Here is a 54,326-nt window from a genome sequence, read left to right as displayed (position 1 = left end):
AGATGCGGGTGCTGCGCGACGCGGACGTGCCCGCCTTCATGGGCGCCAAGAAAATGAGCCTGCACCAGACCGGCTTTCAGGACGTGATCGCCACCGCGCAGCTGATGAACCGCTGCCCGGCGAAGCTGACGCTGATCGGCTGCCAGCCGGTCGAGTTGGAGGATTACGGTGGCGGTCTGCGCCCCGCGGTCGCCGCTCAGATCGAGCCCGCGATCCGCGAATGCGAAGCCGAACTGGCGCGCTGGGGCATTTCGGTCGCGGCAGGCGTGACGCAGGCCGATGACCTCGCCGACGCCTCGATCCGTCGCGGCGCTTACGAAGGGGGCCGCCCGACCGAGGGCGAGGCCTGCCGGATGGGCGATCACCGCTTCTTCCCCGGCGCCGAGAAGGTCCGCGCCTGATGTGCGTCGGCATCCCCGTTCAGCTGCTGGCGGTCGACGGCATCCGCGGCGAGGTTCTCGAAGAGGGGCAGCCCGGCATCATCGACCTGTCGCTGACGCCCGACGCCAAGCCCGGCGACTGGCTTCTGGCCTTTCTCGGGGCCTCTCGCGAGGTGATCACCGAGGACGAGGCGCAAAAGATTTCGGCCGCGCTTGGCGGGCTGCGGGCCCTGATGCAGGGCGGCGATCTGGGCGATGCTTTCGCCGATCTCGACGCCCGCGAACCGCAACTGCCGCCCCATCTGCAAGCCGCGCGCGATGCCGGCAAAACGACTGCCTGAGGAGAGACACATGCACGATTTCGCAATGCCCGATACGGCTGCCCCCTCGGGTGCGATGCACCCGCTGGTGACCCGCCTGATCGACGAGATGGGCTATCCGCTTCTGGCGAACCTGTCCGATGTGGCCGAGTTCACCGCGCGTCCCGGGGCGCATTGCCTGTTCATTCCGGGCGACGCGAAACGCAACCTCGAGACCCCCGACGCCGCCGTGGTGCTGCCGGAAATCCGCATGGCCTTCCAGCACGCCTTCGACTGCGCCGTGGTGAGCGATGCGATCGAGACCGAGCTGCGTCAGCAGACCCGCGCGCTGAAAGCCCCCGGTTTCCTGTTCTACCGCGAGGGCGAGTATCTCGGCGCGATCGAGAAGATCCGCGACTGGGATGATTATGTCGCCCGCACCTCCCACATCCTGACCGCGAAAGGCTGAGAGGATGGTTTCCAATTTCCACCTTCCGCCCATGGGCTTCGGTCCCGGCTCGCAACCCGAAGACGAGGATGCGCAGCTCGAATATATGCAGCTCCCTTCGGGTATGCGCACCTATTCGGCGCATATGCCTGACATCGACGACCCGTCCAGCGTGACGCCCGCGCTCAAGACGCTGGCCGATGTGGCGAAGGCCTGCGAGGCGGCGGCGCAAGGCGGCATGGCGAGCTTCGATCTGAGCCATCTCGATGCCGAGAACCGCGCGCTCATCGCAGAGACGATGGGGCAGGGCGAGGTCGCGATGAAGATCCGCGGCATCCCGGCGCTGGCGGTGCAGGAGTCGGTCTTTGCGGGCGTCTGGATGATCGCCGGTTCGGGCGTCGACAAGATCGAGGTCGGTCCGGTCCCCTCGGCGGCGCTGAGCCGCGCCTTCGAGCCGTTCCGCAAGGCCGAGGGCAAGACCCATCCGCGCGGTCCGGGCGTCGTGAACGCCCCGGCACTGATGGCCGAACTGGAGGATAAATCGGGTAGCTTCATGGGCGGCGAGCCGCATGTGGTGAACCTGACCCTGCTGCCCCATACCGAGGAAGACCTCGTCTGGCTCGATGCGGCGACGGGCGAAGGCGCGGTGACGATCCTGTCGCGTGGCTACGGCAATTGCCGCGTCACCGCGACCGCGCTGCCCCATGTCTGGCGTGTGCAGTTCTTCAACTCGATGGACACGCTGATCCTCGACACGTTCGAGGTCACCACGATGCCCGAGGTGGCGATCGCCGCGAAAGAGGATCTCGTCGACTCCGCCGAGCGGATCGTCGAAGTGCTGGAGGCGATCCGATGAGCGTTGCGGGGTTCGAGGGAAGCTACATGGGCGCCAATGACCGGATTTCCGATCAGGCAATCATGGAATGCAAGATCTGCTGGACGCCCTACGATCCCGCGGAGGGCGACGATTTCCGCCAGGTCCTGCCCGGCACGCCGTTCTCGATGCTGCCCGAGGACTGGCATTGCCCCAATTGCGACGCGCCGAAAGAGCAGTTCATGGTGCAGACCGATCCGGGCGCGCCCGCGATGCTGGAAGCGCGTCGGATCGAGGAACAGGTGGCCAAGCTCACGGCCGATTTCCGCGAGGTCTGGCATTCGAAAATGCGTGACGTGCCCTTGGTGAACAAGGCGCTCTCGGTCGAGCCGGTGGGGTTCGTCTCGCACGAGGGGCGCGGGCTTGGCGTACTTGTCAGCCCGTGGTTCATGAACCTGATCATGTTGCCGCGCGAGGGCGAGGACTGGTCGGCGCTGGTCCCCGGCGCCAAGGAAAACATCGATTTCCCGTCCGGCACGTACGAATTCATCCATAACGTCCGCGAGATGGGTGGCGGCTACAAGGCGTGCTCGCTCTTCTCGCCGATGGGCGATTTCCAGACGCAGATGCAGGCGACCGATGTCGCTCGCGCGATCATGATGGAGCTGTTCAAGGACGAGAACCGCGCCGAGACGGATCGCAAATCCGAAATCCGCGCCGGTCGCGAGGCCGAGCTTGCCGCGGTCGAGGAGGCAGAGGCTGCGCAGGCGGCGGAAGACGCCCTTGCCGAAGAGATGGCGCAACCGACCCGGCGCAAGCTGATCTCGGCCGGTCTGGCCGAGGATGCGCCGCGCGACGCGGCGGATGACGCGGAATGACCCAGACGCTCGGCATAACCATTGCGCGCGACGGCGCTCGGCTGAAGGCGGTGCTTGCGCTGCCCGCGCCGAGCCCGGTCGAGGCGATGATGCTGGGCAAGACCCCCGAAGAGGTGGCGGAACTGATGCCCCGCCTGTTCAACCTGTGCGGCATGGCGCAGGGCCTCGCGGTGCGGCTGGCGACGGGTCTGGAGACCGCCGGATGCGACCCGCGGCGCGAGATTTTGCGCGATCATCTCTCCAAGCTATGCCTGCGCTGGCCCGCGCTGATCGGTCACGACCCGATGCCGCTGCCCGCGGATTGGTCGAAGGGCGGCGCGGCGCTGCAGCGCTGGATCTGGGGCGGTGCGCGGCCCGCGCGGCTGGCGGACTGGCTGAGTTCCGGTGCGGGGATCAGTCCGCTTCTGGCCGCGATCGCGGAGCGCTTCGCGCCGGGCGAAGCGGTGGCCGATCTGCCCGACCTGTCGCAGCCTTTGTCGCTGGTGCCGCAGGAGAATTCCGCCGCCGGGCGGGTGCGCGACGCGGATCTGATGCGTCAGGCCGAAGCAACTCATGGGCGCGGACCGCTCTGGCGGGCGCTGGGGCGCGTGGTCGATCTGGATCGGCTGTGCTTCGATGCGCCGCCAGCGCGTCGGGTCGCGCCGGGCGTGGCCTCGGTCGCGGCGGCGCGGGGCGCCTATACCTTGCAGGTCAGATTGAATGGCGGTCGTGTGAGCGCACTGACCCGGATCACGCCGACCGACCATCTGACGGTGCCCGGCGGGATGTTGCAGCGTAGCCTCGAGAGCCTCCCCGCAGAGAAAGCGTCTTTGGCGAGCTTGGTAGTGGACATACTCGATCCCTGCGTGCCAGTTCTGATGCGGGAGGTTGCCGATGCATGAGATGTCGATCGCCGAAGGCATCCGCGGCGTGATCGAGGATGCGGCCAAGGCCAACAGCTTTTCGCGCGTGACCACGCTGCGGCTCGAAATCGGGCGCTTTGCGGGCGTCGAGAAACACGCGCTGGAATTCGCCTTCGACGTTGTGATGCGCGGCTCGCCTGCGGAAGGCGCGGAATTGCAGATTATCGACATTCCCGGCAAAGCGCTCTGCTATGATTGCGCGGAGACTGTGGAAATCGAACATCGACTGGACCCTTGCCCGAACTGCGGCGGCGGCAAATTGCTGGCGCAGGGCGGCGAGGAGATGCGGATCAAGGATATGGAGGTGCTCTGATGTGCACGGTGTGCGGATGCAGCGGACATAGCGTGGAGGATCAGTTCCGCGCCCATCTGGAAAAGAGCAGTCAGGCCGTGCCGAAAGCGGCGCCTCTGGCGGTGCTCGCGCAAGGAGCTCCGGCACCCGCGCAGGGCCATCAGTCTCACGATCACGCCCCCCACCATCACCACCACGACCACGGCGATATCCATATCGGCCTTGGGGCGGCAGGCACCGAAGTGCCGGGTATGAGCCAAGAACGTCTGATCGAGATCGAGACCGATATCCTTTCGAAAAACAACGATTTCGCCGGGAAGAACCGGGCGCGACTGGCGCAGAAGGGCATCTTCGCGACCAACCTCGTCTCCTCTCCCGGCTCGGGCAAGACCACGCTCCTGTGCCGCACGATCGAGATGCTGGGCGATGCGCCGCTCGCAGTGATCGAGGGCGACCAGCAGACCACCAATGACGCGGACCGCATCCGCGCGACAGGCGCGAAGGCCATTCAGGTGAACACCGGCAAGGGCTGCCACCTCGACGGGCGCATGGTGGAAACCGCGCTCGACCGGCTCGCGCTGCCCGAAGGGTCGATTCTGTTCATCGAGAATGTTGGCAACCTCGTCTGCCCCGCCGCCTTCGATCTGGGCGAGGATGCGAAGGTCGCGATCCTGTCGGTCACAGAGGGCGAGGACAAACCGCTGAAATATCCGGACATGTTCGCAGCCGCCGGTCTCGCGATCCTCAACAAGACCGATCTGGCCCCCTATTGCGATGTCGATCTCGATCTCTACGAGGCCAACATCAAGCGCGTGAACCCGGAGATCGAGGTGCTGCGCGTCTCGGCCCGCACGGGCGAGGGGATGCAGGCGTGGCTCGATTGGCTCAAGCGCGGGCTCGACCGGAAGGCCGCGTCATGACCGGCTCGACCCCGGCCATCCTCCTCGTCGATGACGAGCCCCATTCGCTTCAGGCGATGAAAATGGCGCTCGAGGACGAGTTCGAGATCCTCACTGCGCCGGGGGCTGAAGAGGCGATGGCGGTACTCGAAGAGGAATGGGTGCAGGTGATCTTCTGCGATCAGCGGATGCCCGGCCGCTCGGGGGTCGATTTCCTCACCGAAGTGCGCGAGCGCTGGCCGGAAACGGTGCGGATCGTGATCACCGGCTATACCGACAGCGCCTCAATGGTGGCCGCGATCAACGATGCGGGCATTCACCAGTTTATCGCCAAACCCTGGCATCCCGAGCAGCTTCTGACCGTGGCCCGCAATGCCGCGCGGATGTTCCAGCTGTCGCGCGAGAACGAGCGGCTGACGCTGGAGATGCGGTTCCTCAACTCGACCACCGAGACGCGGGTCGAGAAGCGGCGTCGGTCTTTGCGCGAGGGGATGGGGTTCGAGACGATCCTGCGCTCGCCCAGTTCCGCGATGAACGCGGCGGTCACTCTCGCGCGGCAATATGCCAGCTTCGACGTGCCGGTGTTGATGACGGGTGAGCCGGGCACGGGCAAGACGCAGATGGCCCGCGCGATGCATTACGGCTCGCTGCGCTCGGAGAAGCCGTTCTACGAATTGAACATTTCCGGCATGCCGGAAGACCTCGCGATGGTCGAGCTGTTCGGCGCCAAGCGCGGCGTGCTGCCCGGTGGCGTGGCCAAGATCGGGCTGGCGCAGAAAGCCGATCGCGGCACGCTCTATCTGGCCGGGATCGAGGGCGCGAGCCCGGCATTGCAGCTTGCGCTACACCGGATGCTGCGCGACGGGACCGTGACCCCGGTGGGCGGGCAGGAGGCGGTCTCGACCAATCTGCGACTGATCGCGGGCGCGTCGGGCGACCTGCGCGCAGGCGTCGCCGAGGGGCGGTTCCGCACCGATCTTTACTATGCGTTGAGCCTTGGCGAGATCGCGATCCCGCCGCTGCGCGCGCGGCGGGGCGACGTGGCGATGCTGGCGCAGGCGATCCTTTCGGAGGTCGCGACGAGCCACGGCAAGCCGGTGATGGGGTTCGAGGCGGCGGCGCTGGAATTTCTGGAGAATTACGACTGGCCGGGCAATCTGCGCGAACTGACCAACGAGGTCACGCGGATGCTGATCTTCGCGCAGGACAACGTGCTGGGCGCAGAGCTGATCTCGCGCCACATCCTGCAGGCCGATCCATCGGATGAGGGCGCCGATCGCGCCGCCGAGGACGTGATGACCGCCGAGGGCACGCTCAAGGACCGGATCGAGCTGATGGAGATGCGCATCCTGCGCGAGACGCTTACCCGCAACCGCTGGAACAAGAGCCGTGCGGCGGCCGAGCTGGGCCTGTCGCGCGTGGGCCTGCGGGCGAAACTGGATCGTTACGGCATCGCCGACCCGTCGGTGGCCACCGAGGAGGAGAGTGACTGATGTGTTTGGGTATTCCGGGCCAGATCGTGGCGATCACCGATGAGACGCGCCAGATGGCGATGGCCGAGGTGTCGGGCGTGCGCCGCGAAGTGAATGTGGCCTGCGTGGCAGCGGGCGCTCTAGAAGGCCTCGTGGGCCAATGGGCGCTGATCCATGTCGGTTTCGCGATGAGCCTGATCGACGAGGACGAGGCCGAAAAGACGCTAATCGCGCTGCGCGATCTTGGCGAGGCGCAAGAGGCGCTGGAACAGATGGCCGCGGGCGATGCCGCGCTGGCAGGGGAGTGAGGCAGATGAAATTCGCATCCGAATTCCGCGATCCGAAAGCCGCCAAGGTGCTGCTGGCCGAGATCGCCAAGGTGGCCGACCGGATCGGCGCGACGAAGGACAAGCCCGTCCACATCATGGAGGTCTGCGGCGGGCATACCCATTCGATCTTCCGCTACGGGCTCGACAAGCTGGTCCATGAGGGCATCGAGTTCATCCACGGCCCCGGCTGCCCGGTCTGCGTCCTGCCGCGCGCGCGGGTCGATGAATGCATCGAGATCGCCGAGCGTCCGGGCGTGATCTTCACCACTTTCGGCGATGCGATGCGCGTGCCGGGGACGAAGAAATCGCTTCTGCAGGCGAAGGCCGATGGCGCGGATATCCGCATGGTCTATTCGCCGCTCGACGCGCTGGAGCTGGCGCGCCGTAACCCGGAGCGCGAAGTGGTGTTCTTCGGGTTGGGGTTCGAGACCACGACCCCCTCCACGGCGCTCGCGATCCAGCAGGCCGCGCGCGAAGGCTTAGGCAATTTCAGTGTGTTCTGCAATCACATCACCGTGCCCGAGCCGATCAAGGCGCTGCTCGATGATCCGCATATGTGCCTTGATGGCTTCATTGGGCCCGGTCATGTCTCGATGGTGATCGGCATCCATCCTTACGATTTCATCGCGCAGGATTACGGCAAGCCCATCGCGGTGGCAGGCTTCGAACCGCTCGACTTGCTGCAATCAGTACTGATGGTGCTGCGCCAGATCGCGGAGGGCCGCGCCGAGGTCGAGAACCAATATGCCCGCGTCGTGCCCGAGCATGGCAATCCGGTGAGCCTTGCCGCGATCGACGATGTCTACGAGACGCGGCCGTCCTTCGAGTGGCGCGGCTTGGGCGAGATCGACAAGTCGGGGCTGCGCATCCGTGCGCAATACGAAGCCTATGACGCCGAGGAGAAGTTCGGCATCGGCTATGCCACCGGTCGGCGCGAGGTCGAAGAGGCCGAGGGCTGCGCCTGCGGGCAGGTGATGACGGGGCGAATGAAGCCGGTGGAGTGTTCGCAATTCGGGCGCGGCTGCACGCCGGAAATGCCGCTTGGCGCGCTGATGGTGAGCTCCGAAGGTGCCTGTGCGGCCTATTGGCAATATGGCGGCGCGCGCGCTGTCGAGCCGGCGGAGTAGGGGGCTCTGCCCCCGTCGCCGGATGGCGACAGTGATTGAGGGAGGAGGGGGCGCCGCCCCCGTGCTTGCGCGCTCCCCCGGGATATTTGAACCAAGGCGAAGGTAGGTAGAATGGCTCTGCGCGACGAGCGGGTGACGCTGGCCCATGGTGGTGGCGGCAAGGCGATGCGGGATCTGATCGAGGAGGTGTTCACCTCGGTTTTCGCGCCGCCCGGCATGGAGGATCAGGCGCGCCTGCAGGCCGAGGCGCTGGCCGAGCCGGGCGCGCGGCTGGCCTTTACGACCGATAGCTATGTCGTCACGCCCATCGAATTTCCGGGCGGCGATATCGGCAAGATCGCGGTTTGCGGCACGGTGAACGATCTGGCTGTGGGCGGCGCGACACCGCTCTGGCTCTCGGCGGCCTTTATCATCGAGGAAGGCACCGAGATCGCGCTTCTGCGCCGGATCGTGGCGACGATGGCGCGCGAGGCGGAGGCTGCCGGTGTGAGGATCGTCACCGGCGATACCAAAGTGGTCGGGCGCGGGGCTTGCGACGGGGTGTTCGTCACCACCGCGGGCGTCGGCGTGATCTCCGGCGGGGTCGAGATGGCCGCAGGGCTGGTCGCGCCCGGCGATGTGGCGATCGTGAACGGGGTGCTGGGCGATCATGGCGCGACGATCCTTGCCGCGCGCGGCGATCTGGCGCTGTCGAGCGCGATCGAGAGCGATTGCGCCGCTCTGGGGCATCTGATGGCGGATGTGCTGGCGGTGGCGCCGGGTGCGAAGGCCGCGCGAGATCTGACGCGGGGCGGACTGGCCTCGGCGCTCAACGAGATTGCGGAAGCCGCGGGCTGCGGCATCGAGATCGCCGAGGACGCGCTGCCGCTGCGCACCGAGGTCGTCGGGATGTGCGAGATCCTCGGGCTCGATCCGCTGTATCTGGCCAATGAGGGGCGGCTGGTGGTCTTCGTGCCCGAGGCCGAGGCGGAGGCCGCGCTGGCCGCGATGCGCGCGCGCCCCGAAGGGACCGGCGCGGTGATCGTGGGCCGTGCGGTCGACGGGCATAAGCAGGTGCGGATGACGACGGCGTTCGGCGGTCAGCGCATCGTCGATATGCTGGTGGGCGAGCAGTTGCCGCGCATCTGCTAGAGTTCCTTTAGCAGGGCGCGCAGCGTGTTTGCGGCGGTGCTCAACGCCCGTTCGTCGAAGGCGGCATAGCCCATGAGCAGGCCCTGCGGCGGGTCGGGCAGGCGGGCGTGGGACGATAGCGCCCGCAGCGTGAGGCCTTCTGCCTTTGCGCGCTCGGATATCGCACGGTCGCCCAAGGGGGCGAGGGCCGGGCCGAGGCCTGCGCAGAGATGCATTCCCGACGGGTCGGGCTGAAGCTGAAGATAGTCCTCCAGCCCCGCCAGTTCGCTCAGCAGGTGACGCTGGCGCTTCGCGTAATGGCGCCGCATCCGCCGCAGATGGGTCGCGAATTCGCCGCTTGCCATGAAGCTCGCCAGCGCCGGTTGCGGAACCATCGAGACCCGTGATCCGGTCGTCGCAATCGCGTCGCGCATGGGGGTCACCAGCCGCTCGGGCAACACCAGATAGCCGATCCGCAACGCCGGGCTGAGCAGTTTCGAGAAGCTGCCCATATAGATCACGCGCTGCAACCCATCGAGCCCTGCCAGCGCCGGCAGGGGCTGACCGCGATAGCGGAACTCGCTGTCGTAATCATCCTCGACGATCAACGCATCGCGCTCGCGCGCCCAGTCAAGCAGCGCCAGCCTGCGCGTCAGCGGCATTGCGATCCCGGTCGGGAAATGGCGCGATGGGGTGATGGTGATCGCGCGGGTCTCGGGCGGCAGATCGGCGGGGTCGAGCCCCTCGGCGTCAATGCGCACCGGGCGCTCGGTGATCCCGCTTGCGGCCAGCACATGACCCATCGTCGCCCAGCCTGGGTCTTCGGTCGCCATCAGCGCGCCGGGGGGCAGCACCGCCCGCGCGATCAGGTCGAACCCGTCCCACGCACCGCCGGTGATCACCACCTGTTCGGTCGCGCAGTCGAGGCCGCGCCACGCCGCGAGGTGGTCGCGGATCGCCTGCCGCAGCGAAGTCCAGCCGAACGGGTCGGGCCGGTCGAGAAGCGCGGGATCGGGGTTGCGCCATGCCCTTTCGAGGTGGCGTGCCCAGAGCCTGTGCGGGAACAGCGCCTGATCGGGCAGGCCGGGCTGAAAGGGCAGCCACGTCTGTGCCGCGTGCGGCTGCGAATGTGAGGCGTCCCGCGGCGCGGGCGGTGCGAGATGGGGCAGGTCCTCGGCCACATAGGTGCCGCCGCCGGGGCGGGTGCTCAGGTAGCCCTCGGCGATCAGCTGATCATAGGCGGTGGTCACCGTCATGCGCGAGACCGACAGTTCCTCGGCCAGAGCGCGGCTTGGCGGCAGGCGCTCTCCGGCTGCGGCGGGATCGGCGCGCAGCATCTCGCGCAGCGCTTGCGTCAGCTGCGCGTGCAGCGGCAAGCCGGAGCGGCGATCCAGCGACAGGCCGAAAAGGGAGGCGTTCAGATTGGACTGGTGCATTTTGGCGAAACTGGACATGTTTTCCTATCCAATAGGGCGGTATCGCTGCCGGGACAAGATAGACCCGCTTTGAGTGAGATCCCCATGACCGAGCCCCTTCCCGTGACCGACCGTTCCCGTCTGCGCCGCCTGCATGAGCGCGGCCATTTCGACCGCGAGACGATCAACGCGATCCTCGATGCGCAGCCGATGTGCCATGTGGGCTATGTCCGCGACGGTAAGCCTTACGTGACGCCGACCATGCAATGGCGCGAGGGCAATCACGTCTATTGGCACGGCTCTTCCGCGAGCCGCGCTCTGCGCAGCGAGACGCAGGCCGAGGTATGCCTGACGGTCTCGATCCTCGACGGGTTGGTGCTGGCGCGCTCGGGTATGCATCATTCGCTCAATACGCGCTCGGTGATGCTGTTCGGGACCGCGTTCAAGGTGGAGGACCCGGCGGAGAAGCTGCAAAAGCTCGGGGCCTTCGTGAACCATCTCTATCCGGGGCGCTACGAGATGCTGCGCCCCGATCACGCGCAGGATCTGAAGGCGACGACCGTGCTGGGGATGGAGATCACCGAGGGCGCCGCGAAGATCCGCACCGGCGGACCGAGTGACGACGAGGAGGATTATGCGCTGCCGATCTGGGCCGGGGTGATCCCGATCCGTATGGAGGTGGGCGACCCGATCCCCGATCCGCGCAATCTCGACGGTGTCGCGATGCCCGCGCATGTGCGCAATTTCCGCTATGGCGGTTAATTCGAGGCGATCTGGTCCAGTTCTCTCAGGCGCATCTCGTAGAAGTAGGTGAGGCAGTCGATCAGGCTGCGGAATTGCAGCGGGTCGTTCGTGTCGATGCCGCCCGGACGACAGGCGCGGTCGCGGATATTGAGCCAGCGTCGCTGGCTTTGCTTCGTGCCCTCTGCGTCCTTGGCGACGGCGCGGGGGTAGAGCTTGCCCAGTACCCCGTCGAGCTGGCCGAGCGGGCGGATCAGGCAGATCACCTCCGCCGCCGGATCTAGCTTGCCCGTGCAGTCGAAGCTGGGGCCGGTGATATCGGGGAATTTGGCGAGGATCGGCGTGAGCTCTTCGGAGGGCGCGATGGCGGGGAAATTGTTCCAGACGCCATCGGGGCCGAGGATGGTGAAATCGTTGATCGGGTAGGGGGTGTCGTAGTCTAGAATTTCGCGCCGCCGGTATTCGGGGAAGTATGGGGAATGAATGGCGGGCGAGAAGCTCTGAACGTACCAACGCCCCTCCGATTTCCTGAAAGCGGTGCAATCCATCCGCCCTATACCGGGCACAGACCCTTCGAAGTAGAATACGTCTTCCCCGGCTGGCGGCAGGAGAAGTTGTGCAAAGCCCACGAGTTCCTTGCTGACGCGCGGGAGTGGCCCTCCAGAGGTCTGTCTGTCTTTTGGCGCGAATGGACCGGTTTCTGGGTAATTCGCGAGTCCGCCGATTGCCGACTTCAGCGGCTGTGCGAACCAATATTTCTCAGTGTTCTCGAACACGACATAGCTGCAGGCTTCAAATGCACCGCTCAGCCCGATCTGCGCCGGGAAGGGTGCGCGATCCGCGATCAGTGTCGTCTTGGTGGCCTTCAATGCCGCGACAGTATTCAGAAGCAGATACTGTTCCGCCAACGGACGCGTATCGTTTTGACGATATTTCTTTCCGATCATCGCGAAAACGAAATCCGGGGCGAGCTCCCAAGTGCTCATCCGCTTGGTGATCTCGTTGATCGCATCTTGGGCCTGAGCGTAAAATTGATTTGCGATGAGCTTGCTGAGTTCTTTCGAGAACGGGGTGCCGTCTGGCACCTGAATTGCGCTCGTAATGCTGGAAAATGGGGCGTGAAAGCCGACGATTGCGTCGGAGTGGATATGCCGTATCGGCATTTCCTTCGCGCCGCGGGCCATGCGGACGGCGCCACCCAGAAACGCGATCGCGCAGGCAGAAAGGCACTGGTCTCCTTTCCCCACATAGGTTTCAAATCCCACGATCTGATCCGAGAGCTTCAGCCCCGCATAGAAATCGCCGCCGCCGCTATTAAGCGACACCACGACATTTTTCTGGTTCGCGCCAAGCGATGTAGTCTGGTCGAAAATCTCGCTCGCGCGCTCCGCTACGATCTCGCCGAACTTTTCGGCATCTCCCGGTTCGATCTCCCCCTCGATCCGAATGTGCAGGTAATCCTTGAAGTCGAACCTGTCGCCCGCGTGAATGGCGTCGCCGAAAGCCTCTTCGCCGAAAGGAAGCACGAATTCGTCGGTAATGGGCGGTGCCCAGTAGATGTCGGCCGCCTGGGCAGTCGGCGCGAAAGCGAGAGTGCTCAGCGCGGCGAGGGCAGGGATCAGTCGTCGCATCGGGCCTCCACGAAGTGCTGCAGGCCGGTCCCGAGCCCGGACGTGCCGAAGGTCTCGCGCACTTGGGTGATCGGGCCTTGGTAGAGGTCGGCGAAACTGGCGGCGTAGCCACAGAAATAGTCAGTGGCGATCTGTGCGTCGCAGCGTTTCGTCGCGATGCACAGCTCGACCTGATCGAAGAAATTCGCCATCTCTGACACGGCCGCGAATTGCTCCTGACGCTTTACGGGAGGGCGTTTCTGGAAGAGCAGGTCAAGAAATTTTTGCCGCTGCGCGGGAGGGATGCCGCCTTTGATCGCTGTGACTTTGGCTAGGGCGTCCGAGTTCTGCCACCAGAACTGCGCAAGTTCGCGGCGGGCGCTTCCTGCATATTCGAGGTCGGAAAAGCGCGCGACCATTTCGAGCGAGAGATCGGCTTTTCGGTCCTCGCGCCATTGGTAGATTTGCCCGGCGGTGAAGAGGAGGGCAGCTATCGTGGCGATCCAGGAGCCCATCTCGATCTTATCCCGGATGCTCATGGCCGTGTTGGACGCGACTTCGGCCGGGGCGGTATCCGCTTCAGGCGCGTCTCTGGGCACATTGGGGGCGTCTGCGGCAGGGGGCGGCGTTTGCCCCGCGCTCACTGCGGGCATCCCGAGAAATCAAGCTCGGCCACCGGAATTTCGGTCGTCTCGTCGAGCTTTGCGACCTGCTTGCGCGCGACGCTGTCGAAACTGTCGCGCAGGCATTCGAGCTGCGCACGTGTCAACACGAGCACCGCCGCCTTGGGATTGGCGGGGATGACCGCGCCAGATTGCAACCGCGGCAGACCTTCCGAGTCGATGGCGGAATTGCGGCTCGTTCCCTGTGCGATCTCCGCTGCGGTGGGGTCGAAAACCCCGTCTTTGCAGAAGCCCACGAAGAGGATGGACGGGAATGCCCGTTGCTCGAGGTAGTCGGTTGCATGATCGCGCAGGCATTCGGCCTGATCCCATCGCAGGGCGGGACCTTCACCGGAGCTTTGGGCATAAGCTGCGCCCGTCGATGCGAGGGCGATCCCTGCGGCGGCAAGGATCGGAAAGGCAGAAAACTGATACGATGCAACGAACATGACGATGATCCGAACCGAATTGAACCATTTCAACAGGCTAGCAAATCGGAGGGATTCGGCAAAGCGCCGCCGGGGGCGAGGCGAAACATGGTCGGACGTTGCGCGGAGCTGTCGGTTTTTGTTCGGTTTTGGTCGAAGCGCGCAAAAATGCGCTTCACAAAATCGTGAGCAATGGATCGGCCTAACTTCGAGAAACTTCGAAATTCCTATGAAAAATAGGGATTGAGGAGGCACGGCTCCGCATCGGGTAACGCGACCGAGCGTGAAAGCGAAAACGAAATCACTCTCTTGTTTTGTTCCTGTTACATCCGCACACTACGCCGCGTAGCGCGGAGGCTTCGCACGGGGCCTCAGATCCATCCAACAATGAATCCCGCTACATATGGGAGGAAGACATGAAGAACTTTGCACTCGGTGCGGCGCTTGCGTCGGCCTCGCTCATTGCGCCCTTCACGGCCAATGCGGCGACGGAAATCCAGTTCTGGCACGCCTTTACCGGCCGTCTCGGCGAGCTCGTCGATCAGCAGGTCAAGGATTTCAACGCCAGCCAGGACCAGTATGAGGTCGTGGCGACCAACAAGGGTAACTACTCGGAAACGCTGAACGCCGGGATCGCGGCTTTCCGCGCCGGTGAGCAGCCCGACATCCTGATGGTGTTCGAGGTCGGCACGGCGACGATGATGGCCGCCAAGGGCGCGATCAAGCCGGTCTATCAGGTGATGGAAGACGCGGGCGTCGAGTTCAATCCCGACGATTATATCGGCGCGGTGAAGGGCTACTACACCACCACCGACGGCAAGATGCTGTCGCTGCCCTTCAACTCCTCGACGCCGGTTCTCTGGGTCAACCGCGACATGCTCGACGAGGCAGGCGTGGCCAAGGATGCGCCGCTGACCACCTGGGAAGATGTCGGCAAGGTGCTCGACCAGCTGAAGGCTTCGGGCGTCGATTGCCCGATGACCACCGCGTGGCAGAGCTGGATCCAGCTCGAGAACCTCTCGGCCTATCACAACGTGCCGTTCGCCAGCCAAGAGAACGGCTTCGCCGGTCTCGACGCCAAGCTGGAATTCAACGGCCCCGTTCAGGTCAAGCATATCCAGACGCTGGGTGACTGGGCCAAGAAGGGCGAGTTCGTCTATAAAGGCCGCCGCAACGAAGGCGGCGCCGATTTCCGCGCTGGCACCTGCGCGCTCTTCACCGAGAGCTCGGCCGGTTACGCGGGCATCAAGTCCGAAGCCAAGTTCAACTTCGAAGTGCATCCGCTGCCCTATTGGGGTGACGTGGACGGTGCGCCGCAGAACACCATCATCGGGGGCGCTTCGCTCTGGGTGATGTCGGGCAAGGATGACAGCCATTACAAGGGTGTCGCCGAATTCCTGAGCTATCTCTCCTCGCCGGAAGTGCAGGCGAAGTGGCACCAGGACACCGGCTACCTGCCGATCACCAAGGCTGCGGCTGATCTGACCCGCGAGCAGGGCTTCTATGACGCGAACCCCGGCACCGATGTGGCTGTGAAGCAGATGACCGCGAATGCGCCGACCGAGAACTCGAAGGGCATCCGTCTGGGCAACTTCGACCAGATCCGCGGCATCATCGACGAGGAACTGGAAGCTGTCTGGGCCGGTGACAAGACCGCTCAGGACGCGCTCGACAACGCGGTGGAGCGTGGCAACCAGCTGCTGCGCCGCTTCGAGCAAGCCAACCGCTAACCCAAATCCGGCCGCGGGCAGGCGAGACCTGCCCGCGGCTATTTCTATTCGAAGGCCCCGATCCCGATATGGAAAAACGCGTAACCTTCAAGGGCTGGCTCTTGCCGATGCTGCTTCTTGCGCCGCAGTTGATCGTCTCGGGCGTGTTCTTCTTCTACCCGGCGGGCGAGGCGGTGTGGCAATCGCTGTTCATCCCCGATCCGTTCGGCCTGTCGATGCAATATGTGGGCCTCGGCAATTTCGAATATCTCTTCAACGACCCCTATTACCGCGCCTCCTTCGTGACGACGGCGGTGTTCTCGACCCTCGTGACACTGGTCTCGATGATCCCGGCACTGTTCCTCGCGGTGCTGGCGGATCGGCTGGTGAAAGGGGCGGGGACCTATCGCACGCTCCTGATCTGGCCCTATGCGGTCGCGCCCGCGGTGGCCGGTGTGCTGTGGCTCTTCATGTTCAACACGCGGATCGGTGTGGTCGCCTTCTATCTCAACCAGATGGGCTATGACTGGAACCATGTGCTCAACGAGCATGAGGCGATGGGGCTCGTCGTCGTGGCGTCGGCCTGGGGGCGGATCAGCTACAACTTCCTGTTCTATTTCGCGGCGCTGCAAGCGGTGCCGAAATCGGTGATCGAGGCGGCGGCGATCGACGGGGCGCGGTTCTGGCGGCGCTTCTTCACGATCGTGCTGCCGCTCCTGTCGCCCACGACCTTCTTCCTGCTGGTCGTCAACATCGTCTACGCCTTCTTCGAAACCTTCGGCGTGATCCACACGATCACGTCCGGCGGGCCGCAACAGGCCACCACGATCCTCGTCTACAAGGTCTATGCCGACGGGTTCGTCGGTCAGGACCTTGGCAGCTCCGCCGCGCAATCCGTGGTGCTGCTGGTGGTCGTGGGCTTCCTGACGGTGCTGCAATTCAAATTCGTCGAGAAGCGGGTGCATTACTGATGGCTGACATGCACAACGAACCGCCCCCGGGCATGGTGGAAAAGCGCGGCTCCGGTCTTTGGCTGACCCATGTGCTGATGATCGCGGGCGTGCTGGTGATCTTCTTCCCGATCTGGCTGGCCTTCGTGGCCTCGACGCACACGCAGCAAGAGATCGCGCAGGCACCGATGCCGGTGATGCCGGGCTCGCACCTGATCGAGAACTACTCGGATGCGCTGTTCTCCGGGGTGAACGTACCGGTCGCGACGATGCTGGTGAACTCGCTGGTGATGGCGCTGGGGATCGCGCTCGGCAAGATCGCGATCTCGCTCTTGTCGGCCTTTGCGATCGTCTATTTCCGCTTTCCGGGGCGGCGCTTCTTCTTCTGGATGATCTTCATCACGCTGATGCTGCCGGTCGAGGTGCGGATCGTGCCGACCTACGAGGTCGTGGCGGGCTTCGGGATGCTCAACAGCTATTCCGGCCTGATCCTGCCACTGATCGCGTCGGCCACGGCGACCTTCCTGTTCCGGCAGTTCTTCCTGACGGTGCCGGACGAGCTGGCCGAGGCTGCCCGTGTCGACGGCGCGCGTCCGATGCGCTTCTTCTTCGATATCCTGCTGCCGATGAGCCGCACGAATATCGCGGCGCTTTTCGTGATCCTCTTCATCTATGGCTGGAACCAGTATCTCTGGCCGCTTCTCATCACCACAAATCCCGAGATGAACACCATCGTCATGGGGCTCAAGCAGATGTTCCCGTCGGGCGACGATATCGCCGATTGGCCGGTCATCATGGCGACCTCGATCCTCGCGATGATCCCGCCGGTGATCGTGGTGATCTCGATGCAGAAACTCTTCATTCGCGGCCTCGTGGACAGCGAGAAATAAGGGCAGACAATGGCGACCGTTGAACTCGAAAATATCAAGAAACGTTTCGGCAAGACCGAGGTTCTGCACGGGGTCTCGATCGACATCCAGGATGGCGAATTCATCGTCATCGTCGGTCCGTCCGGCTGCGGGAAATCGACGCTTCTGCGTATGGTCGCGGGGCTGGAGAGCATCTCCGAGGGCGAAATCCGCATCGGCGAGGCCCGCGTGAACGAGCGCGAGCCGATGGATCGCGACATCGCGATGGTGTTCCAGAACTACGCGCTCTACCCGCATATGTCGGTGCGCCAGAATATGGGCTACGGCCTGAAGATCGCGGGCATGGCGAAGTCCGAGATCAAGCGCCGCGTCGACGAGGCGGCGAAGCTGCTGCAGCTATCGGACTATCTCGAGCGCAAGCCGCGCGAACTGTCCGGCGGGCAGCGCCAGCGCGTCGCGATGGGACGCGCCATCGTGCGCGAGCCGTCGGTCTTCCTGTTCGACGAGCCGCTGTCGAACCTTGACGCCAAGCTGCGGGTGCAGATGCGCGTCGAAATCCGCGAGCTGCAGCGCAAGCTGGGCGTGACCGCGCTGTATGTCACCCACGATCAGGTCGAGGCGATGACCATGGCCGACCGGATGATCGTGATGAATGGCGGCGTGGCCGAGCAGATCGGCACGCCGCTCGAAGTTTATGAGCGCCCCGTGACCATCTTCGCAGCGCAGTTCATCGGCAGCCCCTCGATGAACATCATCGATGCCGAGGTGCGCGCCGGACAGGTGATGCTGGGCCATGTCACGCTCGGCCCGACCGATCTGCCCGATCGCCCGGTCAGCCTCGGCATTCGGCCCGAACATCTGCATCCCGACGATAACGGGCCTCTGACGCTGAATGTCACCCTGTCCGAGCCGCTGGGGGCGAATACGCTCCTGCACGGCACGCTGGAAGGGCGCGGCGAGGCAATGACCGCGGCGCTGCCCGGCGTGCATATGGAGAAGCAGGCGGTGGGGCAGGTGCGGCTCTCGGTGAACGCCGAGGACCTGCATCTCTTCGATCCGAAAACCGGTCAGCGGCTGAATTAAGCCGCGCCGATCCGGTGACTGATCGCTTTCGCGGCCTGAGCGACCGCTTGCCCGAGCGCGGGCAGGCGGCTATCGGGAATTCGCTGCACAGGGCCGGAGACTGAAATCCCCGCCACCGCGTCGCCATGCGCGTCGAAGATCGGCGCGGCGATGCAGCGCATCCCGAGCGTGCGTTCCTCATCGTCCACCGCGTAGCCCCGCGCCGTGATCCGCTCCAGTTCTGCGCGCAAGGCTTCCGCATCGCCGATCGTGCGGTCATTGAACCGCGTGAAGTCATACTCCGCGAGGAGCTGGTCGAGCCGGTCCGGGGCATAGGTGCTCAGAAGCGCCTTGCCGATGCCCGACGCGTGCAGCGGCGCGACCGTGCCCGGCGGGAAGAACGCGCGGATCGGATCATGCGTCTCCACCTGCCCGGTAAACAGCACCTGTCCCGCGCGCTCGACACCCAGATTTGACGTCTCCCCGGTCGCGCGCATCAGATCCTGCATCAGCGGCCGCGCACGCTCGAACACATTGGTGCGTCGCAGGAAGGCCGAGCCGATGCGGAAGGCCGCCGGGCCAATATGCCAGTCCTGCGCCTCGGGCTCCACGAAATCGCGGGCATGCAACGTGGCCAGAACCCGGTGCATCGTCGCCGGAGACTGGTCCAGCTCGCGCGCGATGGCGCTCAGCGACAGCCCGCCATGCCGAGCCAGCAGGTCCAGCACGTCGAGCGCCCGGTCCAACGCTAGGATCGTGCCCTGCGCGGGGTCTGTGTTGAAGCCCTTCGGGCGGCCCTTCCGGCGGGGCGTGGTCATCGGGCGCACCTCTGAGCGGCGAAAAGAAATATCTTATGCAGTATAAAGCAAAATCTAATTTCACTGTATGAAAAAATCAAAGCCCTGAATTCCTTTATGTTTCTTGACCGACGCGGTGCAAACGCCCACGATCCGTAAAAATTTCAGGGTTTACTGCGCCATGGTAGAAACGCTTCCGACACATGGAGGAGGCGTCATGATCCATCTCAATCCCGTTTTCATTCCGGGCCCGACCAACATTCCCGAGGCGCTGCGCAAGGTCGTCGATATCCCGACGATGGACCATCGCAGCCCCGGTTTCGCCGATATCATCCATCCGACGCTGGACGGTGTGAAGAAGGTGCTCAAGACGACCACGGGCGAGGCCTTCGTCTTCCCTGCGACCGGCACCGGTGGCTGGGAGACGGCGATCACCAACACGCTCTCCCCCGGCGACAAGGTTCTGGCCTGCCGCAACGGGATGTTCAGCCATAAATGGATAGACATGTGCCAGCGTTACGGGCTGGAGGTGGAGGTGGTCAGCGTCGCGTGGGGCGAGGGCATCCCGGTCGATCGTTTCGCGAACATCCTCGGCGCCGACACGGGCCACCAGATCAAGGCGGTGCTTGCCACCCATAACGAGACCGCAACCGGCGTGACATCGGATGTCGCGGGCATCCGGCGGGCGATGGATGCGGCGGGGCACCCGGCGCTTTTCTTCGTAGATGGCGTCAGCTCGATCGGGTCGATGGAGTTCCGGATGGATGACTGGGGCGTCGATGTCGCGGTCACCGGCAGCCAGAAGGGCTTCATGCTTCCGCCCGGCCTCGCCATCACCGGCTTTTCGCAAAAGGCTCTGGAGGCGGTCGAGGGTGCCAAGCTGCCGCGCTGCTTCTTCGACATTCGCGACATGCGTACGGGCTACGCGGCCAACGGTTATCCCTACACGCCGCCGGTGGGGATGCTGAACGGGTTGAAAGCTTCCTGCGACATGCTGCTGGAAGAGGGGCTGGGCAATGTCTTCGCCCGTCACGCGCGGATCGCGGAAGGCGTGCGCCGCGCGGTGGCGGCCTGGGGGATGGAGCTTTGCGCCGTCTCGCCCGATCTCTATTCCAACAGCGTCAGCGCGGTGCGTGCGCCCGAGGGGTTCGACGCGGGCCGGATCGTGGCGCAGGCGCTCAATACCTATGGCGTGGCCTTCGGGGGCGGGCTCGGCGATGTCGCGGGCAAGGTGTTCCGCATCGGGCATCTGGGCCTGATGACCGATGTGATGGCGCTCTCGGGGCTGGCCACGGCCGAGATGGCGATGGTCGATCTCGGCCTGCCGGTGGAGCTGGGCAGCGGGGTTGCCGCAGCCCAGGCACATTACCGCGAGACCGCCGCCACCCCTGTGCGACAAGCCGCCGCGTAAGAGCGGTCAGGTTCGGGCGCTGGCGAGCCTTCCCAGCATCGTCAGCGCCTGATCCATCTGCTCGAGCGAGACGAACTCGTCGGCTTTGTGGGCCTGCTCGATCGAACCCGGCCCACAGATCACCGCATCCATCCCGAGCGACTGGAACAGCCCGGCCTCGGTGTTGAAGGCGACGCAGCCTGCGTGGTTCTGGCCGGTCAGCGCGAAGACCAGATCACGCGCGGCATTGTCGTCCATCGGCTCGAGCCCGACGACCTCGCCGATGGTCTCGGTAGCGATCCCGGCCTCGGGCGCGATCGCGCGCATCTCTGGCAGCAGCGTGTCTTCGACGTAGCTCGCGATCTCGCCTTTGACGAACTCCATGTCGGCGGCGTTGATCGGGCGCATCTCCCAGGCGAGCTCGGCACGCGGCGCGATCACGTTATGCGAGGTGCCGCCTTTCAGCGCGCCCACGTTGAGCGTCGTCTGCGGCGGGTCGAAGCGCGAACCTTCGGGGCAGCGTTTGACAAGTTCGGCGCGCAGCTCGAACAGGCGATTGATGTAGCGCACCGCGTATTCGACCGCGTTCACGCCTTTTTCGGGGGCGGAGCTGTGGCCCGGCAGCCCCTCGAAGCGCACGGTATATTCGCAGCAGCCCTTGTTGCCGTCGAAGACCTGCATCGAGGTCGGCTCGCCGATGATGCAAAGCCCGGGTTTGACCGGGCGTTTCGCGAGCAGCTTCACCAGTTCCTGCGCGCCGAGACAGCCGACCTCCTCGTCATGGGTGAAGGCGAAATGGATCGGGCGGGTTTTCGCGGCCTCGGCCAAGAGGTCGAGCGAGCCGAGGCAGGCCGCGATGAACCCTTTCATGTCGCAGGCGCCGCGCCCGTAGAGCTTGCCGTCACGCTCGGTCATGGTGAAGGGATCGCTGGTCCAGTCCTGATCGGTGACCGGCACCACGTCGGAATGGCCCGACAGCACCAGCCCGCCGTCGCGTGGCGCGCCCAGTGTGGCGAAGAGGTTCGCTTTGTGGCCGCTCTCATCGACCATCACTTCCACCGCCGCGCCGACGGTTTCCAGCCGGTCCGCGATATAGTGGATGATCGGCAGGTTGCTGTCGGTCGAAATCGTCGGGTAGGCGATCAGGTCCGAGAGGATCGCGCGGGTGGTGTCGATGCGCATAGGTTCAGTCCTTGATGAACAGTTTGCGCTCGACGTTGCACAGGGGCATGGCGGGGCCGTCCTCGGTGATCACGATGGTCTCCGTCGTCTCCATTCCCCAATGGTCCATCCAGAGGCCGGGCATGAAGTGGAAGGTCATACCGGGTTCAAGGATCGTCTCGTCGGTGTCGCGGATCGAGACGGTGTGCTCGCCCCAATCCGGCGGGTAGGAGCAGCCCACCGCATAGCCCGCACGGTTGGGGCGTTCGATGCCGACCTTGGCAAGCTCGACATTCAGCGCCCGGGCGATGTCGCAGGCGCGGTTGCCGGCGCGGGCGACCTCGATCCCGGCGTTCAGCCCCTCGGTCAGCGCCTCGGAGGCGTCGATCATGTGTTGCGGCGGTTTGCCGAGGAAGACCGTTCGGCAGAGCGGCGCGTGATAGCGGCGGTAGCAGCCGGATTGTTCGACGAAGGTCGCCTCGCCCGCCTTCAGCGCCTCGCCGTTCCATGTCAGATGCGGCGCGGAGGCGTCGGGGCCCGAGGGCAGCATCGGCACGATGGCCGGGTAGTCGCCCCAGCTGTCTTCCTCGCCCTGCACGGCGGTGCGATAGAGCTCGCCCACCAGATCGTGCTTGCGCAGCCCCGGCTCTGCCAGCTCCATCGCGCGTTCGATCACCAGTTCGGAAATCCGCGCGGCGCGGCGCATGAAGCGAAGCTCCTCGTCGGATTTGATCAGGCGCTGCCAGTTCACCAACACCGACGCGTCGAGCAGCGTGGCCTCGGGCAGCCCTTCATAAAGCACCGCATGGGCCTTCGCGGTGTAGAAATAGGTCTCCATCTCGACACCGATCCGGGCCTTGCCGTAGCCCATGATCCGCAGGTGCGAGGCAAGGTCTTCCATCGGGTGCATGATGTCGGATTGCACCATCGCGTCGTTGTAATGGAGGATGTTCTCCTCCTCCATCCAGACGGTGCGGCGCGCGCCGTTGGCATCCATGAAGCGGCCCCACCAATAGGGCGCGCCTTCCATCGGCAGGATCACCCCCTGATGGGTGTAGAAAGACCAGCCGTCATAGCCCGTCAGCCAGAACTGGTTCGAGGGGTTTGTGATGAAGAGAATGTCGATCTCGCGTTGCGCCATCGCCGCACGCACGAGCGCGATCCGGCGGGAATATTCGAGTTCGCTGAAGTGCACGTTTTCGATCGGCATTCGGGCTTCTTTCTGCTGGCGTTATTTCGGGCAGGTTGGGGCGCGCCCCCGAGCGAGGTCAAGGCCAAAACGAAAACGTGCGGCCCCCGGGAGGGCCGCACGTTCGCGTGACTTGGGGCAGCGGATGTAACCGCTTACGGAATGAGCCGCTCGATGATCAGATCGGCCGCTTCCTCGGGGCTGATCGCGGTGGTGTCGATCCGCATCTCGGCATTCTCGGGCGCCTCATAGGGCGAGTCGATGCCGGTGAAGTTTTTCAGCTGACCGGCGCGTGCCTTGGCATAAAGCCCTTTCACGTCGCGGGCCTCGGCCACTTCCAGCGGCGTGTCCACGAAGACTTCGAGGAATTCGCCCGGCTGCATCATCGCGCGGACCATGTCGCGCTCGGAGCGGAAGGGCGAGATGAAGGCCGTGACCACGATCAGGCCCGCATCGGTCATCAGCTTCGCGACCTCGCCGACGCGGCGGATGTTCTCCACGCGGTCGGCCTCGGTGAAGCCCAGATCCTTGTTCAGGCCATGGCGGACGTTGTCGCCGTCGAGCAGGAAGGTATGGCGGTTCATCCGCGCCAGCTTCTTCTCGACGATATTGGCGATCGTGGATTTGCCCGAGCCCGAGAGGCCCGTGAGCCAGACCACGGCGGGTTTCTGGTGCTTCATGTTGGCATGATGCTCGCGCCCGATATCGGTCGCCTGCCAGTGGATGTTCTGAGCCCGGCGCAGCGCGAAATTGATCATCCCCGCAGCCGCCGTCTGGTTGGTCATCTTGTCGATCAGGATGAACCCGCCCAGATCACGGTTCTCGCCATAGGGCGCGAAGGGGATCTCGCGGTCGGTGGTGATGTTGGCCACGCCGATCGCGTTCAGGTCCAGCGTCTTCGTCGCCAGATGCTCCTGCGTGTTGACGTTCACCTCGTATTTCGGCTCGTGGACGGTCGCCGAAACGGTCTGCGTGCCGATTTTCAGCCAATAAGCGCGGCCCGGCACCAATTCGGTCTCGTCCATCCAGACGAGCGTGGATTCGAACTGATCGGCGACTTCCAGCGGCTCTTTCGCGGCGACGATGACCTGACCGCGCGAACAGTCGATCTCGTCAGTGAGCGTGATCGTCGTGGATTCGCCTGCCACCGCCATGTCGCGGTCGCCCTCCAAGCTGACGATCCGCGCGACTTTCGAGGTCTTGCCCGAGGGCAGCACGCGCACCTCGTCGCCCGGTTTCACGGTGCCCGAGGCCACCAGCCCCGAGAAGCCGCGGAAATCGAGGTTCGGACGGTTCACCCATTGCACGGGCATCCGGAAGGGGCGCTCCTGATCGGAGGTCACGTCCACTTCGACCGCTTCGAGATAGGGCAGCAGCGAGGGGCCCTTGTACCAAGGCGTGTTCTCGCTCGGGCCGGTGATGTTGTCGCCCTTGAAGCCCGAGATCGGGATCGGGGTGAAGCCTTCGATGCCGATGCTGTCGGCGAAGGTTTTGTAATCGGCCACGATCTCGTCGAAGGTCGCCTGATCGTAATCGACGAGGTCCATCTTGTTGACGGCCAGCACGATATGGCGGATGCCAAGCTGGTGGACGAGATAGGAGTGGCGCCGCGTCTGGGTCAGTACGCCCTTGCGCGCGTCGATCAGGATCACGGCCAGATCGGCGGTAGAGGCGCCGGTGACCATGTTGCGGGTATATTGCTCGTGGCCGGGCGTGTCGGCGACGATGAACTTGCGCTTCTCGGTCGCGAAGAAGCGGTAGGCCACGTCGATGGTGATGCCCTGCTCGCGCTCGGCGGCGAGGCCGTCGACCAGCAGCGCGAAGTCGATCTCCTGGCCTTGGGTGCCGACGCGCTTGGAATCCGCCTCCAGTGCGGCCAGCTGATCCTCGAAGATCATCTTGCTGTCATAGAGTAGCCGCCCGATCAGCGTCGATTTCCCGTCATCGACCGAGCCGCAGGTGATGAAGCGCAGCATGGTCTTGTGTTGATGCGCCTCGAGATAGGCGTCGATATCCTGCGCAATCAGCGCGTCGGTCTTGTAGATCGGATCATTGGTCGTCATGTCGGCTCACCTGATAGGGTGGAAATGAATGCGCGCGTGCGGCTCGGGAGAGGAAGGCTCAGAAGTAGCCTTCCTGCTTTTTCTTCTCCATCGAGGCGCTCTGATCGTGGTCGATCGCGCGGCCCTGACGCTCGGAGGTGGTGGTCAGCAGCATTTCCTGAATGACTTCCGGAAGGGTCTGTGCCTCGCTCTCGACGGCGCCGGTCAGCGGGTAGCAGCCCAGCGTGCGGAAGCGCACCGAGCGCATCTTCGGCTCCTCGCCGTCACGTAGCGGGAAGCGGTCGTCATCGACCATCAGGATCAGCCCGTCGCGTTCCACCGTCGGGCGCGGGGCCGAGAAATAGAGGGGGACGATCTCGATCCCTTCGAGGTGGATGTATTGCCAGATGTCTAGCTCGGTCCAGTTCGAGATCGGGAAGACGCGAACGCTCTCGCCCTTGGCCTTCTTGGCGTTGTAGAGGCGCCAAAGCTCGGGGCGCTGGTTTTTCGGATCCCAGCGGTGATTGGCCGAGCGGAACGAGAAGACACGCTCTTTCGCGCGGGATTTCTCCTCGTCGCGGCGTGCGCCGCCGAAGGCCACGTCGAAGCCGTGCTTGTCCAGCGCCTGTTTCAGACCTTCCGTTTTCCACATGTCGGTATGCAGCGAGCCGTGATCGAACGGGTTGATCCCCTTGGCCTTCGCCTCGGGGTTCTGGTGCACGATCAGTTCCATCCCCGCATCCTTCGCGGCCTTGTCGCGCAGATTGTACATCGCCTGGAATTTCCACGTCGTGTCGACATGCATCAGCGGGAAGGGCGGCGGCGACGGGTAGAAGGCCTTTTTCGCGAGATGCAGCATCACCGCGCTGTCTTTGCCGACGGAATAGAGCATGACCGGATTATCGGCTTCGGCCACGACTTCGCGCAGGATGTGAATGCTCTCGGCTTCGAGCCGCTGCAGGTGAGTCAGGGTCTTGTTCATGAGGGAGGTCTCTGTCTGAACGCGGTTTTCCAAGATATAGGCGTCGGGTTTTGCTGGATAACCCCCCAAATGGGGGGTAAATACGGCTTATGTTGGGTCAGTCCGAAAACACACTGTTGATCAACGCGCTCTTCGCGGCGGCGAGTGAGGCGGGGAAAGCTGGCTGGGTGCGCTTTCTCGAGCGGCTATGTGAGGCTGCCCATGCCGAGGGCGCGGCGGTGCAGATTCTCGCGAACGAGGGGGAGGGCGCGGGCTGGCAGGTTGGCAGGATTGCTTTGCCCGATGCCGCGCGCCTGCACCCGATGCGTCTGGACCGCGTCTATTCGCAGATCGATCTGCCGGGCGATATCGAGTGGCCCGGGCCGCTCCGCGCGCTGAAAGTTGCGGCGGGGGCGGCGGGACAGGCTGTGTTGATGATCGCGCGTCCGCATCGGGATTTCCGCGCGGCCGAGGCGCTGGCGCTCTCGACGCTTGCGCCGCATCTGGGGCAGGCAATGATGATCCGCGAGGCGCTCGGTGGCGAGCGGGCCCGTGCTGCGCGTGATACTGAGGCTGCCGAAGCGCTCGGCGCTGGCTGGGTGGTGCTGACGCCTGCGGGCACGGTGCTCGCATTCGACCCGCGCGTGGCGGCGGAGTTCGATGCGCAAGGCTGGTTGCGGCTGCGCATGGGCGCACGCCCGGAATTCGCCGATCCCGACGCCGCGCTGCGCTTTCGTCAGAACCTTGCTGCACTTGGAGAGGGGCGGGAGGTCGTCCGGCCGATTCCACTGGGACCTGAGGGCCGGGGTGTTCTCTGTCTTGCGCCGGGACAATGGCGGGGCAGTCCCGCACTGATCGGTCATCTGCGCGACATGCCGCGGGCCGAAGCTTTGCCAGTCGCGCGGATCGCGGGCGCGCTCGATCTCAACCGCTCCGAGGCGCGGCTTGCGGCGCTTCTGTGCGACGGGGCGAGCCTGCGCGACGCGGCCGAGCGGCTGGGCTGGACGCTGGAGACCGCGCGCTCGACCTCGAAGCAGATCTACGCCCGCGCGGGTGTCAGCGGCCAGACGGGGCTGTTGCGCAAGATGTTCGGCTCGGCGCTCTGGCTGGGTTAGCCGCGTGCAAAGAAGACCGCCGCCATCACCAGCCCGACCGCGATGATGAAGCCGCGCAGCAGCGCCATGTTGGTGATCCGCTTCGACAGATGCGCGCCGAGATAGCCGCCGATGGCGCTCGCGATGCCCAGCACCAGCACCGCCTGCCAGTCGATCAGCCCGGCCACCGCATAGGTCACGACCGACACCAGCGACAGCACCGCCGAGACGAGGTTCTTCAACCCGTTCATCGCGTGCAGATCGGTGAAGCCGATCAGGCCGAGCGCGGCGAGCAGTATGATCCCGAGGCCGCCGTTGAAATAGCCGCCGTAAATCGTCACGGCCATCAGCAGAGCGAACGCCGAAACCGCGCCCATCGTGTGGCCCGAGCGTTGCAGCGCCTTCAGCAGCAACGGCCCGAAAGCGAAGGCCGCCGTCGCCAGCAGCAACAGCCACGGCACCACGCCTGCGAACAGCTTCTCAGGGGTGATCAGCAGCAGCAGCGCGCCGAGAAAACCGCCGGCGACGGCCGCGATCAGGATCGTGCGCAGCGCCATCGGCCCCTTATGGCGCAGCTCGTGGCGGAAGGCCCATGCGCTCGACAGATAGCCGGGCAGGGCCGCCAGCGTCGCGGTCGCATTCGCGGTGATCGGCGGCACGCCGGTCCAGACAAGCGCGGGGAAGGACAGGAACGTCCCGCCGCCCGCGACCGCATTCAAAGCGCCCGCCGCGAGGCCGGCGAGCGCGAGGATCAGAAAAGACAGCATTATCTACCGTAATCAGCCGAGGTCAGGTGCGACCGGAACGACGATCCGCCCGCGCACCTTTCCATCGAGGAATTTCGGCGCGGTTGCAATCACGTCTTCCAGTGCGACTTCGGTCTCCATCGCGGCGAGCTTGTCCATGTCGAGATCGGCGGCCAGGCGACGCCATGCCTCGACGCGGTCCGCAACCGGGCACATCACGCTGTCGACGCCTGCGAGCGTCACGCCGCGCAGGATGAAGGGGGCCACGGATGTCGGCAGGTTCATCGAGCCCGCCAGACCGCAGGCCGCAACGGTGCCGCGATAGGTCATCATCGACAGGACATTGGCGAGGACTTCGCCGCCGACCACATCGACAGCCCCGGCCCAGCGTTCCTTGTTCAGCGGGCGCGGCTTGCCCGAGACATCCTCGCGCGGAACGATCGAGGAAGCGCCGAGGCCCTTGAGGTAGTCTTCCTCTTCGGGGCGTCCGGTGACGGCCGCGACGGTATAGCCCAGCTTGCCCAGAAGCGCGGTCGCCACGCTGCCCACGCCGCCGGTCGCGCCGGTCACGACGACCTCGCCGCTCTCGGGCGTCACGCGATGCGCCTCGAGCGCCATTACGCAAAGCATCGCCGTGTAGCCCGCGGTGCCGATCGCCATCGCCTGACGCAAGGAGATTCCGTCGGGCAGTTTCACCAACCAGTCGCCTTTCAGATGGGCGCGCTCGGCCAGCCCGCCCCAGTGTTTCTCGCCCACGCCCCAGCCGTTGAGCACGACCCGGTCGCCCTTGGCGAAATCGGGATGCTTGCTGTTGGCGACGATGCCCGAGCAGTCGATGCCGGGCACCATCGGGAAGCTGCGCACCACGGGGCCCGCGCCGGTGATCGCCAGTGCATCCTTGTAGTTCATCGTCGAGTAGGCGACGTCGACGGCCACTTGGCCCTCGGCCAGATCGGGCAGGTCGATTTCCTTGAGCGCGGCGCTCTGGGTCTCTTCGGGTTTCTCGATCAGAATGGCTTTGACCATGGGGTATCCTTTCAGCTTCGGGCGAGCCGCAGGAAGCCGTCGGTAAAACGGCGCAGCAGCTCGGGGTTGCGTTGAAGTTTGGTGCGCAGGACCGCGCCTTCCCAGCCGGTCCAGAACAGTTCTGCGAGGGCGTCGGGGTCATGATCGGGGCCGATCTCGCCTGCCGCTTGCGCGTCACGTAGGCAAGTCGCGGTGAGGCTTTGCCAGCGCTCGAAGACCGCGATTAGGCGGGTGCGGAACGCCTCGGGCAGGCTGCCCATCTCCTGACCGAGATTGCCGATCAGGCAGCCACGGCGAAAATCGAACCGCGCCATGCCCGCCTCGGCCTCTTCGGTGAAGGCGGTGAGCCGGGCGAGGGGGGTAAGGTCCGTGCGGTCGAAAGCGCGGCGGAGCTTGTCTTCGAAATAGCTGCCATAGGCGTCGATCAGGGCCGCGCCGAAGGCCGCTTTCGTCGGGAAGTAATGGTAGAAACTGCCCTTGGTGACACCGGCGGCGGCGGTGATCTCGTCGAGGGCGACGCTCGCGTAGCCGCGCTCGGTCAGTTGCGCCAACCCCGCCTGGATCAGCGCCTTTCGGGCGTCCTGATCTTCCGGTTTGCGGCGCGGGCGGCCACGGCGCGATGGGGCTGGCGTAGCGGTCATGCGGAATTAATATACTATGTGGTATGATAAATCAATCGCCGCGATTTCGCCTCGGCGGTTCGGTCTTTGCTGATCTCCGGCAGCGTTCCGAGCAGAAGCGCACGCTCTCCCAATCCCGGGCCCATTTCTTGCGCCACGCGAAGGGGCGGCCACAGCTGGCACAGAGCTTCGTCGGCAGATCGGATTTGCGGCGCATCTTCATGCAGGGCGATACGCGGCCGGGGCGTCGCCGGATGACCCCGCGCAAAAGAAAAGGGGCCGCGCGCGGCGACCCCTCTCCCGTCCCTCTTCCCTTCGATCAGATCGCCGAGCTGTGCCCGGCTTTCGACAGATCATAGGCATCGAAATGGCGCGCGATCATCCGGGTCAAAGGGCGTGCCTTGACCGGAATGCGCAGCCCCTCCGCGCTCACCTGAACCATGTCGCCGAAATGCTCGGCGCAGGTGGCGAACAGCGCGGACAGCTCTTCCGGATCGGCGCCGAAGTCCTGCACCAGTTCCGCTGCGCTCACTTCGAAATCACACATCAGCGCCTCGATCAGCCGCGCGCGCATCTTGTCATCCGCGGTGAAGCGGTGCCCGCGCGAGGTCGAGAACCGATCCGCCCGGATCGCCGCGGTATGGGCTGAGGTGGCGGGTGCGTTCTGCGCGTAGCCCTGCGGGAAGCGCGAGATCGACGAAGCGCCGAGCCCGACCAGCGCTTCGGCCTGATCGTCGGTATAGCCTTGGAAATTGCGCCGCAGCTTGCCGGCCCTCTGCGCGATCGAGAGGCCGTCCGTCGGTAGGGCGAAATGGTCGATGCCGATCTCGTCATAGCCGTCGGCCACGAACAATTCGCGCGCCACTTCGAACAGCTTCAGGCGTTCCTGCGGGGTGGGCAGGTGATCCGACGGGATCATGGTCTGGCGTCGCGCCATCCACGGCACATGCGCGTAGCCGTAAAGCGCCACCCGGTCGGGGCCGAGAGACAGCAGCTTCTGCACCGAGTCCGCGATCTTCGTCGGCGTCTGGTGCGGCAGCCCGTAGAGAATATCTGCGTTGAGGCTCGCGACATCGCGTTCGCGAATCATGTCGACCGCGGCCTTGGTGATCTCGTAGCTCTGATCGCGCCCGATAACGCCTTGGATTTGCGGGTCGAAATCCTGCACCCCGATCGAGGCGCGGTTCATTCCGGATTCCACCAGCGCGTCGATGCGCTCGGCGTCGATCTCATTCGGGTCGATCTCGACCGAGAATTCTGCGCCTTCGCCCATCGGCACCGCGTCGAACACCGCATCGGCGAGGCGACGCATCATGTCTCCGGGCATCAGCGTCGGCGTGCCGCCGCCCCAATGCAGCCGCGACAGAGTGACGCCGGGCGCCAAGCGTTCCTTGAATAGACGCAGTTCGGCCAGCAGCGTCTCGGCATAGGCGCGCACCGGTTCTTCGCTCTGCGTGCCTTGCGTTCGGCAGGCGCAGAACCAGCACAGCCGGCGACAAAACGGCACGTGCATATAAAGGGAGATCGACGCACCTTCGGGGATCGCTTCGATCCAGTGCGCGAATTCCATTGGCCCGACATCGCCCGCGAAATGGGGGGCGGTGGGGTAGCTTGTGTAGCGGGGCACCCGTGCGTCGAAGAGCCCGAGCCGGGTCAGTTGCGATTCCTGTTCCATAGGCGTATCTTTAGATGTAAGACGCGCAACAGAATTTGACCCAGATCAAGCAATATCCACATGGCACATGATGACGTTCAGCCTGCTTCGCTCGCCTGCGGAGACTGCCCGATCCAACATCGCGCCGTGTGCGCACGATGCGATGCAGACGAGCTCGAACAGCTTGAGAAGATCAAATATTACCGGAGTTTCGAGGCAGGCCAGACGATTATCTGGGCCGGCGACCAGATGGATTTCGTGGCCTCGGTCGTCTCGGGTATCGCGACCCTGACGCAGACTCTCGAGGACGGGCGCACGCAGATGGTTGGCCTTTTGCTGCCCTCGGATTTCGTGGGCCGTCCCGGGCGCAACCGCGCCGCCTATAACGTGACCGCGACCACCGACATTCTGATGTGCTGCTTCCGCCGCAAGCCCTTCGAGGAGATGATGGAGCGCACGCCCCATATCGCGCAGCGCCTGTTGCAGATGACGCTCGACGAACTGGACGCGGCGCGCGAATGGATGCTGCTTCTGGGCCGCAAGACCGCGCGCGAGAAGATCGCCTCGCTGCTGTCGATCGTGGCGCGGCGCGATGCGTCGATCAACATGAGCCCCAGCGCCCGGCAGATGGTGTTCGATCTGCCGCTGACGCGCGAGGCGATGGCCGATTACCTCGGGCTGACGCTCGAGACGGTGAGCCGCCAGATGTCCGCGCTGAAACGCGACGGGGTAATCGAGCTGCAGGGCAAGCGCCATGTCACCGTGCCGGATATGGATCGGCTGCTGCTGGAAGCAGGTGATGACAGCGACGGCGGTTTCCTCATCTGAGCATCCGTCCGCTCAGGGGGACACGCACTGACGATATGTAAGGGGCTTCATCGAGTCCCGCGTGATATCCTGACGCGAGAGGTAGATGCCCGTGCTCGACAGGGTCAGCACGATGTCGCGCTGCCATTTCTGCCCTTCGCCGGTGAATTTCCACGTTGCCCGCACCACGCGGTCGGTCGCGCTGTCGATCTCAGTGAGCTTGGCCTGCGACTCGTAGAATTGCAGGCTGTCCGGCTTCACCACCATCAGCCCCTTGTTGTCATCGCGTGAGCTGTCGCAATCGGCCTTCGTCAGCCCCCAGCGCCCGACCATGCCCTCCGGCAGCGTCTTGGGCATCGCCCCGTCTTGTTTCGGCGTCATCTCCTGACAGGCGGCGAGCAGGGCGAGGCTAGCGAGAAGGGCGGGCAGGATATGGCGGGTCATTGGGGGCTCCGGTCTTTATTTAACCAGCCAACCCGTCAGCGCGACCGGAGTTCCGCGCAGGGCAGGGATGTCGCGACAAGGTCGCGAATTCGTGCGGGTTCTGCCCCGGTTTCGGCACTGTCGTTAGGTAAACAAGGGGTGGCAGCATCGAGGAAGGTCTTATGCGTATCCTGTTTACTTGTTTCTTCCTCGTTGCCGCTCCAGGCCTGAGTGTGGCGCAGCCGTTGTCGCAGAGTATGGCGCAATGCTCGGGCCTGTTTCACGGCGTCGGCACGATGATGTCCGACCCCGCGCGGGCGGAAAAGCTCGACCGGGCCGGGATGATCTGGCGTGGGGCTGCGATCAAGCAGGCCGAAGCCGAAGGGCGCGCAGATGCCGCCAGCTGGGTCGCGGTTCATCAGCGTGAAAGCTTCGACGACTGGCGCGGGCGCGGCAAGATGGCGGCCTTCTCGCAGGACTTCCGCGACTGGGCCAGCTATTGCCGCAAGCTCGGCAAGGCGAAGGGCATAAAGACCGACCTCGGGTCATGAAAACGGCGCCCCGAGAGGCGCCGTCATCCGTTCAGAAAGGTGGCGCGCTCAGTGCGCCATGATCACCGGAACCTCGGCCATCTCGAGCATGTGGCGCGTCGCCCCGCCCAAGATCGCTTCGCGGAAGCGCGAATGGCCGTAAGCCCCCATCACCACCGCATCGGCTTCGCTGTCGCTGACATGACGGTTGAGCACGTCCGACACGCGCGGCATCGTCTTGGCTAGCACCGACACCTCGGCATGCACGCCGTGACGCGCGAGCATCTGGCTGAGTTGGCCGCCGGGGTCAGAGCGCTCGGGCCCATGCGCAGGCGGGTCGATCACGGTGATATCGACCAGATCGGCGGATTTCAGAACGGGCAGGGCGGCGCGGACGGCGCGCATCGATTCATGCGACTGGTTCCACGCGATCACAACGCGCTTCGCGGGCATGTCGCCATTATAGCCGTCGGGCACGATCGCGACCGGCACCTGACCTTCGAAGAGCGCAGCTTCGACCGCAGCCTCAATCTCCGGCCCGCGGCCCTCGCCATAGGGGCGGCCCATCACGACCAGATCGGCGAAGCGGGCGCGTTGTCCGACAACGGTCGGCATCGCGCCAATTTGCGAGACGACCGCATCGACGCCCCAACGAATGTCTTCGGCCTCGAGCCGCGTGCGCACCGCGATCTCGGCATTGCGCGCGTCGTCTTGTGCGCGGTCCATCGTTTCTTGCTGCACGAAAGCGGTCGCGCCCGCGTAGTAATAGCCGGTCTGCGTGCGATCCACACCGAGGCAGAGCACGTCGAGATGGGCGTCGCGCCGCCGGGCGACGGCCACGGCGGTATCGATTTGCGTCGCGGCCGCCTTGGGATCCGTGACGATCGTGAGAAGTGTCTTGTAAGCCATGGGTCCTGTCCTTGCGCCAAAAGCGGATAAGCATGTGAGACCAGAGCCTAACCCGAAGAGATCGGTCGCACTTTGACGCGGATCAAGGGACGTGTTCGTCATATCACATAACTGCGACCGAATGGCGCACTGTGATCGCGAGCATTTGATGCAGATCAAGGCATCGTGCATACCCTCGGACCACAAGGACTCCAGTCAAGCCCAGGAGGATTCTCGGTTTACGAGGGTGCCGCAGGGGCAGACCAGACGAAGGGACGCACAAAATGTGGGATTATATCAAGCTGATCGCGCTTGGCCTTGTGGCGGTTCTGGCCGCCATTGCGGCCGGCTACGCGCGCGATCTTGCCTATCAGGTGAATGCTGTCGAGGTCATGCTGGCCGCGGCCATCGCATTCATCTGGGTGCTTCGCACCATGGGGAGCCGCCAGCCGGTGGCTCAGAACGAATATTTCGACGGCGTGGTTCGCGCCGGGGTGATCGCGACGACCTTCTGGGGTGTCGTGGGCTTCCTGGTCGCCGTCATTATCGCCTTCCAGCTGGCCTATCCGGCGCTCAATTTCGAATGGGCACAGGGCTATCTGAACTTTGGCAAACTGCGCCCGCTGCATACGTCGGCGGTTATTTTCGCTTTCGGTGGCAACGCGCTGATCGCATCGTCGTTCTACGTGGTGCAGCGCACCTCGGCAGCGCGGCTGTTCGGTGGCAACGGCCTCGGCTGGTTCGTGTTCTGGGGCTATAACCTGTTCATCGTGCTCGCTGCGACCGGCTACATCCTCGGCGCAACGCAGTCGAAGGAATATGCCGAGCCGGAATGGTATGTCGACATCTGGCTGACGATCGTCTGGGTCGCTTATCTGCTGGCCTTCCTCGGCACGATCTTCAAGCGCAAGGAACCCCATATCTACGTCGCCAACTGGTTCTACCTGTCCTTCATCGTGACCATCGCGATGCTGCATATCGTGAACAACCTGTCGATCCCGGTCTCGTTCTTCGGTTCGAAGTCGGTTCAGGTCTTCTCGGGCGTGCAGGACGCGATGACGCAATGGTGGTACGGCCACAACGCGGTGGGCTTCTTCCTGACCGCAGGCTTCCTGGGCATGATGTATTACTTCGTGCCGAAGCAGGCTGAACGTCCGGTCTACTCCTACAAGCTGTCGATCGTGCACTTCTGGGCGCTGATCTTCCTGTATATCTGGGCCGGTCCGCACCACCTGCACTACACGGCGCTGCCCGACTGGGCCTCGACGCTGGGCATGACCTTCTCGGTGATCCTGTGGATGCCCTCCTGGGGTGGCATGATCAACGGTCTGATGACGCTCTCGGGCGCATGGGACAAGCTGCGCACCGATCCGATCATCCGCATGATGGTGGTGTCGGTCGGCTTCTACGGCATGTCGACCTTCGAAGGCCCGATGATGTCGATCAAGGCGGTGAACTCGCTGTCGCACTACACCGACTGGACGATCGGTCACGTGCACTCGGGTGCGCTCGGCTGGAACGGCATGATCACCTTCGGCATGCTCTACTTCCTCGTGCCGCGTCTGTGGGCACGTGAAGGGCTCTATTCGCTGAAACTGGTCAGCTGGCACTTCTGGCTCTCCACCATCGGGATCGTGCTCTACGCCGCTTCGATGTGGGTCGCCGGGATCATGCAGGGCCTGATGTGGCGCGAAGTGGACAGCCAGGGCTTCCTCGTGAACGCCTTCGCCGACACCGTGGCCGCCATGCATCCGATGTTCGTGGTCCGTGGTCTGGGCGGTGTGCTCTACCTCACGGGTGGCATCATCATGGCCTACAATCTGTGGATGACCGTCGCTCGTCAGCCGCGCGTGGAATCGCGTTCGGTTGCCGCCGTGCCGGCTGAATAAGGAGAGGAACAGATGGGACTTCTCGACAAGCACAGTGTTCTTGAAAAGAACGCCACGCTCCTGCTGATCTTCGCCTTCCTGGTCGTCACGATCGGCGGCATCGTGGAGATCGCACCGCTCTTCTACCTCGAAAACACCATCGAGGACGTCGAAGGGGTGCGGCCTTACACGCCGCTGGAGCTCACCGGGCGCGATATCTACATCCGCGAGGGCTGCTATGTCTGCCACTCGCAGATGATCCGCCCGATGCGCGACGAAGTGGAGCGTTACGGCCATTACTCGCTGGCAGCGGAGTCGCAATACGACCACCCGTTCCAGTGGGGCTCGAAGCGGACGGGGCCCGACCTCGCCCGCGTCGGCGGCCGCTACTCGGACGCCTGGCATGTGGATCACTTGACCAATCCGCAGTCGGTCGTGCCGGAATCGGTGATGCCGAAATACGGCTTCCTGCTCAATCGCATGGTCGATCCCGCGCATATCGACGAGCGGCTCTCGACCGATGCGATGGTGGGCGTGCCCTACACTTCGGACATGATCGAGAACGCCAAGGCGGACTTTGCCGCTCAGGCCGATCCGATGAGCGACTATGACGGGCTGATGGAGCGTTATCCCAACGCGACGAACGTCCGTAATTTCGACGGTCGCCCGGGCATTTCCGAGATGGACGCACTCGTCGCCTATCTGCAGGTGCTCGGCACCATGGTCGACTTCTCGACCTTCGAACCCGTGGCCAGCCGGTAAGGGGAGCTGATCAATGGACTATCACATCTTCAGGGAATTCGCGGACAGCTGGTTTCTGATCTTCATGTTCGTCTTCTTCCTGGGCGTCGTGGCTTGGGTCTTCCGGCCCGGGTCTCGCAAGACCTACGAAGATACGTCCGAGATCCCGTTCCGGCACGAAGACAAACCCGCCAATGCCTCGGAGGCCGGCGAAAGCCGGTCCTCCAAGGACTGACGGCGCCACGTTGTAAGGAGGCGTGGAGAACATGAGCAAGAGACCAAGCAAGCACAAGCACGAGGTCGAGACCACGGGTCACCAGTGGGACGGCATCGAGGAATACAACAATCCGCTGCCCAAATGGTGGCTGTGGACCTTCTATGCCTGCATCATCTGGGGGATCGGTTACTCGATCGCGATGCCGGCATGGCCGATCTTCAAGTCCGGCGCGACGCCGGGGATCATGGGCTCGTCGACCCGCGCGAATGTGCAGGCCGATATCGACAAGTTCGCCGCGGCGAACAAGCCGATCCAGGAGAAGCTCGTCTCGGTCGATCTCGACCAGATTTCGAGCGATCCCGAGCTGAACAACTACACCCAGAACGCCGGTGCGGCCGTGTTCCGGACCTGGTGCGCGCAGTGCCACGGTGCGGGTGCGGGCGGCAACTCGAACCTAGGCTATCCCAACCTTCTCGACAGCGCATGGCTGTGGGGCGGCACGATGGAGGACATCCATTTCACCGTCACGCACGGCATCCGCAACGAGACGGACCCGGATGGCGAGGCACGTTACTCGGAAATGCCCGCCTTCGGGCGTGACGAGATCCTCGAGCCCGAGCAGATCGACCAAGTCGTGCAATATGTCCGCAAGATTTCGGGCCAGGAGCATGACGAGGCAATGGCCACCGAAGGCGAAACCGTCTTCGTGGACAACTGCGCGGCCTGTCACGGTGAAGACGGTAAGGGCGACGTCATGATGGGCGCGCCGAACCTCACCGATGCCGTCTGGCTCTATGGCGGCGACGTCGACACGCTGACCTACACGGTCAACAACGCCCGCAATGGCGTGATGCCGAACTGGAACGAGCGTCTGTCGGAAGCGGATATCCGCGCCGTGGCGGCCTACGTTCACAGCTTGGGCGGCGGCCAGTAACGGTCGAAAGCACAGAGATCCCGCGGGGCTTTGGTCTGGCGGGTCGCACCGGCACCCCGTCCTGTTCGCGCGTTTCCTGGGGGTGCCGGTGCCCAATTTCAGAGGGCCCCCATTGCGGGGCCCTCTCGTTTGTCGAGGGTTACCTGTCGTCTATCTTGGGGTCATCTTTGGGCAAAACAAGCTCTGCGCTTGTCTTTGCACGCCGATGTGAACGCCGATGCGAGCGGGCCGCCGGTAGGCCGGGGCGCTGATCGAGGCCCGTGGCGATGGTGAAGCTCTGCGCCCAGATCCCGATCATTTCCACATCTCCCGCAAACGTTGGCGCAGCGAGGGACGCGGTGCGCGATGGCGCTTGCGCGAGTCTATCGGGTCCGTCAGGTGCGGCCAGTTGCTTTGCGGCGGATGGAGGTTCATGCGGGCGAACAGCATCAGCGTGTCGGGTGTAACTCTATCTTTCATGTCTGATCTCCTGAAGGCGGGTCAACTCTGGTCAGGATGCGTTATTTGCGCGAAGATGCGACTCAGGAAACTTTCCGCTATGTAAGGTGAAGTTACGGATATGGATTGGCGAACGCTTCCCTCCCTGACCGCGCTGCGGGCCTTTTCGGCGTTTTCCGACTCCGGATCGGTGGCTCAGGCGGGGCGTGCGCTCAACGTGTCGCATGCGGCCGTCAGTCAGCAATTGCGGGGGCTTGAAGAGCGGCTCGGCGTGACGCTCGTCGACCGGTCGGGGCCGCGGCCTACGCTGACGCCCGACGGTCGCCGCCTCGCGCAGGCGCTGCGCGACGGCTTCGGCACGATTGCCGAAGCGGTCGCTTCGCTGAGCGACACCGCCGACTCCCGTCCGCTGCAAATCTCCACCACGCCAAGCTTCGCCTCGGCGTGGCTTCTGCCCCGGCTGCCGGATTTTCGCGAAGCCTATCCCGAGATCGGTCTGACCATCGACCCTTCGGCGACCGTCTCCACGCTTGCGCCGGGCGGGGTCGAGATGGCGCTGCGCTACGGATCGGGGGACTGGCCCGGCCTCGAGTCGCGGCTTCTGGTGCGCTCGCCCATCGTCGTGGTCGCGGCGCCTGCGCTGGTGGGGGCGGGGCGGTATGACTGTCCGGCGGATTTGCGTGGCCTGCCGTGGCTGCAGGAGCTCGGCACCTCCGAGTCGACCGACTGGTTCGCGCGCCATGGCGTCACGCAGGATCAGGCCAGAAGCCTCACCGTGATGCCGGGGAACCTTTTGCTCGAAGCAGCGCGCGGCGGGCAGGGGGTGGCGGTGACCGCCTTGGTCTGGGTCGCAGGCGATATTGCGGCCGGACGGTTGCGGCTTCTGTTTGAAGACAGTGAGGAAAAAGGCTATTACACGGTTACGCGACCGGGCGTGAGGCGACCGGCGCTACGCCAGTTCATGTCTTGGCTCTTCAAGCAAGCGGCGCATGCCGGTGACCAGTAAAAATACCAACCAGTGAAGATTTCCTGTATGGCAAACCTGTCTTTTTGACGCAGGTCAAAGCCTTCACGACTGTGTCATACCAGAAGAGCCTGTGACGCAGAGAAATATATGAACGGAGAGAGTCGTGAGCTCCACCGAACCAGTCGATCCCCCGCCGCTTTACGCCGCCCGCGAGCCGATCTTTCCGCGCCGTGTGCACGGCCAGTTCCGCAATCTGAAATGGGTGCTCATGGCGGTGATGCTTGGCATCTATTATATCACGCCGTGGATTCGCTGGGATCGTGGCCCGGAACTGCCCGATCAGGCGGTGCTTCTGGACCTCGCGAACCGCCGGTTCTTCTTCTTCATGATCGAAATCTGGCCGCATGAATTCTACTTCGTCGCGGGCCTTCTGATCATGGCGGGCCTCGGCCTGTTCCTGTTCACCTCGGCGCTGGGGCGCGTCTGGTGCGGCTATGCCTGCCCGCAGACCGTCTGGACCGATCTGTTCATCCTTGTCGAGCGTTGGGTCGAGGGCGACCGCAACGCGCGTATCCGTCTGCTGCGTCAGAAATGGAACGCCGAGAAGTTCCGCAAGCGGATCACGAAATGGGTGCTCTGGCTGCTGATCGGCGTCGCGACCGGTGGCGCCTGGGTGTTCTACTTCACCGATGCGCCGACGCTGCTGTCCGATTTGTTCCACGGCACTGCCTCGCCGATCGCCTATACGACGATCGCGGTGGCGACGCTCACGACTTTCGCCTTCGGCGGCTTCGCCCGCGAACAGATCTGCATCTACGCCTGCCCGTGGCCGCGCATTCAGGCCGCGATGATGGATGAAGACACCATCACCATCGCCTATCGCGAATGGCGCGGTGAGCCGCGCGGTAAGCTCAAGAAGGGCCAGCACGACCCGACGCAGGGCGATTGCATCGACTGCATGGCCTGCTTCAACGTCTGCCCGATGGGCATCGATATCCGCGACGGCCAGCAGCTCGAATGCATCACCTGCGGCCTGTGCATCGATGCCTGCAACGAGATGATGGACAAGATCGGCAAGCCGCGTGGCCTCATCGGCTACATGGCGCTGAAGGACGAGGCGAACGAGCGTTCGGGCAATCCGGTCATCAATGTCTGGAAGCACATCATGCGCCCGCGCACGATCCTCTACTTCTCGATGTGGTCGCTGATCGGCATCGGTCTGGTGGTCGCGCTGTTCATGCGCTCGCCCATCGACTTCAACGTGACGCCGAACCGCGATCCGCTCTTCGTGGTGGAGCCCTCGGGCGCGATCCGCAACATCTACACGCTGCGGCTGCGCAACAAGGCGGGCGAGGCGACCGAGTTCAAGGTCTCCGTCAAGGCGCCCGACCCGGCCGACCAGGGCACGCTGAGCGTGTTGCTCGAAGGTCAGGACGGAAACACCGTGACGGTGCCCGCAGATGAAACCATGACCCAAAGGGTCTATATTGTCGCCGAACCCGGTTCGTCCATCGCCACCAGCGAGCGTACCGAGCTGACGATGTGGATCGAGGACATGACCAATACTGATCGCGTGTCGGAGACGACCGTATTCAACGGAAGGGTACAATGACCGAGATGGCGAAACCGCTGACCGGAAGAAAAGTGCTGATGATCGCGGTGGCCTCCTTCGGGGTGATCATCGCGGTCAACCTCGTCATGGCGTGGCAGGCCGTCAGCACGTTCCCCGGCCTCGAGGTCGACAATTCCTATGTCGCCTCGCAGACCTTCAACGAAGAGAAACTGGCGCAGGATGCGCTTGGCTGGACCGTGTCGCCGGAGTATTCCGACGGCAAGCTGAGCTTCGTGATCCGCGACGAGGACGGGCTGCCCGCGAGGGTGGCCGAGTTCAAGGCGCTCGTCGGGCGCACCACCCATGTCCGCGATGACATGACGCCCGATTTCGACTATGTCGGCGGCATCTTCACCACGAAGCTCGATCTTGCGCCGGGCGTCTGGCTGGTGCATCTCGACGCGAAAGCCGCCGACGGCACGGAGTTCCGCCAGCGGATTGACCTGTTCGTGAAAGGCTGAGCCGATGTCGGTGTCGCCCGCTTCTCCATCGCATAGCGAACCGTTCGAGGACGAGCATGTCTCGGCCTCGGCCTGTCCCGCCTGCATCGCGGCCCCCTCGGCCGAGCAGATAGCGAAGTCGGGTGACATCAAGGGCGCGCGGATCATGCTGTCGCTGCCCACGGCGCATTGTGCAGTCTGCATCACCGATGTCGAACGCGAGCTGATGAAGCAGCCGGGCGTGAAATCGGCGCGGGTGAACCTGACGCTGAAACGCGCCTCGGTCGACGCGGCGGGCGATGTCGAGCCGGCGGGGCTGATCGCGGCGCTCGACAAGATCGGCTACGAGGCGCACGAGCTCGATCCCGGCATGCTGTCCGCGACCGAGGCCGACAAGCGCGGACGGGACCTCCTGATGCGCATGGGCGTCGCGGGCTTCGCGATGATGAACATCATGATGCTCTCGATCGCGGTCTGGTCGGGGGCGGAGGATTCGACGCGCGACCTCTTCCACTGGATTTCGGCGGCGATCGCGCTGCCCACCACGATCTTCGCGGGCCAGCCCTTCTTCGCCAATGCCTGGGCGAGCTTGCGCGGCGGGCGTCTCGGGATGGATGTGCCGATCTCGCTCGCGATCCTGCTCGCGCTCGGGATTTCGCTGTTCGAGACGATGCATTCCGGCGCGCATGCCTATTTCGAGGCGGCGACGATGCTCACCTTCTTCCTTTTGGTGGGCCGCTATCTCGACTATCGGACCCGCGCCGTGGCGCGCTCGGCCGCCGAAGAGCTGGCCGCGCTGGAAGTGCCCCGCGCGACCGTGTTGCGCGACGGCGACGAGGTCACCGTGCCCGTGGGCGAACTGGTGCCCGGCGATCTGATCCGGGTGCGCCCGGGAGGCCGTATCCCCGCCGATGGCGAAGTGACCGAGGGCCAATCCGAGAGCGACCGCTCGCTGTTGACCGGCGAAAGCCTCCCCGTGCAGGTGCTACCCGGAATGACGCTCTCCGCCGGTGAGGTGAACCTGACCGGGCCGCTGACCCTGCGCGTGACGGCAGCCGGGCGCGACAGCTCGCTGCATCGGATGGCCGATCTCGTCGCGATGGCCGAGAGCGCGAAGACCAAATACACCTCGCTCGCCGAACGGGCGGCGCGGGCCTATGCGCCGATCGTGCATATCCTGTCCTTCAGTGCGTTCTGTGCTTGGGCCTGGATCACGGGCGGCGATTTCCGTCTGGCGGTGAATATCGCCGCCGCCGTGCTGATCATCACCTGCCCCTGTGCGCTGGGGCTCGCGGTGCCTGCGGTGGTTACCGCCGCATCGGGCAAGCTGTTCCGCAAGGGCCTGTTGATCAAGGATGGCACCGCGCTGGAGCGTATGGCCGAGATCGACACGGTCGTCTTCGACAAGACCGGCACGCTGACCATGGGTGCGCCGCGTCCGCAGAACCTCTCCGATCTCTCGCCCGAGGCGCTCTCCGTCGCGATGGCGTTGGCCGAAGGCTCGAGCCACCCGCTCGCTCGTGCCCTGCATGAGGCTGCGGCAGGGCAGGGCGTTGCGCCCGCCACGCTGAGCGATCTGCGCGAAGTTCCGGGCTACGGCGTCGAGGGCGTCTGGCAGGGCCAGCGCGTGCGGCTTGGTCGTGCGAACTGGATCGGCGCTGCCGAGGGTGCGACCACCGCGACCAATCTCAAGATCGGCGATGCGGCACCGATCTCGATCCGTTTCGCCGACACGCTGCGCACCGGGGCCGAGGAGGCCGTAGCCGGTCTGAAGGCGCAGGGCAAGCAGGTCTGGCTCGTTTCGGGCGACGTCGAAGGCGCGGTGAGCGATCTCGCCGCGCGCCTCGGGATCGAGACCTACCGCGCCGGGGCCTTGCCTGCCGAGAAAGCGCAGCTGGTATCCGATCTGACCCAACAGGGCCACCGCGTGCTCATGGTCGGCGACGGTCTCAACGACACTGCCGCGCTGGCTGCCGCCCATGTCTCGGTCTCGCCCGCCTCCGCACTCGATGCGGCGCGCACGGCGTCGGATATCGTGCTTTTGGGTAAAGATCTCGCGCCGGTCGCCGATGCCGCCTCGATCTCTGTGCGCGCCCGCCGTCGGATCAAGCAGAACTTCGGTATCTCCATCGTCTACAACATTATCGCCGTGCCGCTCGCACTGACCGGGCTCGCGACGCCGCTGATGGCGGCGCTCGCGATGTCGGCCAGCTCGATCACGGTCTCGCTCAACTCGCTGCGCCTGCGCTGAAAGGAGCCCCTCATGGAGGTTCTTCTCTATTCGATTCCGATTTCCCTGCTGCTCGGCGGGATTGGCCTCGGGGCGTTTTTCTGGTCGCTGAAGAACAATCAGTATGACGACCCGAAAGGCGATGCCGAGCGCATCCTTTCCGACGAGTTCGACGATCACCCGAAGCAGGACTGAGCGCGCGACGGTAAGGGCTGGGCCGGGCGGCCCGATCCCCTCAGTTCCGCGCCCGCTGCGCCTTGGTACAAATATCCCCGCCGGAGGCATCTGCCGTGGCAACCCGCACGGCGGGTGCCATAAGCTCCGGAAAAAGGAAAAGCCGCGCTGACCAAGCGCGGCTTTTCATATTTTGCCCCTAAGGGAAGACTCTCAGGGGCCGACCACTTTGCAGTCCATAGCGCGAGACTCGAGCCTTGCACAGGCCAGTTGTGCCATGTCTTGGGTCATTCCTACGAAATTCGCCTCATAACCGGTCTTTCGGGTGGCCACTTTGCGCAAAGCTTCGCCCAAAGTGTCGCTTTCCATCAGTGCCGTGGTCAGCATGTGGCGCTCTGCGGCGAATCGCGAGCCGAACAACCCGAGGCTGACACCCCAGTTGCGCCCACCCGAGCTGGAGACGCGGGCGACCACGCGCGGTTTCTGCTCGGGGGCCGGGGCAGGGGGGGTGAGAGCGGCGAGAATGATCTCGCTTTTGCGCTTCTCGGGGGCTGCGGCCATCTGCGCGGTCTCGGGCTGCGGGTCCGTCGACTGCACGAAGCTGGACGGGGCCTTGGCGCCATCGGACTTGCCGTTTTGGTCCAGATCGAGCGTATGTGCCTCGGCCAGCTCCATCGTCTCCGGCTGCGGCTGGGTGGACTGGACGAATTTCGGGCCGTCCGACGCGCCGGGCTCGTAGGAGGCAAGCTGCACGTCGCTCGGCTCTTCGCTGCCATCCGCGCTGGCCTTGCCGGCGGCGACGGCGGCGTCATGCGCCTGCGCCTGTGCCAGCGGGGTGGCCTTGGTCACCTCGGCAGGTAGCGCCTTCGTCGCGTCCGCGACCTGAATCTCGCGCGGGTTGCGCTGCGGGCGGGGGCTTGCGGTGATCTCCGCGCCGATCCCGAGCGTGCCGGCATCGGCCACGACGACATCTTGCGTGTCCGCAGTAGCGTCCTGCGCGCCTTCGGCCACGTCCTCGGGGATGTCGGTGCTCTCATCCACCTGATCGGCCTGCACCGCGGCGGCGAGCGCCATCGAGATTGCATCGCTATCCGCAGTCGGCGCGGTCGGGCGGATATCGGGGCGCGGGCTCTTCTTCGGCGCGAGGTTGGCCATCAGCATCGGCGATTGCGCGGGCTCGATATATTGCGGGATCCGGGGGCGGTTCGTCGGCGCGTTATTTGGAGCGCGCTTGAAGCCCAGATCCAGCAGATCGGCCATTTTCGCGTTGCGCTGCGCGGTGGAGGTGCCGCCGAAGACGGTCGCGATGATGCGCTTGTTGCCGCGTTGAGCGGAGGCGGTCAGGTTGAAGCCCGAGGCCGAGGTGTAGCCAGTCTTGATGCCGTCCGCGCCCTTGTAGGCTGCGAGGAATTTGCGGTTCGTCGAGTAGACGGTGCGCACTTTCGCATCCGCCGAGCGGCGCGAGAAGATGTTGTAATATTGCGGATAGTCGAAGAACAGGTGACGGCCCATGATCGTCATGTCATGCGCCGAGGACAGGTGGCCCTTGCGGGTCAGGCCGTTGGCGTTGACGAAATGGGTGTTCTTCATGCCCAGCTGCCGGGCGGTGCGGTTCATCCGCGCAGCGAAGCCTTCTTCCGAGCCGCCGATGTAATCGCCAAGCGCCGCAGCGGCGTCATTGGCGGATTTGATCGCAGCGGCGCGGATCAGGTAGCGCACGGCGATCTTCTGACCGGGACGCAGACCGAGCCGGGAGGGCGGCTGGCTGGCGGCGTGCTTCGTCACGGTGACGATGGAATCGAGGCTGAACTCGCCATGCTCGATCGCCTGGAAGGTGATGTAGAGCGTCATCATCTTCGTCAGCGACGCCGGATGCAGCGGCGTGTCAGCGTTCTTGGAGTAGAGAACTTCGCCCGATCGCATGTCCATGACCATCGCCGCGTAGGGCGCGGCCTGCGCAGCGATCGGCGCAATGAGTGTCAGAAGGATTACGAATAGCCCATCACGGACCCAGCGCATCAGCGTGGTCACGGCTTCACCTATTTCACTGCCTCAGTTTGACCCCTTTGCGGTACCGATCTTGAGCCGGTTTCCGGGGTTTATATTAGCGAGAAGCGTAGCACGGGTCTCTCAGGCTGAAAACTACCTATTTTCAAGCGCTTTCACTGCGACATTCATGCAATACCGCAAGATGTGGTGGGCTGCTTGCGGCGACCTGTCTATAGGTGGTGTATTTCGGACACAGGTGCGTGAGGTCAGCGGAGCATGACGCCACGCAATGCAGGGCTCAATCGGTGATTTTTGCGATCAGATCGGGCAATGCGCCGAGGTCGGGCAATTCGGCGAAGCGCGGATGCTCCATCGGGGGCTCGGCATGCTCGAAGGCCCATGTCAATTCATGGGGCACATGCACGCCCCAGCCCCCCGCCTCGATCATCGGGATCACGTCGGATTTCAGCGAATTGCCCGCCATCAGCCCATGCTCGGCCCCTTCGGCATGGCGCGCGAAAATCTCGGTGTAGACCGGGGCCTTCTTGTCCGAAACGATTTCGACCGCGTCGAACAGATCGCCCAAGCCCGACTGCGCCAGCTTGCGCTCCTGATCGATCAGGTCGCCCTTCGTCACCAGAAGGATGCGGTAGTCGTCCGACAGCGCCTCGATCGTCTCGCGCGCATGGGGCAGCAGCTCGATCGGGTGCGACAGCATTTCGCGCCCGGCGGCGAGAATCTCCGACAGGATCGTTGCGGGCACGCGGCCTTCGCTCACTTCGATTGCGGTTTCGATCATCGACAGGGTGAAGCCTTTGATGCCAAAGCCGTAATGCGCGATGTTGCGACGTTCCGCCGCGATCAGTCGCTCTGCCAGATGATCGGGCTCGGCGTGGTCGCGCAGCAATTCGGTAAAGTGGTCATGCGTGAGTTGAAAGAAACGCTCGTTATGCCAAAGCGTATCATCCGCATCGAAGCCAATCGCCGTGAGCCGCATCGTCCCGCCTTTCTCGCCGGAGGTGTTGAAAGACTTTTCATATGTCACGAAGACCCTATATTCCGCCAGAGCCCCTCAACGAATCCTGATGCCGGAGCGCCCTTGACCGAGCCTCTTTACATGATGTCCGACGACGACCAGGACGACAGCGACAACGATGCGTCCCTCGCGACCAAGACGCGGCCGAAGACGCAGCGCCCGCCGATGTACAAGGTCATGTTGTTGAACGACGATTACACGCCGATGGAATTCGTCGTCCATATCCTCGAGCGGTTCTTCGGTCTGAACCACGCGCAGGCGTTCGAGATTATGCTGACCGTGCACAAGAAGGGCCTTGCGGTGGTCGGGGTGTTCTCTTTCGAGGTGGCCGAGACGAAGGTGGCGCAGGTGATGGATTTCGCGCGCCGCCACCAGCACCCGCTGCAATGCACGATGGAGAAGGACTAAAGGCCGCCCAAGCGGTTCCTTGCAAATTCAGTCGCGCCCGCCTATTCGGCGGGCTCGTTTCTTTCAGAGGGTTCCCTGCATGAGCCATCCGCGACTTTCGCTCGCTCTCGAGATGCCCGAGGCGCTTCCGTCCGAGGGAGACATCGCGCTGTTCGCGCCCGTGGGCACGCTGGACCTCGGCGGTCTGCCGGTCGATCGCCTCGTCGCGATCCAGCCCGAGAAGCCCGATCATGACGTGCTCGCGCAGCGCGGCGTTCGCGTTTCGCCGAGTGCCGAGGGCAGCTATGCCGCCGCGATCATCTTCGCGCCCCGCGCCAAGGCCGAAGCCCGCGCGCTGATCGCCGAAGCCTGTCAGCGCGTGGCGCCGGGCGGGCCGATCTATGTCGACGGGGTGAAGACCGAAGGGATCGACTCGCTGCTCAAGGAGTTGCGGGGGCGGGTGGATCTTTCCGCGCCGATCGCAAAGGCCCATGGCAAGATCGCATGGTTCTTCGCAGCCCCCGATCTGCTGAGCGACTGGGCGGCTCAGGACATTCACCCGGTCGAGGGTTTCGTGACCCGTCCGGGCGTGTTCTCCGCGGACGCGGTGGATGAGGGCTCGGCGCTTCTGGCGGAATGCCTGCCCGATAGCCTGCCGTCGAAAGTCGCCGATCTCGGCGCGGGCTGGGGCTGGCTCTCGGCGCAGATCCTTGCGCGCAAGGGCGTCGAACGACTCGATCTGGTCGAGTCGGATGCGGTCGCGCTGGATTGCGCGAAACGCAACATCACCGATCCCCGCGCGCAGTTCCTCTGGGCCGATGCCACGCGTCACGCACCGGAAGAGCGCTACACCGCCGTCGTGATGAACCCGCCTTTCCACGGAGCCGCGCGCGGGGCCGATCCGGCGCTGGGGCTGGCCTTCATTCAGGCCGCACGCGGGATGCTGTCCCTGTCGGGCACGCTCTGGATGGTGGCGAACCGCCATCTGCCCTATGCCGACGCGCTCGCCGCGGCGTTCCACGAGATTGAAGAGATCACGCCGCCCAGCGGCCCTTCGACCCGTTTCCGTATCATCCGCGCAGCCAAGCCGATCCCCGCCGGGAAGACCCCGGGGAAATCGGCGGGCATGCGCGCCACAGCCGAGCCGAAACGCAGCCTTGCCCCTCGCAAGCGGCGCTAAGCTCGCCTAACCTGCCTCAACATCCACGAGGAGACACCCAATGTCCCTTTCTGTTTCCGGCAAGACCGTCATCGTCACGGGCGCAGCCCACGGTATCGGTCAGGCCATCGCGCGCCATTTCGTCGATCGCGGCGCGCAGGTGATGTTTGCCGATATCGATGAAGAGAAGCTTGCCACCGAACTGGGCGACACGGCCAAGACCGAAGGGCCGGTGCGCTATTTCTCAGGCGATCTTTGCGAGAAGCTGGCGGTGAAGAACCTGCTCTCGGCCACGGTGGACGCGTTCGACCGGATCGACATTCTGGTGAATTGCGCGCGTACCTTCGCGCCCTGCGATCCGCTCGACCCGTCGGTCGAGGTGCTCGACTCGATGCTGTCGCAGAACATGAAATCGGCCTTGCGCGTCAGTCAGATGACCGCGAAGCGGATGATCAAGCAGGCCGAGGATGAGGGGCGCACCGAAGGTGAAATCGGCTCGATCATCAATGTCTCGACGCTGGCCTCGAACCGCACCCAGCCCGAGCTGATGGCCTATTCGATCGCCTGCGCCGCGCAGGATCAGGCGATCCGCTCGCTCGCCGTGGCGCTCGCGCCGAAGCGGATCCGGGTGAACGGCGTCAGCTTCGCCTCGGTGATGAGCCGCTCGCTGCAGGATGCGCTGAAAGAGAATGACGACTGGCGAGAGGCGATCTGCGAAGGCACGCCGCTGGGCCGGATCGCGCCGCCGTCGGAGCTGGCCGAGACGGTGCAGTATCTTGCGTCTTCGGGGGCAAGCTTCGTCACCGGGCAGATCATCAATGTCGACGGTGGGCGCAGTCTTCTGGACCGCGTGCAGGTTCCGGCTTTCTAAAGGTTCAGGACCGCGCGGCGCGCCGGTCCATCGCCCAGAGTACGCCCGCGCCGGCCACGCCCAGAAGGGCGCCTGCGGCCGCGGCCAGCTCATAGCCCGCAATAGCCGTGCCGATGGCGAAGATGGCCGCAGAGAACCCATCGCCCGCCAGCTTTTGCAGCGCCATCAGCGAGGCCCCCGCGCCGGGCCGGTTCGACAACAGGTCCTGCAGATAGGCCATCGGCTGGGTCAAAACGACCGCGCCGCCGATCGCGCCGGGCAGGGCGAGAAACCAGACGTAAGGCGTCGGCGCCAGCAGCGGCAGCAGCCCCAGATGGGTCGCGTAAAGTGCAGCGCCGATCCAGATCATCGTCGTGCGCTCGATCCGGCCCAGAACCAGCGGCAGCGCCAGCATGAAGGGCACTTCCAGCCCCGCCATGAGGCCCGCGTAAAGCGCGGTATCGGCGGCCCCGCGTCCCGGCGTCGCCTCGAACACCAGCCCCATCACGACGAGATAGAGCATGATCGACCCGTTGATCGTCCCAAGCGCCACGACGCGGGCGAGGATCGGCAGGTTCGCCATCTCGTGCAGGGATTGCCGGAAAGTCAGCCCCGATTTCGGATCGGGCCAGCGCGTCGCCCCATCGCGCGGCCAGAACAGGAAGGTCAGCGCGAGGATCGTGGCCCCGAGCGTCAGCGTCACCGGGTAGATCGAGGTCATCGCCGCGCCTCGGTCGAAGACCACCGACCAGATCGGCAGCACCACCACCCAGGGCAGCGCAAAGAGCGCGCGCAGCGTCGAAAGGATCGCGGGCCGGTCCTCCGCGGGGTGGGTCGACGCCGCCAGCCGCGAGAGCGCGAAGAGCTGGCCGAAGATCGAGGCCGAGAGCGGCAGGATCAGCGCGTTGGCGATCACGAAGACCACCCAGTTGTCGCCTGCCAGCACCAGCCCCGAGCCCACGATCAGCATAGCCGAGGTGCCAAGCGCGATGGCCCGGCGGTTCGCGCGCTGATCGGCGAGGATTCCAAGCCCGACCGAGGCCGAGACCGACAGGACCGAGGCGACCATCAGCACGCCCGAATAGGCGCGGTCCGAAAGGCCGAACACCTTGATCGCCAGCGCCGAGACATAGGGCCCCATCGTCGCCGCATGGGCGCCGAACAGCACCAGCAAAATGGCGGCGAGGCGCAGGGCAGGGTCGGACAGGACGAGACGGATCGGGCGCAGCATGACGCCGCTTTGCGCCTTCGGGCGCCCAAGTTCAAGAGGCAGCCGCCAAGCCATACGCGTGGAGCGACAAAGGCTTAGCGAAATGCTCGGCGAAAAACCGCCACAGGCAGGGAACGGCTGCGCTGGAATGCTAGTTCAAAAGGCAGGGCGGGAGAGGTTGTACATGTAAAAGGAAGCATCATGCTCTCGCGTCATATCGCACTGAAGTTCGATAATGTGATCCGCAATATCCTGCTGCGCGCCGAGGTTCCGCCTTCGCAGGTGCAGACACCGCGGCTGGGCCGTCTGGAAGATGCCGAAACCGCTCTGGAACAGGAGTGCGCCCGCGTCGTGCTGGCGATGCCGCAAGAGGAACGCGGGGTTCTGAGCCTCACTTACGGCCTCAGCGGGCACGCCCCGATCCCGCCGCACCGTGCCGCCGACGTGCTCGGTTGGACGCTGATCCAGACGATGACGATCGGGGAGGGCGCGATCCTGCGGTTGCGCAATGCCAAGTCCGCGCGTGCCGCGTTCGAGCCGCTTCTGGAGGCTCTGCATCCGCGCCTGCTCGCGGCAGCGGACGAGATCTACGAGATGCGTCTGGCCGATGTGCCGCGCAAGCGCCGCGACAAGGTGCTCAAAAACCTTTGGTGCGATATCAGCCCGCTGGAACGCCTCGCGCTACGCGGCTTCGGCGACGGCGAAATCCCCGAGATGGAGCGGGCGCTGGAGCGCCGCGCCTCCGGTCAGCTTCTGTGTTAACTCAGCGCCAGTCGAAGAACCCTTCGCCCGCCTGAGACAGCAGATCGCGCGCGAGGTGTTCGCCCATCGCGGCGCCCTCGTCGATATTGCCCCAACGCTCGCCCGCGAGCGCCTCGGAACCATCGGGGCGCAGGATCTGGCCGCGCAGCCAAAGCCGGTCGCCCTCGATCAGCGCAAGCCCCGCAATCGGCGTCTCGCAGGAGCCGTCCAGCGTCGCGAGGAAGGCACGTTCGGCCAGCAGGCGCTGCTCGGTCACAAGATCATGGATCGGTGCGAGAAGCGCCTCGGCGCGGGCATCGGCCATCCGGCGTTCGATCCCGATCGCGCCCTGCGCGACAGCCGGCAGCATCTCCTCAGGCGCAATGGGCCCACGCGCCGAGTCCTCCATCCCCAGACGCCGCAGCCCCGCATAGGCGAGGAAGCTCGCCGCAGCGACGCCGTCCGCCAGCTTCTTCAGCCGGGTCTGCACATTGCCGCGAAACTCGACAAGTTTCAGATCGGGGCGCACATGGGCAAGCTGCGCCCGGCGGCGCAGGCTGGACGTGCCGACCGTCGCCCCTTCGGGCAGGGCCATGATCGAGTCGTATTCCAGACTGACGAAGGCATCGCGCACATCTTCGCGCGGAAGGTAGCAATCGAGCACCAGCCCCTCGGGCTGCTCGGTCGGCATGTCCTTCATCGAATGCACGGCGATATCGATGCGGCCATCGACCATGGCCTCTTCGATTTCCTTCGTGAACAGGCCCTTGTTACCGATCTCCTTGAGCGGCTTGTCCGCCGCGATCATCGCCCGGTCGTCGCCCGTGGTCTTGATCACCACGACTTCGAAAGCGTCTTCGGGCAGACCATGCGCGGCCATCAGCCGGTTTCGGGTCTCATAGGCCTGCGCCAGCGCCAGCGGCGAGCCGCGGGTGCCGATCTTGAGCGGGGATTTCGCATCGGGCATCTGTGTCATGGCCTTGGAATATCCGCGACAGATGGACCTTGCAAGAAGCCCTGCGCTTGACATGACGCCACAGGTCGCGTCGAAGGGGTGCAAAGAGGAGGCGCGAGAATGACCGACAAGACGATCCTGCGAGCTTTGAAAGGCGAAGTGCTGCCGACCCCTCCGGTCTGGATGATGCGGCAGGCGGGGCGCTACCTGCCGGAATATCGCGCGACGCGGGCGAAGGCGGGCGACTTCCTGTCGCTGTGCTACAATCCCGAAATGGCCGCCGAGGTGACGCTGCAGCCGATCCGCCGCTACGGCTTCGACGCGGCGATCCTGTTTGCCGACATTCTGTTGCTGCCGCAGGCTCTGGGCGCCGATCTGTGGTTCGTCACCGGCGAGGGTCCGCGCCTCTCGACCATCACCGGGGCGGAGGGCTTTGCCAGGCTCAAGACCAAGGACGACATCCACGAGACGCTCAACCCGGTCTATGAGACCGTCTCGATCCTCTCGGAAGAACTGCCCAAGGAAACCACGCTGATCGGTTTCGCCGGCGCGCCCTGGACCGTCGCGACCTATATGATCGCGGGGCGCGGCACGAAGGATCAGGGCCCGGCCCATGCGCTGAAGGCCGAAGACCGCGAAACTTTCGTGAAGATCATCGACCTGCTGACCGTCTCGACCATCGAATACCTGTCGAAACAGGTCGAGGCCGGGGCCGAGGTCGTGAAGATCTTCGACAGCTGGGCGGGCTCGCTCAAGGGGCAGGATTTCGAGGATTTTGCCGTCGAACCCGCCCGCAAAATCATCGCCGAGATGAAAGCGCGCTTCCCGGGCCTGCCGGTCATCGCCTTCCCGCGTGAAGCGGGCGAGGGTTATATCGGCTTCCATCAGAAGACCGGCGCGGATTGCGTCGCGCTCGACAATTCGATCACGCCGGAATGGGGCGCCGAGCATGTGCAGGTGTCTGGCTGCGTGCAGGGCAACCTCGCATCCTCGCATATGGTCACAGGTGGTCAGGCGCTGATCGACGAGACGCGCCATGTCGTCAAAGCGTTCAGCAAGGGCCCGCATATCTTCAACCTCGGCCACGGGATCACTCCCGATGCCGATCCGGAGAATGTGGCGCTGATGGTCGAAACGATCCACAACGGCTGACGCGCGGTTTCGACCGAGCGCGCGCGTCCGAGCGGTCGGGCGCGCATCCCTCTCTTCGTCTTGGCAAAAATATCCCGGGGTGAATGCGCGCAAGCGCAGAGGGGCAGCGCCCCTCCAACCTTGGCCCTATGCGCGCCTCATCCCCTCAATACCACTTCGCGACGGGCGGCAGGCTCATCAGAACCGCATCCGCGTTATGCCCGGTCTCGAGCCCGAATTTCGTGCCCCGGTCATAGACGAGGTTGTATTCCGCATAGAGCCCGCGATGGCGCAGCTGGGTCTCGCGGTCCTCCTCGGACCAATCCTGTACCCGGCGCTTCTCGATCAGCGGCTGGAAGGCAGGCAGGAAGCCCGCGCCGACCGCTTGTGTGAAGGCGAAATCATCCTCCCACTCGCCGGTGTTCAGATCGTCGTAGAAAATCCCGCCGACGCCGCGCGCCCGGCCGCGATGGGGGATGAAGAAATACTCGTCCGCCCAGGCTTTGAAATGGTCGTAATAGGTCTTGTCATGGGCGTCGCAGGCGGCCTGCATCTCGGCGTGAAAATGCGCGGCGTCCTCATCATACTCAAGACACGGATTGAGGTCCGCGCCGCCGCCGAACCACCACGCGCCGGGCGTCCAGAACATGCGCGTGTTCATGTGGACGGCGGGGCAATGCGGGTTCTGCATATGGGCGACGAGGCTGATCCCCGAGGCCCAGAAGCGCGGGTCTTCTTCCATCCCCGGCACGCCGCGTGCGGCCATCGCCTTTTGCGCGCGGGGCGCCAGTTCGCCCCAGACGGTGGAGATGTTCACGCCGACTTTCTCGAAGACGCGTCCGCCGCGCATCACGCTCATCTTGCCGCCGCCATGATCCTCGCCGTTCGGGCCTTTGCGCTCGGTGGGCGTCACCTCGAAACGGCCCGGCGCCTGATCGGCAAGCGGGCCTTGCGCATGGCTGTCTTCCAGCCCCTCGAACGCCGCCACGATCCGGTCGCGCAGGTCGGAAAACCACTGGCTCGCGCGGGCCTTGCGGGCGTCGAAATCCTCAACCGTGTCAGTCATGCGTAGGGCCTCCCAAATCTTTAGCGTGATCCTTATCAGGCGCCGAGGGATGCGGGAAGGGCGCGATTGATCGCGGTCGGAAGCGGGCGTAGGCTCGACCCATCAAGGAGATAGCCCATGCGCCACGCCCTCATGCTGATCCCGCTCGTCCTGCTCGCCGCCTGCGGCACGCCGCAGGAACGCTGCATCCGCCAATCCACGACCGAGTTGCGCCGCGTCACCGATCTGGTGAGCGAGGTGCAGGGCAACATCGCGCGGGGCTACGCGTGGCAGAGCTACGAAACCACGTCGAGCCGGTGGGAAATCTGCGGCTACGACACGATCACCAAGGGCGACAAGGTGATCCAGAAGCCGCGTATGTGCCTCGAGGATTACACGGTGACGCGTCAGCGCCCGATCCCGATCGATCCGGCTGCCGAGAAACGCAAGCTTGAGGCGCTGCTGAAGCGGCAGGCGG

58 protein-coding genes (2 of these 58 only partly in view) are annotated in these 54,326 nt (G+C 64.6%); 36 read left to right on the top strand and 22 right to left on the bottom strand.

The genetic code is table 11. The features are described from left to right. The 12 genes from BMI86_RS14425 to hypE all read left to right on the top strand — a co-directional run. On the top strand, positions 1–401 hold the 3' portion of the coding sequence (locus BMI86_RS14425; protein ID WP_078542012.1) for a HyaD/HybD family hydrogenase maturation endopeptidase. Its footprint begins 232 nt before the window's first position; 401 of the gene's 633 nt are visible here — the last part of the coding sequence; its start codon lies beyond the left edge, outside the window; its stop codon occupies positions 399–401. Further along, complete coding sequence (locus BMI86_RS14420) at positions 401–721, top strand: HypC/HybG/HupF family hydrogenase formation chaperone (RefSeq protein WP_078542011.1); 321 nt, start codon at positions 401–403, stop codon at positions 719–721. Before BMI86_RS14425 ends, BMI86_RS14420 begins: the two co-directional genes overlap by 1 nt. Positions 722–731: 10 nt before the next feature. Further along, entirely contained in the window at positions 732–1,148 is a 417-nt protein-coding gene (locus BMI86_RS14415) for a hydrogenase accessory protein (RefSeq protein WP_078542010.1), read from the top strand. A 4-nt stretch (positions 1,149–1,152) separates the two neighbouring features. Next, positions 1,153–1,983, top strand: a complete 831-nt coding sequence (locus BMI86_RS14410) for a hydrogenase expression/formation protein (protein ID WP_078542009.1) — start codon at positions 1,153–1,155, stop codon at positions 1,981–1,983. Next, positions 1,980–2,819 (top strand): [NiFe]-hydrogenase assembly chaperone HybE, encoded by an 840-nt coding sequence (hybE, locus tag BMI86_RS14405; RefSeq protein ID WP_078542008.1) that lies wholly within the window; start codon positions 1,980–1,982, stop codon positions 2,817–2,819. Before BMI86_RS14410 ends, hybE begins: the two co-directional genes overlap by 4 nt. After that, positions 2,816–3,700: a hypothetical protein gene (locus BMI86_RS14400; protein WP_078542007.1), complete on the top strand. Its 885-nt coding sequence runs from the start codon at positions 2,816–2,818 to the stop codon at positions 3,698–3,700. Before hybE ends, BMI86_RS14400 begins: the two co-directional genes overlap by 4 nt. Next, entirely contained in the window at positions 3,693–4,034 is a 342-nt protein-coding gene (gene hypA, locus BMI86_RS14395) for a hydrogenase maturation nickel metallochaperone HypA (protein WP_078520435.1), read from the top strand. Before BMI86_RS14400 ends, hypA begins: the two co-directional genes overlap by 8 nt. Further along, a complete protein-coding gene (hypB, locus tag BMI86_RS14390) occupies positions 4,034–4,933 on the top strand; it encodes a hydrogenase nickel incorporation protein HypB (protein WP_078542006.1) in 900 nt (299 codons plus the stop codon). The genes hypA and hypB overlap by 1 nt, the downstream gene beginning before the upstream one ends. Next, positions 4,930–6,405 carry a sigma-54 dependent transcriptional regulator gene (locus BMI86_RS14385; protein ID WP_078542005.1) on the top strand — a complete coding sequence of 492 codons (1,476 nt, stop codon included), beginning with the start codon at positions 4,930–4,932 and terminating at the stop codon, positions 6,403–6,405. Before hypB ends, BMI86_RS14385 begins: the two co-directional genes overlap by 4 nt. After that, positions 6,405–6,692 carry a HypC/HybG/HupF family hydrogenase formation chaperone gene (gene hypC, locus BMI86_RS14380; protein WP_078542004.1) on the top strand — a complete coding sequence of 96 codons (288 nt, stop codon included), beginning with the start codon at positions 6,405–6,407 and terminating at the stop codon, positions 6,690–6,692. Before BMI86_RS14385 ends, hypC begins: the two co-directional genes overlap by 1 nt. A 5-nt stretch (positions 6,693–6,697) precedes the next feature. Beyond that, the gene (hypD, locus tag BMI86_RS14375) at positions 6,698–7,840 is read left to right on the top strand and encodes a hydrogenase formation protein HypD (RefSeq protein ID WP_078542003.1); all 1,143 of its coding nucleotides are present in this window, start codon (positions 6,698–6,700) and stop codon (positions 7,838–7,840) included. Between the two features lie 111 nt (positions 7,841–7,951). Next, positions 7,952–8,971, top strand: a complete 1,020-nt coding sequence (hypE, locus tag BMI86_RS14370; protein WP_078542002.1) for a hydrogenase expression/formation protein HypE — start codon at positions 7,952–7,954, stop codon at positions 8,969–8,971. Here hypE and BMI86_RS14365 read toward each other — a convergent pair. Then, a complete protein-coding gene (locus BMI86_RS14365; protein WP_078542001.1) occupies positions 8,968–10,404 on the bottom strand; it encodes a PLP-dependent aminotransferase family protein in 1,437 nt (478 codons plus the stop codon). The genes hypE and BMI86_RS14365 overlap by 4 nt on opposite strands. A 66-nt stretch (positions 10,405–10,470) precedes the next feature. Here BMI86_RS14365 and BMI86_RS14360 point away from each other — a divergent pair, with 66 nt between their 5' ends. Continuing rightward, positions 10,471–11,127, top strand: coding sequence for a pyridoxamine 5'-phosphate oxidase family protein (locus BMI86_RS14360; protein ID WP_078542000.1), 657 nt, complete (start codon positions 10,471–10,473; stop codon positions 11,125–11,127). Here BMI86_RS14360 and BMI86_RS14355 read toward each other — a convergent pair. The 3 genes from BMI86_RS14355 to BMI86_RS14345 are packed head-to-tail and all read right to left on the bottom strand — an operon-like array spanning position 11,124 to position 13,860. Continuing rightward, positions 11,124–12,737: a hypothetical protein gene (locus BMI86_RS14355; RefSeq protein ID WP_078541999.1), complete on the bottom strand. Its 1,614-nt coding sequence runs from the start codon at positions 12,735–12,737 to the stop codon at positions 11,124–11,126. The genes BMI86_RS14360 and BMI86_RS14355 overlap by 4 nt on opposite strands. Beyond that, positions 12,725–13,360: a hypothetical protein gene (locus BMI86_RS14350; RefSeq protein ID WP_143594813.1), complete on the bottom strand. Its 636-nt coding sequence runs from the start codon at positions 13,358–13,360 to the stop codon at positions 12,725–12,727. Before BMI86_RS14350 ends, BMI86_RS14355 begins: the two co-directional genes overlap by 13 nt. Then, the gene (locus BMI86_RS14345; RefSeq protein WP_078541997.1) at positions 13,357–13,860 is read right to left on the bottom strand and encodes a hypothetical protein; all 504 of its coding nucleotides are present in this window, start codon (positions 13,858–13,860) and stop codon (positions 13,357–13,359) included. The genes BMI86_RS14350 and BMI86_RS14345 overlap by 4 nt, the downstream gene beginning before the upstream one ends. 362 nt (positions 13,861–14,222) lie before the next feature. On the opposite strand from BMI86_RS14345, the gene ugpB reads away from it, so the two are divergent. From ugpB to ugpC, 4 genes are all read left to right on the top strand, one after another. Beyond that, positions 14,223–15,536 carry a sn-glycerol-3-phosphate ABC transporter substrate-binding protein UgpB gene (gene ugpB / locus BMI86_RS14340; protein ID WP_078541996.1) on the top strand — a complete coding sequence of 438 codons (1,314 nt, stop codon included), beginning with the start codon at positions 14,223–14,225 and terminating at the stop codon, positions 15,534–15,536. A 68-nt stretch (positions 15,537–15,604) separates the two neighbouring features. Beyond that, positions 15,605–16,486 carry a sn-glycerol-3-phosphate ABC transporter permease UgpA gene (ugpA, locus tag BMI86_RS14335; protein WP_078520423.1) on the top strand — a complete coding sequence of 294 codons (882 nt, stop codon included), beginning with the start codon at positions 15,605–15,607 and terminating at the stop codon, positions 16,484–16,486. 32 nt (positions 16,487–16,518) lie between these two features. Beyond that, entirely contained in the window at positions 16,519–17,355 is an 837-nt protein-coding gene (ugpE, locus tag BMI86_RS14330; RefSeq protein ID WP_075774334.1) for a sn-glycerol-3-phosphate ABC transporter permease UgpE, read from the top strand. A 9-nt stretch (positions 17,356–17,364) separates the two neighbouring features. After that, positions 17,365–18,417, top strand: coding sequence for a sn-glycerol-3-phosphate ABC transporter ATP-binding protein UgpC (ugpC, locus tag BMI86_RS14325; RefSeq protein ID WP_078541995.1), 1,053 nt, complete (start codon positions 17,365–17,367; stop codon positions 18,415–18,417). Here the strand turns inward: ugpC and bhcR are convergent. Continuing rightward, a complete protein-coding gene (gene bhcR / locus BMI86_RS14320; RefSeq protein ID WP_078541994.1) occupies positions 18,414–19,214 on the bottom strand; it encodes an HTH-type transcriptional regulator BhcR in 801 nt (266 codons plus the stop codon). The genes ugpC and bhcR overlap by 4 nt on opposite strands. Positions 19,215–19,410: 196 nt before the next feature. Here bhcR and bhcA point away from each other — a divergent pair, with 196 nt between their 5' ends. Next, positions 19,411–20,604 carry an L-aspartate--glyoxylate aminotransferase BhcA gene (gene bhcA / locus BMI86_RS14315; RefSeq protein ID WP_078541993.1) on the top strand — a complete coding sequence of 398 codons (1,194 nt, stop codon included), beginning with the start codon at positions 19,411–19,413 and terminating at the stop codon, positions 20,602–20,604. A 6-nt stretch (positions 20,605–20,610) separates the two neighbouring features. On the opposite strand, the gene argE is transcribed toward bhcA, so the two are convergent. The 4 genes from argE to cysD all read right to left on the bottom strand — a co-directional run bounded on the left by argE (position 20,611) and on the right by cysD (position 25,990). Continuing rightward, positions 20,611–21,765: an acetylornithine deacetylase gene (argE, locus tag BMI86_RS14310; protein WP_078541992.1), complete on the bottom strand. Its 1,155-nt coding sequence runs from the start codon at positions 21,763–21,765 to the stop codon at positions 20,611–20,613. A gap of 4 nt (positions 21,766–21,769) precedes the next feature. Next, positions 21,770–22,954 carry a M24 family metallopeptidase gene (locus BMI86_RS14305; protein WP_078541991.1) on the bottom strand — a complete coding sequence of 395 codons (1,185 nt, stop codon included), beginning with the start codon at positions 22,952–22,954 and terminating at the stop codon, positions 21,770–21,772. Between the two features lie 134 nt (positions 22,955–23,088). Beyond that, complete coding sequence (gene cysN, locus BMI86_RS14300; RefSeq protein WP_078541990.1) at positions 23,089–24,996, bottom strand: sulfate adenylyltransferase subunit CysN; 1,908 nt, start codon at positions 24,994–24,996, stop codon at positions 23,089–23,091. 58 nt (positions 24,997–25,054) lie between these two features. Then, entirely contained in the window at positions 25,055–25,990 is a 936-nt protein-coding gene (gene cysD / locus BMI86_RS14295) for a sulfate adenylyltransferase subunit CysD (RefSeq protein WP_256365665.1), read from the bottom strand. A gap of 56 nt (positions 25,991–26,046) precedes the next feature. On the opposite strand from cysD, the gene BMI86_RS14290 reads away from it, so the two are divergent. Continuing rightward, on the top strand, positions 26,047–27,051 hold the full coding sequence (locus BMI86_RS14290) for a hypothetical protein (RefSeq protein WP_078520415.1): 1,005 nt from the start codon (positions 26,047–26,049) through the stop codon (positions 27,049–27,051). On the opposite strand, the gene BMI86_RS14285 is transcribed toward BMI86_RS14290, so the two are convergent. The 5 genes from BMI86_RS14285 to hemN form a co-directional block, all read right to left on the bottom strand. Continuing rightward, complete coding sequence (locus BMI86_RS14285) at positions 27,048–27,797, bottom strand: sulfite exporter TauE/SafE family protein (RefSeq protein WP_078541989.1); 750 nt, start codon at positions 27,795–27,797, stop codon at positions 27,048–27,050. The two genes, BMI86_RS14290 and BMI86_RS14285, sit on opposite strands and share 4 nt — an antisense overlap. Before the next feature lie 12 nt (positions 27,798–27,809). Further along, positions 27,810–28,802: an MDR family oxidoreductase gene (locus tag BMI86_RS14280; protein ID WP_078541988.1), complete on the bottom strand. Its 993-nt coding sequence runs from the start codon at positions 28,800–28,802 to the stop codon at positions 27,810–27,812. Between the two features lie 11 nt (positions 28,803–28,813). Next, positions 28,814–29,443 (bottom strand): TetR/AcrR family transcriptional regulator, encoded by a 630-nt coding sequence (locus BMI86_RS14275; RefSeq protein WP_078541987.1) that lies wholly within the window; start codon positions 29,441–29,443, stop codon positions 28,814–28,816. Positions 29,444–29,474: 31 nt separating this feature from the next. Beyond that, a complete protein-coding gene (locus BMI86_RS14270; protein WP_078541986.1) occupies positions 29,475–29,645 on the bottom strand; it encodes a DUF2256 domain-containing protein in 171 nt (56 codons plus the stop codon). A 96-nt stretch (positions 29,646–29,741) separates the two neighbouring features. Continuing rightward, positions 29,742–31,097, bottom strand: coding sequence for an oxygen-independent coproporphyrinogen III oxidase (gene hemN, locus BMI86_RS14265; RefSeq protein WP_078541985.1), 1,356 nt, complete (start codon positions 31,095–31,097; stop codon positions 29,742–29,744). A gap of 60 nt (positions 31,098–31,157) precedes the next feature. Here hemN and BMI86_RS14260 point away from each other — a divergent pair, with 60 nt between their 5' ends. Continuing rightward, positions 31,158–31,904: a transcriptional regulator FnrL gene (locus BMI86_RS14260; protein WP_078541984.1), complete on the top strand. Its 747-nt coding sequence runs from the start codon at positions 31,158–31,160 to the stop codon at positions 31,902–31,904. 12 nt (positions 31,905–31,916) lie between these two features. On the opposite strand, the gene BMI86_RS14255 is transcribed toward BMI86_RS14260, so the two are convergent. Then, on the bottom strand, positions 31,917–32,327 hold the full coding sequence (locus tag BMI86_RS14255; protein WP_078541983.1) for a hypothetical protein: 411 nt from the start codon (positions 32,325–32,327) through the stop codon (positions 31,917–31,919). A 224-nt stretch (positions 32,328–32,551) separates the two neighbouring features. On the opposite strand from BMI86_RS14255, the gene BMI86_RS14250 reads away from it, so the two are divergent. Beyond that, positions 32,552–32,857 carry a hypothetical protein gene (locus tag BMI86_RS14250; RefSeq protein ID WP_168173861.1) on the top strand — a complete coding sequence of 102 codons (306 nt, stop codon included), beginning with the start codon at positions 32,552–32,554 and terminating at the stop codon, positions 32,855–32,857. A 48-nt stretch (positions 32,858–32,905) separates the two neighbouring features. Here BMI86_RS14250 and BMI86_RS14245 read toward each other — a convergent pair whose 3' ends face one another. Beyond that, the gene (locus BMI86_RS14245; RefSeq protein WP_078541981.1) at positions 32,906–33,745 is read right to left on the bottom strand and encodes a universal stress protein; all 840 of its coding nucleotides are present in this window, start codon (positions 33,743–33,745) and stop codon (positions 32,906–32,908) included. Between the two features lie 263 nt (positions 33,746–34,008). Here BMI86_RS14245 and ccoN point away from each other — a divergent pair, with 263 nt between their 5' ends. Genes ccoN through ccoP form a run of 4 tightly spaced genes read left to right on the top strand, consistent with a single transcriptional unit; the run spans position 34,009 to position 37,484 of the window. Then, positions 34,009–35,613 carry a cytochrome-c oxidase, cbb3-type subunit I gene (gene ccoN, locus BMI86_RS14240; protein ID WP_078520406.1) on the top strand — a complete coding sequence of 535 codons (1,605 nt, stop codon included), beginning with the start codon at positions 34,009–34,011 and terminating at the stop codon, positions 35,611–35,613. A 12-nt stretch (positions 35,614–35,625) separates the two neighbouring features. Beyond that, positions 35,626–36,354 (top strand): cytochrome-c oxidase, cbb3-type subunit II, encoded by a 729-nt coding sequence (ccoO, locus tag BMI86_RS14235; RefSeq protein WP_078520405.1) that lies wholly within the window; start codon positions 35,626–35,628, stop codon positions 36,352–36,354. A gap of 13 nt (positions 36,355–36,367) precedes the next feature. Then, positions 36,368–36,568 (top strand): cbb3-type cytochrome c oxidase subunit 3, encoded by a 201-nt coding sequence (locus BMI86_RS14230; RefSeq protein ID WP_078541980.1) that lies wholly within the window; start codon positions 36,368–36,370, stop codon positions 36,566–36,568. 31 nt (positions 36,569–36,599) lie between these two features. Beyond that, positions 36,600–37,484, top strand: coding sequence for a cytochrome-c oxidase, cbb3-type subunit III (gene ccoP, locus BMI86_RS14225; RefSeq protein WP_078541979.1), 885 nt, complete (start codon positions 36,600–36,602; stop codon positions 37,482–37,484). Between the two features lie 294 nt (positions 37,485–37,778). Here the strand turns inward: ccoP and BMI86_RS21280 are convergent, their stop codons facing one another. Then, entirely contained in the window at positions 37,779–37,943 is a 165-nt protein-coding gene (locus tag BMI86_RS21280) for a hypothetical protein (RefSeq protein ID WP_168173860.1), read from the bottom strand. A gap of 100 nt (positions 37,944–38,043) precedes the next feature. Between BMI86_RS21280 and BMI86_RS14220 the strand changes: the two genes are divergently transcribed. From BMI86_RS14220 to ccoS, 5 genes are all read left to right on the top strand, one after another. After that, positions 38,044–38,928 carry a LysR family transcriptional regulator gene (locus BMI86_RS14220; protein WP_078541978.1) on the top strand — a complete coding sequence of 295 codons (885 nt, stop codon included), beginning with the start codon at positions 38,044–38,046 and terminating at the stop codon, positions 38,926–38,928. A gap of 124 nt (positions 38,929–39,052) precedes the next feature. Continuing rightward, a complete protein-coding gene (gene ccoG, locus BMI86_RS14215) occupies positions 39,053–40,501 on the top strand; it encodes a cytochrome c oxidase accessory protein CcoG (protein ID WP_078541977.1) in 1,449 nt (482 codons plus the stop codon). Continuing rightward, on the top strand, positions 40,498–40,962 hold the full coding sequence (locus tag BMI86_RS14210) for a FixH family protein (RefSeq protein ID WP_306461387.1): 465 nt from the start codon (positions 40,498–40,500) through the stop codon (positions 40,960–40,962). Before ccoG ends, BMI86_RS14210 begins: the two co-directional genes overlap by 4 nt. Before the next feature lie 4 nt (positions 40,963–40,966). Next, positions 40,967–43,192: a cation-translocating P-type ATPase gene (locus BMI86_RS14205; protein WP_078541976.1), complete on the top strand. Its 2,226-nt coding sequence runs from the start codon at positions 40,967–40,969 to the stop codon at positions 43,190–43,192. A gap of 12 nt (positions 43,193–43,204) precedes the next feature. Continuing rightward, on the top strand, positions 43,205–43,366 hold the full coding sequence (gene ccoS, locus BMI86_RS14200; protein ID WP_078520399.1) for a cbb3-type cytochrome oxidase assembly protein CcoS: 162 nt from the start codon (positions 43,205–43,207) through the stop codon (positions 43,364–43,366). A gap of 192 nt (positions 43,367–43,558) precedes the next feature. Here ccoS and BMI86_RS14195 read toward each other — a convergent pair whose 3' ends face one another. Further along, a complete protein-coding gene (locus tag BMI86_RS14195) occupies positions 43,559–45,376 on the bottom strand; it encodes a D-alanyl-D-alanine carboxypeptidase family protein (protein WP_338113593.1) in 1,818 nt (605 codons plus the stop codon). A 256-nt stretch (positions 45,377–45,632) separates the two neighbouring features. Next, positions 45,633–46,331, bottom strand: a complete 699-nt coding sequence (locus BMI86_RS14190) for an HAD family hydrolase (protein WP_078541975.1) — start codon at positions 46,329–46,331, stop codon at positions 45,633–45,635. Between the two features lie 120 nt (positions 46,332–46,451). Here BMI86_RS14190 and clpS point away from each other — a divergent pair, with 120 nt between their 5' ends. The 3 genes from clpS (at position 46,452) to BMI86_RS14175 (ending at position 48,787) form a co-directional block, all read left to right on the top strand. Next, the gene (clpS, locus tag BMI86_RS14185; protein ID WP_078520398.1) at positions 46,452–46,778 is read left to right on the top strand and encodes an ATP-dependent Clp protease adapter ClpS; all 327 of its coding nucleotides are present in this window, start codon (positions 46,452–46,454) and stop codon (positions 46,776–46,778) included. A 79-nt stretch (positions 46,779–46,857) separates the two neighbouring features. After that, a complete protein-coding gene (locus BMI86_RS14180) occupies positions 46,858–47,937 on the top strand; it encodes a class I SAM-dependent methyltransferase (protein ID WP_078541974.1) in 1,080 nt (359 codons plus the stop codon). 40 nt (positions 47,938–47,977) lie between these two features. Beyond that, complete coding sequence (locus BMI86_RS14175; RefSeq protein WP_078541973.1) at positions 47,978–48,787, top strand: SDR family oxidoreductase; 810 nt, start codon at positions 47,978–47,980, stop codon at positions 48,785–48,787. Between the two features lie 4 nt (positions 48,788–48,791). On the opposite strand, the gene BMI86_RS14170 is transcribed toward BMI86_RS14175, so the two are convergent. Next, a complete protein-coding gene (locus BMI86_RS14170) occupies positions 48,792–50,051 on the bottom strand; it encodes a hypothetical protein (protein ID WP_168173859.1) in 1,260 nt (419 codons plus the stop codon). 126 nt (positions 50,052–50,177) lie between these two features. On the opposite strand from BMI86_RS14170, the gene BMI86_RS14165 reads away from it, so the two are divergent. Beyond that, entirely contained in the window at positions 50,178–50,738 is a 561-nt protein-coding gene (locus BMI86_RS14165; RefSeq protein ID WP_078541971.1) for a hypothetical protein, read from the top strand. A 1-nt stretch (position 50,739) separates the two neighbouring features. Here the strand turns inward: BMI86_RS14165 and hemC are convergent, their stop codons facing one another. Beyond that, positions 50,740–51,693: a hydroxymethylbilane synthase gene (gene hemC / locus BMI86_RS14160; protein ID WP_078541970.1), complete on the bottom strand. Its 954-nt coding sequence runs from the start codon at positions 51,691–51,693 to the stop codon at positions 50,740–50,742. 99 nt (positions 51,694–51,792) lie between these two features. Between hemC and hemE the strand changes: the two genes are divergently transcribed. Continuing rightward, positions 51,793–52,824 (top strand): uroporphyrinogen decarboxylase, encoded by a 1,032-nt coding sequence (gene hemE / locus BMI86_RS14155; RefSeq protein WP_078541969.1) that lies wholly within the window; start codon positions 51,793–51,795, stop codon positions 52,822–52,824. A 145-nt stretch (positions 52,825–52,969) separates the two neighbouring features. On the opposite strand, the gene hemF is transcribed toward hemE, so the two are convergent. Further along, positions 52,970–53,869, bottom strand: coding sequence for an oxygen-dependent coproporphyrinogen oxidase (hemF, locus tag BMI86_RS14150; protein ID WP_078541968.1), 900 nt, complete (start codon positions 53,867–53,869; stop codon positions 52,970–52,972). A gap of 117 nt (positions 53,870–53,986) precedes the next feature. On the opposite strand from hemF, the gene BMI86_RS14145 reads away from it, so the two are divergent. Next, positions 53,987–54,326, top strand: partial view of a hypothetical protein gene (locus BMI86_RS14145; RefSeq protein WP_078541967.1) — the 5' portion only. Its footprint extends 68 nt past the window's final position; the window shows 340 of its 408 coding nt (coding positions 1–340); it begins with the start codon at positions 53,987–53,989; its stop codon lies beyond the right edge, outside the window.

Source organism: Thioclava sp. DLFJ5-1 (assembly GCF_002020115.1).
GTDB classification, from domain to species: Bacteria; Pseudomonadota; Alphaproteobacteria; order Rhodobacterales; family Rhodobacteraceae; genus Thioclava; species Thioclava sediminum.
The sequence above is the reverse complement of the archived record's forward strand: the minus strand, read 5'-3'. Positions and strand labels throughout refer to the sequence as shown.

Excerpts from the sequence above, each read along its gene's own strand:
- BMI86_RS14420 (WP_078542011.1), top strand. The coding sequence starts at position 401 with ATGTGCGTCGGCATCCCCGTTCAGCTGCTGGCGGTCGACGGCATCCGC.
- BMI86_RS14415 (WP_078542010.1), top strand. The coding sequence starts at position 732 with ATGCACGATTTCGCAATGCCCGATACGGCTGCCCCCTCGGGTGCGATG.
- BMI86_RS14410 (WP_078542009.1), top strand. The coding sequence starts at position 1,153 with ATGGTTTCCAATTTCCACCTTCCGCCCATGGGCTTCGGTCCCGGCTCG.
- hybE (WP_078542008.1), top strand. The coding sequence starts at position 1,980 with ATGAGCGTTGCGGGGTTCGAGGGAAGCTACATGGGCGCCAATGACCGG.
- BMI86_RS14400 (WP_078542007.1), top strand. The coding sequence starts at position 2,816 with ATGACCCAGACGCTCGGCATAACCATTGCGCGCGACGGCGCTCGGCTG.
- hypA (WP_078520435.1), top strand. The coding sequence starts at position 3,693 with ATGCATGAGATGTCGATCGCCGAAGGCATCCGCGGCGTGATCGAGGAT.
- hypB (WP_078542006.1), top strand. The coding sequence starts at position 4,034 with ATGTGCACGGTGTGCGGATGCAGCGGACATAGCGTGGAGGATCAGTTC.
- BMI86_RS14385 (WP_078542005.1), top strand. The coding sequence starts at position 4,930 with ATGACCGGCTCGACCCCGGCCATCCTCCTCGTCGATGACGAGCCCCAT.
- hypC (WP_078542004.1), top strand. The coding sequence starts at position 6,405 with ATGTGTTTGGGTATTCCGGGCCAGATCGTGGCGATCACCGATGAGACG.
- hypD (WP_078542003.1), top strand. The coding sequence starts at position 6,698 with ATGAAATTCGCATCCGAATTCCGCGATCCGAAAGCCGCCAAGGTGCTG.
- hypE (WP_078542002.1), top strand. The coding sequence starts at position 7,952 with ATGGCTCTGCGCGACGAGCGGGTGACGCTGGCCCATGGTGGTGGCGGC.
- BMI86_RS14365 (WP_078542001.1), bottom strand. The coding sequence starts at position 10,404 with ATGTCCAGTTTCGCCAAAATGCACCAGTCCAATCTGAACGCCTCCCTT.
- BMI86_RS14360 (WP_078542000.1), top strand. The coding sequence starts at position 10,471 with ATGACCGAGCCCCTTCCCGTGACCGACCGTTCCCGTCTGCGCCGCCTG.
- BMI86_RS14355 (WP_078541999.1), bottom strand. The coding sequence starts at position 12,737 with ATGCGACGACTGATCCCTGCCCTCGCCGCGCTGAGCACTCTCGCTTTC.
- ugpB (WP_078541996.1), top strand. The coding sequence starts at position 14,223 with ATGAAGAACTTTGCACTCGGTGCGGCGCTTGCGTCGGCCTCGCTCATT.
- ugpA (WP_078520423.1), top strand. The coding sequence starts at position 15,605 with ATGGAAAAACGCGTAACCTTCAAGGGCTGGCTCTTGCCGATGCTGCTT.
- ugpE (WP_075774334.1), top strand. The coding sequence starts at position 16,519 with ATGGTGGAAAAGCGCGGCTCCGGTCTTTGGCTGACCCATGTGCTGATG.
- ugpC (WP_078541995.1), top strand. The coding sequence starts at position 17,365 with ATGGCGACCGTTGAACTCGAAAATATCAAGAAACGTTTCGGCAAGACC.
- bhcR (WP_078541994.1), bottom strand. The coding sequence starts at position 19,214 with ATGACCACGCCCCGCCGGAAGGGCCGCCCGAAGGGCTTCAACACAGAC.
- bhcA (WP_078541993.1), top strand. The coding sequence starts at position 19,411 with ATGATCCATCTCAATCCCGTTTTCATTCCGGGCCCGACCAACATTCCC.
- argE (WP_078541992.1), bottom strand. The coding sequence starts at position 21,765 with ATGCGCATCGACACCACCCGCGCGATCCTCTCGGACCTGATCGCCTAC.
- BMI86_RS14305 (WP_078541991.1), bottom strand. The coding sequence starts at position 22,954 with ATGCCGATCGAAAACGTGCACTTCAGCGAACTCGAATATTCCCGCCGG.
- cysN (WP_078541990.1), bottom strand. The coding sequence starts at position 24,996 with ATGACGACCAATGATCCGATCTACAAGACCGACGCGCTGATTGCGCAG.
- BMI86_RS14290 (WP_078520415.1), top strand. The coding sequence starts at position 26,047 with ATGTTGGGTCAGTCCGAAAACACACTGTTGATCAACGCGCTCTTCGCG.
- BMI86_RS14285 (WP_078541989.1), bottom strand. The coding sequence starts at position 27,797 with ATGCTGTCTTTTCTGATCCTCGCGCTCGCCGGCCTCGCGGCGGGCGCT.
- BMI86_RS14280 (WP_078541988.1), bottom strand. The coding sequence starts at position 28,802 with ATGGTCAAAGCCATTCTGATCGAGAAACCCGAAGAGACCCAGAGCGCC.
- BMI86_RS14275 (WP_078541987.1), bottom strand. The coding sequence starts at position 29,443 with ATGACCGCTACGCCAGCCCCATCGCGCCGTGGCCGCCCGCGCCGCAAA.
- BMI86_RS14270 (WP_078541986.1), bottom strand. The coding sequence starts at position 29,645 with ATGAAGATGCGCCGCAAATCCGATCTGCCGACGAAGCTCTGTGCCAGC.
- hemN (WP_078541985.1), bottom strand. The coding sequence starts at position 31,097 with ATGGAACAGGAATCGCAACTGACCCGGCTCGGGCTCTTCGACGCACGG.
- BMI86_RS14260 (WP_078541984.1), top strand. The coding sequence starts at position 31,158 with ATGGCACATGATGACGTTCAGCCTGCTTCGCTCGCCTGCGGAGACTGC.
- BMI86_RS14255 (WP_078541983.1), bottom strand. The coding sequence starts at position 32,327 with ATGACCCGCCATATCCTGCCCGCCCTTCTCGCTAGCCTCGCCCTGCTC.
- BMI86_RS14245 (WP_078541981.1), bottom strand. The coding sequence starts at position 33,745 with ATGGCTTACAAGACACTTCTCACGATCGTCACGGATCCCAAGGCGGCC.
- ccoN (WP_078520406.1), top strand. The coding sequence starts at position 34,009 with ATGTGGGATTATATCAAGCTGATCGCGCTTGGCCTTGTGGCGGTTCTG.
- ccoO (WP_078520405.1), top strand. The coding sequence starts at position 35,626 with ATGGGACTTCTCGACAAGCACAGTGTTCTTGAAAAGAACGCCACGCTC.
- BMI86_RS14230 (WP_078541980.1), top strand. The coding sequence starts at position 36,368 with ATGGACTATCACATCTTCAGGGAATTCGCGGACAGCTGGTTTCTGATC.
- ccoP (WP_078541979.1), top strand. The coding sequence starts at position 36,600 with ATGAGCAAGAGACCAAGCAAGCACAAGCACGAGGTCGAGACCACGGGT.
- BMI86_RS21280 (WP_168173860.1), bottom strand. The coding sequence starts at position 37,943 with ATGAAAGATAGAGTTACACCCGACACGCTGATGCTGTTCGCCCGCATG.
- BMI86_RS14220 (WP_078541978.1), top strand. The coding sequence starts at position 38,044 with ATGGATTGGCGAACGCTTCCCTCCCTGACCGCGCTGCGGGCCTTTTCG.
- BMI86_RS14210 (WP_306461387.1), top strand. The coding sequence starts at position 40,498 with ATGACCGAGATGGCGAAACCGCTGACCGGAAGAAAAGTGCTGATGATC.
- BMI86_RS14205 (WP_078541976.1), top strand. The coding sequence starts at position 40,967 with ATGTCGGTGTCGCCCGCTTCTCCATCGCATAGCGAACCGTTCGAGGAC.
- ccoS (WP_078520399.1), top strand. The coding sequence starts at position 43,205 with ATGGAGGTTCTTCTCTATTCGATTCCGATTTCCCTGCTGCTCGGCGGG.
- BMI86_RS14190 (WP_078541975.1), bottom strand. The coding sequence starts at position 46,331 with ATGCGGCTCACGGCGATTGGCTTCGATGCGGATGATACGCTTTGGCAT.
- clpS (WP_078520398.1), top strand. The coding sequence starts at position 46,452 with ATGATGTCCGACGACGACCAGGACGACAGCGACAACGATGCGTCCCTC.
- BMI86_RS14180 (WP_078541974.1), top strand. The coding sequence starts at position 46,858 with ATGAGCCATCCGCGACTTTCGCTCGCTCTCGAGATGCCCGAGGCGCTT.
- BMI86_RS14175 (WP_078541973.1), top strand. The coding sequence starts at position 47,978 with ATGTCCCTTTCTGTTTCCGGCAAGACCGTCATCGTCACGGGCGCAGCC.
- BMI86_RS14170 (WP_168173859.1), bottom strand. The coding sequence starts at position 50,051 with ATGGCTTGGCGGCTGCCTCTTGAACTTGGGCGCCCGAAGGCGCAAAGC.
- BMI86_RS14165 (WP_078541971.1), top strand. The coding sequence starts at position 50,178 with ATGCTCTCGCGTCATATCGCACTGAAGTTCGATAATGTGATCCGCAAT.
- hemC (WP_078541970.1), bottom strand. The coding sequence starts at position 51,693 with ATGACACAGATGCCCGATGCGAAATCCCCGCTCAAGATCGGCACCCGC.
- hemE (WP_078541969.1), top strand. The coding sequence starts at position 51,793 with ATGACCGACAAGACGATCCTGCGAGCTTTGAAAGGCGAAGTGCTGCCG.
- hemF (WP_078541968.1), bottom strand. The coding sequence starts at position 53,869 with ATGACTGACACGGTTGAGGATTTCGACGCCCGCAAGGCCCGCGCGAGC.